This window comes from Empedobacter sp. UBA6745, from assembly GCF_002453775.1.
Taxonomy (GTDB): Bacteria; Bacteroidota; Bacteroidia; order Flavobacteriales; family Weeksellaceae; genus Empedobacter; species Empedobacter falsenii_C.
Map to the genome: position 1 here is coordinate 1 of NZ_DKHL01000033.1, position 56,498 is coordinate 56,498.

59 protein-coding genes, 1 tRNA gene and 1 riboswitch are annotated in these 56,498 nt (G+C 31.9%); of the genes, 29 read left to right on the forward strand and 31 right to left on the reverse strand.

Annotated features, from left to right (window positions below):
• The 5 genes from B4H69_RS09990 to B4H69_RS10010 all read left to right on the forward strand — a co-directional run.
• Window positions 1-398, forward strand: a 398-nt coding sequence (locus tag B4H69_RS09990; protein ID WP_291093797.1) for a KdsC family phosphatase, incomplete at its 5' end; no start/stop codon positions are given.
• An 11-nt stretch (window positions 399-409) separates the two neighbouring features.
• Window positions 410-994: a Maf family nucleotide pyrophosphatase gene (locus B4H69_RS09995; protein WP_180905374.1), complete on the forward strand. Its 585-nt coding sequence runs from the start codon at window positions 410-412 to the stop codon at window positions 992-994.
• A 75-nt stretch (window positions 995-1,069) separates the two neighbouring features.
• Window positions 1,070-1,636 carry a nicotinate (nicotinamide) nucleotide adenylyltransferase gene (gene nadD, locus B4H69_RS10000; protein ID WP_180905375.1) on the forward strand — a complete coding sequence of 189 codons (567 nt, stop codon included), beginning with the start codon at window positions 1,070-1,072 and terminating at the stop codon, window positions 1,634-1,636.
• Window positions 1,637-1,660: 24 nt separating this feature from the next.
• Window positions 1,661-2,017 carry a hypothetical protein gene (locus tag B4H69_RS10005; protein WP_038336388.1) on the forward strand — a complete coding sequence of 119 codons (357 nt, stop codon included), beginning with the start codon at window positions 1,661-1,663 and terminating at the stop codon, window positions 2,015-2,017.
• The gene (locus B4H69_RS10010) at window positions 2,014-2,454 is read left to right on the forward strand and encodes a GNAT family N-acetyltransferase (RefSeq protein WP_291093800.1); all 441 of its coding nucleotides are present in this window, start codon (window positions 2,014-2,016) and stop codon (window positions 2,452-2,454) included. Before B4H69_RS10005 ends, B4H69_RS10010 begins: the two co-directional genes overlap by 4 nt.
• On the opposite strand, the gene B4H69_RS10015 is transcribed toward B4H69_RS10010, so the two are convergent.
• Genes B4H69_RS10015 through pth form a run of 3 tightly spaced genes read right to left on the reverse strand, consistent with a single transcriptional unit; the run spans window position 2,451 to window position 3,650 of the window.
• Window positions 2,451-2,681 (reverse strand): DUF3820 family protein, encoded by a 231-nt coding sequence (locus B4H69_RS10015; protein ID WP_038336390.1) that lies wholly within the window; start codon window positions 2,679-2,681, stop codon window positions 2,451-2,453. The two genes, B4H69_RS10010 and B4H69_RS10015, sit on opposite strands and share 4 nt — an antisense overlap.
• Complete coding sequence (locus B4H69_RS10020; RefSeq protein ID WP_052217907.1) at window positions 2,681-3,094, reverse strand: rhodanese-like domain-containing protein; 414 nt, start codon at window positions 3,092-3,094, stop codon at window positions 2,681-2,683. Before B4H69_RS10020 ends, B4H69_RS10015 begins: the two co-directional genes overlap by 1 nt.
• A complete protein-coding gene (pth, locus tag B4H69_RS10025) occupies window positions 3,084-3,650 on the reverse strand; it encodes an aminoacyl-tRNA hydrolase (protein WP_038336392.1) in 567 nt (188 codons plus the stop codon). Before pth ends, B4H69_RS10020 begins: the two co-directional genes overlap by 11 nt.
• 112 nt (window positions 3,651-3,762) lie before the next feature.
• On the opposite strand from pth, the gene B4H69_RS10030 reads away from it, so the two are divergent.
• The 3 genes from B4H69_RS10030 (at window position 3,763) to B4H69_RS10040 (ending at window position 7,446) form a co-directional block, all read left to right on the forward strand.
• On the forward strand, window positions 3,763-4,278 hold the full coding sequence (locus B4H69_RS10030; protein WP_019974382.1) for a TlpA family protein disulfide reductase: 516 nt from the start codon (window positions 3,763-3,765) through the stop codon (window positions 4,276-4,278).
• 184 nt (window positions 4,279-4,462) lie between these two features.
• Window positions 4,463-5,443, forward strand: coding sequence for a glutathione synthase (gene gshB / locus B4H69_RS10035; protein ID WP_084106936.1), 981 nt, complete (start codon window positions 4,463-4,465; stop codon window positions 5,441-5,443).
• Window positions 5,440-7,446, forward strand: coding sequence for a flavohemoglobin expression-modulating QEGLA motif protein (locus tag B4H69_RS10040; RefSeq protein WP_291093804.1), 2,007 nt, complete (start codon window positions 5,440-5,442; stop codon window positions 7,444-7,446). The genes gshB and B4H69_RS10040 overlap by 4 nt, the downstream gene beginning before the upstream one ends.
• Window positions 7,447-7,500: 54 nt before the next feature.
• Here the strand turns inward: B4H69_RS10040 and B4H69_RS10045 are convergent, their stop codons facing one another.
• From B4H69_RS10045 to B4H69_RS10065, 5 genes are all read right to left on the reverse strand, one after another.
• The gene (locus tag B4H69_RS10045; RefSeq protein WP_291093806.1) at window positions 7,501-8,787 is read right to left on the reverse strand and encodes an APC family permease; all 1,287 of its coding nucleotides are present in this window, start codon (window positions 8,785-8,787) and stop codon (window positions 7,501-7,503) included.
• Between the two features lie 69 nt (window positions 8,788-8,856).
• Entirely contained in the window at window positions 8,857-11,244 is a 2,388-nt protein-coding gene (locus tag B4H69_RS10050; protein ID WP_291093808.1) for a TonB-dependent receptor plug domain-containing protein, read from the reverse strand.
• Window positions 11,245-11,297: 53 nt separating this feature from the next.
• A riboswitch (SAM riboswitch) is annotated at window positions 11,298-11,401 on the reverse strand.
• A 58-nt stretch (window positions 11,402-11,459) separates the two neighbouring features.
• The gene (locus B4H69_RS10055) at window positions 11,460-12,059 is read right to left on the reverse strand and encodes an aminotransferase class IV (RefSeq protein ID WP_114998715.1); all 600 of its coding nucleotides are present in this window, start codon (window positions 12,057-12,059) and stop codon (window positions 11,460-11,462) included.
• Window positions 12,043-13,002, reverse strand: coding sequence for an aminodeoxychorismate synthase component I (locus B4H69_RS10060; protein ID WP_219033805.1), 960 nt, complete (start codon window positions 13,000-13,002; stop codon window positions 12,043-12,045). The genes B4H69_RS10055 and B4H69_RS10060 overlap by 17 nt, the downstream gene beginning before the upstream one ends.
• Window positions 13,003-13,017: 15 nt before the next feature.
• Window positions 13,018-13,779 carry a hypothetical protein gene (locus B4H69_RS10065; RefSeq protein ID WP_114998712.1) on the reverse strand — a complete coding sequence of 254 codons (762 nt, stop codon included), beginning with the start codon at window positions 13,777-13,779 and terminating at the stop codon, window positions 13,018-13,020.
• Window positions 13,780-13,851: 72 nt separating this feature from the next.
• On the opposite strand from B4H69_RS10065, the gene B4H69_RS10070 reads away from it, so the two are divergent.
• Both B4H69_RS10070 and B4H69_RS10075 read left to right on the forward strand, forming a co-directional pair.
• Window positions 13,852-14,424 carry a nitroreductase family protein gene (locus tag B4H69_RS10070; protein ID WP_114998710.1) on the forward strand — a complete coding sequence of 191 codons (573 nt, stop codon included), beginning with the start codon at window positions 13,852-13,854 and terminating at the stop codon, window positions 14,422-14,424.
• Window positions 14,425-14,533: 109 nt separating this feature from the next.
• A complete protein-coding gene (locus tag B4H69_RS10075) occupies window positions 14,534-15,367 on the forward strand; it encodes an alpha/beta hydrolase (RefSeq protein WP_291093810.1) in 834 nt (277 codons plus the stop codon).
• Between the two features lie 51 nt (window positions 15,368-15,418).
• Here the strand turns inward: B4H69_RS10075 and B4H69_RS10080 are convergent, their stop codons facing one another.
• Together B4H69_RS10080 and B4H69_RS10085 are read right to left on the reverse strand one after the other, a co-directional pair.
• Window positions 15,419-15,916, reverse strand: coding sequence for a GNAT family N-acetyltransferase (locus tag B4H69_RS10080; RefSeq protein WP_180905390.1), 498 nt, complete (start codon window positions 15,914-15,916; stop codon window positions 15,419-15,421).
• 32 nt (window positions 15,917-15,948) lie between these two features.
• Entirely contained in the window at window positions 15,949-16,410 is a 462-nt protein-coding gene (locus B4H69_RS10085; RefSeq protein WP_038336414.1) for a DinB family protein, read from the reverse strand.
• Between the two features lie 134 nt (window positions 16,411-16,544).
• Between B4H69_RS10085 and B4H69_RS10090 the strand changes: the two genes are divergently transcribed.
• The 3 genes from B4H69_RS10090 (at window position 16,545) to B4H69_RS10100 (ending at window position 18,830) form a co-directional block, all read left to right on the forward strand.
• Entirely contained in the window at window positions 16,545-17,645 is a 1,101-nt protein-coding gene (locus tag B4H69_RS10090; RefSeq protein WP_114998705.1) for an Mrp/NBP35 family ATP-binding protein, read from the forward strand.
• 14 nt (window positions 17,646-17,659) lie between these two features.
• Entirely contained in the window at window positions 17,660-17,950 is a 291-nt protein-coding gene (locus B4H69_RS10095; protein ID WP_114998704.1) for a NifU family protein, read from the forward strand.
• Window positions 17,951-18,059: 109 nt separating this feature from the next.
• Complete coding sequence (locus tag B4H69_RS10100) at window positions 18,060-18,830, forward strand: DUF3108 domain-containing protein (RefSeq protein ID WP_280045832.1); 771 nt, start codon at window positions 18,060-18,062, stop codon at window positions 18,828-18,830.
• Window positions 18,831-18,861: 31 nt separating this feature from the next.
• Here B4H69_RS10100 and B4H69_RS10105 read toward each other — a convergent pair whose 3' ends face one another.
• The 3 genes from B4H69_RS10105 to B4H69_RS10115 form a co-directional block, all read right to left on the reverse strand.
• The gene (locus B4H69_RS10105; protein WP_280045833.1) at window positions 18,862-19,257 is read right to left on the reverse strand and encodes a DUF1398 domain-containing protein; all 396 of its coding nucleotides are present in this window, start codon (window positions 19,255-19,257) and stop codon (window positions 18,862-18,864) included.
• Window position 19,258: 1 nt separating this feature from the next.
• Complete coding sequence (aat, locus tag B4H69_RS10110) at window positions 19,259-19,903, reverse strand: leucyl/phenylalanyl-tRNA--protein transferase (protein ID WP_280045834.1); 645 nt, start codon at window positions 19,901-19,903, stop codon at window positions 19,259-19,261.
• Between the two features lie 84 nt (window positions 19,904-19,987).
• Entirely contained in the window at window positions 19,988-20,359 is a 372-nt protein-coding gene (locus tag B4H69_RS10115; RefSeq protein WP_038336420.1) for a DUF3127 domain-containing protein, read from the reverse strand.
• Between the two features lie 117 nt (window positions 20,360-20,476).
• Between B4H69_RS10115 and B4H69_RS10120 the strand changes: the two genes are divergently transcribed.
• Together B4H69_RS10120 and B4H69_RS10125 are read left to right on the forward strand one after the other, a co-directional pair.
• Window positions 20,477-20,558, forward strand: a tRNA-Leu gene (locus tag B4H69_RS10120).
• Between the two features lie 344 nt (window positions 20,559-20,902).
• Entirely contained in the window at window positions 20,903-21,142 is a 240-nt protein-coding gene (locus B4H69_RS10125) for a CsbD family protein (protein WP_125349576.1), read from the forward strand.
• 42 nt (window positions 21,143-21,184) lie between these two features.
• Here the strand turns inward: B4H69_RS10125 and B4H69_RS10130 are convergent, their stop codons facing one another.
• From B4H69_RS10130 to B4H69_RS10195, 14 genes are all read right to left on the reverse strand, one after another.
• On the reverse strand, window positions 21,185-22,309 hold the full coding sequence (locus tag B4H69_RS10130; protein WP_291093815.1) for a GNAT family N-acetyltransferase: 1,125 nt from the start codon (window positions 22,307-22,309) through the stop codon (window positions 21,185-21,187).
• A gap of 46 nt (window positions 22,310-22,355) precedes the next feature.
• Window positions 22,356-22,877, reverse strand: a complete 522-nt coding sequence (locus B4H69_RS10135; protein WP_114998697.1) for a DUF4833 domain-containing protein — start codon at window positions 22,875-22,877, stop codon at window positions 22,356-22,358.
• 123 nt (window positions 22,878-23,000) lie between these two features.
• Entirely contained in the window at window positions 23,001-23,639 is a 639-nt protein-coding gene (locus tag B4H69_RS10140; protein ID WP_291093819.1) for a VTT domain-containing protein, read from the reverse strand.
• A 50-nt stretch (window positions 23,640-23,689) separates the two neighbouring features.
• Window positions 23,690-24,361 carry a DedA family protein gene (locus tag B4H69_RS10145; protein WP_286479317.1) on the reverse strand — a complete coding sequence of 224 codons (672 nt, stop codon included), beginning with the start codon at window positions 24,359-24,361 and terminating at the stop codon, window positions 23,690-23,692.
• Window positions 24,362-24,370: 9 nt separating this feature from the next.
• Entirely contained in the window at window positions 24,371-24,736 is a 366-nt protein-coding gene (locus B4H69_RS10150; protein ID WP_291067019.1) for a YraN family protein, read from the reverse strand.
• Between the two features lie 9 nt (window positions 24,737-24,745).
• A complete protein-coding gene (gene upp, locus B4H69_RS10155; RefSeq protein WP_125349581.1) occupies window positions 24,746-25,381 on the reverse strand; it encodes a uracil phosphoribosyltransferase in 636 nt (211 codons plus the stop codon).
• Entirely contained in the window at window positions 25,368-26,324 is a 957-nt protein-coding gene (locus B4H69_RS10160; RefSeq protein WP_291093823.1) for a S66 peptidase family protein, read from the reverse strand. Before B4H69_RS10160 ends, upp begins: the two co-directional genes overlap by 14 nt.
• A gap of 86 nt (window positions 26,325-26,410) precedes the next feature.
• Entirely contained in the window at window positions 26,411-28,819 is a 2,409-nt protein-coding gene (locus B4H69_RS10165) for a TonB-dependent receptor (RefSeq protein ID WP_291093825.1), read from the reverse strand.
• Between the two features lie 423 nt (window positions 28,820-29,242).
• On the reverse strand, window positions 29,243-31,666 hold the full coding sequence (locus tag B4H69_RS10170) for a TonB-dependent receptor (protein WP_291093827.1): 2,424 nt from the start codon (window positions 31,664-31,666) through the stop codon (window positions 29,243-29,245).
• A gap of 465 nt (window positions 31,667-32,131) precedes the next feature.
• Window positions 32,132-32,995, reverse strand: a complete 864-nt coding sequence (gene nadC, locus B4H69_RS10175; protein WP_180905400.1) for a carboxylating nicotinate-nucleotide diphosphorylase — start codon at window positions 32,993-32,995, stop codon at window positions 32,132-32,134.
• A complete protein-coding gene (locus B4H69_RS10180) occupies window positions 32,995-33,885 on the reverse strand; it encodes a hypothetical protein (protein WP_180905401.1) in 891 nt (296 codons plus the stop codon). The genes nadC and B4H69_RS10180 overlap by 1 nt, the downstream gene beginning before the upstream one ends.
• Complete coding sequence (gene nadB / locus B4H69_RS10185; protein ID WP_280049329.1) at window positions 33,885-35,450, reverse strand: L-aspartate oxidase; 1,566 nt, start codon at window positions 35,448-35,450, stop codon at window positions 33,885-33,887. The genes B4H69_RS10180 and nadB overlap by 1 nt, the downstream gene beginning before the upstream one ends.
• Entirely contained in the window at window positions 35,450-36,454 is a 1,005-nt protein-coding gene (gene nadA, locus B4H69_RS10190; RefSeq protein ID WP_291068919.1) for a quinolinate synthase NadA, read from the reverse strand. Before nadA ends, nadB begins: the two co-directional genes overlap by 1 nt.
• 12 nt (window positions 36,455-36,466) lie before the next feature.
• Complete coding sequence (locus B4H69_RS10195) at window positions 36,467-37,585, reverse strand: C1 family peptidase (protein WP_038337115.1); 1,119 nt, start codon at window positions 37,583-37,585, stop codon at window positions 36,467-36,469.
• 239 nt (window positions 37,586-37,824) lie between these two features.
• Between B4H69_RS10195 and B4H69_RS10200 the strand changes: the two genes are divergently transcribed.
• Window positions 37,825-39,180: an orotate phosphoribosyltransferase gene (locus B4H69_RS10200; RefSeq protein WP_125349589.1), complete on the forward strand. Its 1,356-nt coding sequence runs from the start codon at window positions 37,825-37,827 to the stop codon at window positions 39,178-39,180.
• A gap of 73 nt (window positions 39,181-39,253) precedes the next feature.
• Here the strand turns inward: B4H69_RS10200 and B4H69_RS10205 are convergent, their stop codons facing one another.
• Both B4H69_RS10205 and trmB read right to left on the reverse strand, forming a co-directional pair.
• A complete protein-coding gene (locus B4H69_RS10205; protein ID WP_180905403.1) occupies window positions 39,254-40,714 on the reverse strand; it encodes a M20/M25/M40 family metallo-hydrolase in 1,461 nt (486 codons plus the stop codon).
• Between the two features lie 92 nt (window positions 40,715-40,806).
• The gene (gene trmB, locus B4H69_RS10210; protein WP_038337121.1) at window positions 40,807-41,484 is read right to left on the reverse strand and encodes a tRNA (guanosine(46)-N7)-methyltransferase TrmB; all 678 of its coding nucleotides are present in this window, start codon (window positions 41,482-41,484) and stop codon (window positions 40,807-40,809) included.
• 135 nt (window positions 41,485-41,619) lie between these two features.
• On the opposite strand from trmB, the gene B4H69_RS10215 reads away from it, so the two are divergent.
• Entirely contained in the window at window positions 41,620-42,033 is a 414-nt protein-coding gene (locus B4H69_RS10215) for a hypothetical protein (protein WP_125349592.1), read from the forward strand.
• Window positions 42,034-42,213: 180 nt separating this feature from the next.
• Window positions 42,214-42,687, forward strand: a complete 474-nt coding sequence (locus B4H69_RS10220; RefSeq protein WP_180905404.1) for a DUF6702 family protein — start codon at window positions 42,214-42,216, stop codon at window positions 42,685-42,687.
• Between the two features lie 49 nt (window positions 42,688-42,736).
• Here the strand turns inward: B4H69_RS10220 and B4H69_RS10225 are convergent, their stop codons facing one another.
• Together B4H69_RS10225 and B4H69_RS10230 are read right to left on the reverse strand one after the other, a co-directional pair.
• Complete coding sequence (locus B4H69_RS10225) at window positions 42,737-43,993, reverse strand: D-alanyl-D-alanine carboxypeptidase/D-alanyl-D-alanine-endopeptidase (protein WP_291093834.1); 1,257 nt, start codon at window positions 43,991-43,993, stop codon at window positions 42,737-42,739.
• Window positions 43,993-44,895 (reverse strand): mechanosensitive ion channel family protein, encoded by a 903-nt coding sequence (locus tag B4H69_RS10230; protein WP_291093836.1) that lies wholly within the window; start codon window positions 44,893-44,895, stop codon window positions 43,993-43,995. The genes B4H69_RS10225 and B4H69_RS10230 overlap by 1 nt, the downstream gene beginning before the upstream one ends.
• Before the next feature lie 178 nt (window positions 44,896-45,073).
• Here B4H69_RS10230 and B4H69_RS10235 point away from each other — a divergent pair, with 178 nt between their 5' ends.
• The 11 genes from B4H69_RS10235 (at window position 45,074) to B4H69_RS10285 (ending at window position 55,983) form a co-directional block, all read left to right on the forward strand.
• Window positions 45,074-46,375 carry an OmpA family protein gene (locus B4H69_RS10235; RefSeq protein ID WP_291093838.1) on the forward strand — a complete coding sequence of 434 codons (1,302 nt, stop codon included), beginning with the start codon at window positions 45,074-45,076 and terminating at the stop codon, window positions 46,373-46,375.
• Window positions 46,376-46,486: 111 nt separating this feature from the next.
• Window positions 46,487-47,617 (forward strand): tRNA guanosine(34) transglycosylase Tgt, encoded by a 1,131-nt coding sequence (gene tgt / locus B4H69_RS10240; RefSeq protein ID WP_038337127.1) that lies wholly within the window; start codon window positions 46,487-46,489, stop codon window positions 47,615-47,617.
• Window position 47,618: 1 nt separating this feature from the next.
• Entirely contained in the window at window positions 47,619-48,713 is a 1,095-nt protein-coding gene (locus tag B4H69_RS10245) for an LptF/LptG family permease (protein ID WP_180905408.1), read from the forward strand.
• Between the two features lie 239 nt (window positions 48,714-48,952).
• Window positions 48,953-50,203, forward strand: a complete 1,251-nt coding sequence (locus B4H69_RS10250; RefSeq protein WP_180905409.1) for a hypothetical protein — start codon at window positions 48,953-48,955, stop codon at window positions 50,201-50,203.
• 154 nt (window positions 50,204-50,357) lie between these two features.
• Entirely contained in the window at window positions 50,358-52,280 is a 1,923-nt protein-coding gene (thrS, locus tag B4H69_RS10255) for a threonine--tRNA ligase (RefSeq protein WP_291093843.1), read from the forward strand.
• Between the two features lie 59 nt (window positions 52,281-52,339).
• The gene (gene infC / locus B4H69_RS10260; protein WP_236688239.1) at window positions 52,340-52,849 is read left to right on the forward strand and encodes a translation initiation factor IF-3; all 510 of its coding nucleotides are present in this window, start codon (window positions 52,340-52,342) and stop codon (window positions 52,847-52,849) included.
• A 59-nt stretch (window positions 52,850-52,908) separates the two neighbouring features.
• The gene (gene rpmI, locus B4H69_RS10265; protein WP_038337133.1) at window positions 52,909-53,106 is read left to right on the forward strand and encodes a 50S ribosomal protein L35; all 198 of its coding nucleotides are present in this window, start codon (window positions 52,909-52,911) and stop codon (window positions 53,104-53,106) included.
• A gap of 95 nt (window positions 53,107-53,201) precedes the next feature.
• Window positions 53,202-53,546, forward strand: coding sequence for a 50S ribosomal protein L20 (rplT, locus tag B4H69_RS10270; RefSeq protein ID WP_038337134.1), 345 nt, complete (start codon window positions 53,202-53,204; stop codon window positions 53,544-53,546).
• A 134-nt stretch (window positions 53,547-53,680) separates the two neighbouring features.
• Window positions 53,681-54,346, forward strand: coding sequence for a phosphatase PAP2 family protein (locus B4H69_RS10275; protein ID WP_280045843.1), 666 nt, complete (start codon window positions 53,681-53,683; stop codon window positions 54,344-54,346).
• The gene (locus tag B4H69_RS10280; protein WP_280045845.1) at window positions 54,330-55,112 is read left to right on the forward strand and encodes a nitrilase-related carbon-nitrogen hydrolase; all 783 of its coding nucleotides are present in this window, start codon (window positions 54,330-54,332) and stop codon (window positions 55,110-55,112) included. Before B4H69_RS10275 ends, B4H69_RS10280 begins: the two co-directional genes overlap by 17 nt.
• 145 nt (window positions 55,113-55,257) lie before the next feature.
• Entirely contained in the window at window positions 55,258-55,983 is a 726-nt protein-coding gene (locus tag B4H69_RS10285; protein WP_280045847.1) for a hypothetical protein, read from the forward strand.
• Window positions 55,984-56,498 lie beyond the last annotated feature (515 nt).

Here is a 56,498-nt window from a genome sequence, read left to right on the forward strand (position 1 = left end):
ATGGTTATGCGATGCAATTAGCCATCAAACAAGGAATACGAATTGCAGTGATTACTGGAGGAAGAGATGAAGCTGTTGTAAATCGTTTAAAATATTTAGGCTTAACTGATATCTACGTGAATAAACGTGATAAAGTAGAAGCTTTCGAAGATTTACTTTTTTCTTATGGATTAGATCCTGATGAAATAGCGTATATGGGCGATGATTATCCAGATTTAGCTGTGATGAATTTAGTTGGATTATCAGCTTGTCCTAACGATGCTTGTATGGATGTTCGCAAAGCTTCGGAATATATTTCACCAGAAAACGGAGGGAAAGGTTGCGTTCGCGATCTATTAGAACAAATTTTGAAAGTTCAAAACAAATGGTATAATGCAGAAGAAGTAGCTTCTGTATAAAAGAATTTGAAATGTTATTAACAGAAAAATTAAAAGATACCAATATCATTTTGGCATCACAATCGCCAAGAAGAAAAGAACTTTTAGCTGGATTAGGATTGAAATTTTCGACAATTTCATTGGATATTGACGAAACATTTGATCGCAACGAATTCAAGAAAGAACAAATCACCGAATATCTTTCCGCTAAAAAAGCAAAAGCTTATACGGATATTCAACCAAATGATTTAATTATTACATCGGATACAACTGTTTGGGTTGATGATGAGTCGTTAGAAAAAGCTTCGAATAGAGAAGAAGCGTACGAAATGATTAAAAAATTAAGCGGAAAAACACATTCAGTTTATACATCGGTTACAATTCGTTCTGTAGAGAAAGAAGTTACTTTTTCGGACGAAACGCAAGTTACTTTTGTAAATTTAACGGACGAAGAAATTTATTTCTATATCGATAATTACAAACCATTCGATAAAGCGGGTGCTTATGGCGTTCAGGAATGGATTGGTTACATAGGTGTGGACAATATGAATGGAAGTTATTTCAATGTAATGGGACTTCCTACACACAAGCTATATAAAGAATTAGTGAAATTCTAAAGATACAATCCAGCTTCGGCTGGATTTTTTTATTCTACAATTATCGTATTTTTGTTTTTCTAAAAAATCAATTTTATGAAGGTCGGTTTATATTTTGGATCATTCAATCCTATTCATGTCGGACATTTAATTATTGCCAATCATTTTCAACAATTCACCGATTTGGATCAGGTTTGGTTTGTGGTTTCGCCTCAAAATCCGTTGAAGAAAAAAAGTTCTTTAGCAAATGAATATGATCGATTAGAAATGGTAGAATTAGCGATTAAAGATTATCCTAATCTTCGTGCTTCTAACATCGAATTTACATTAACAAAACCTTCGTACACAATTGATACCTTAATTCATCTAAACGAAAAATTTCCTGAGCATGATTTTGCGTTGATTATGGGTTCTGATAATTTGGATGGAATTTCGAAATGGAAAAACGCTGAGATTTTAATGCGCGATTATCAATTGTATGTTTATCCGCGTCCTGGTTATTCGCAAGAAGAAAATTTGGATAATGTCGAAATCGTTGAAGCGCCTTTGATGGAAATTTCTTCTACATTTATCAGAAATGCAATCAAAAATGGAAAAAATATAAAACCTATGTTACCTCCAAAAGTTTGGGAATATTTGGATGGAAGTAATTTGTATGGATAAATTTAATGTGAGAATTTGAAGGTTATGGACTGGGAAAATTTAATAGAATATGAATCATTAAGAATTCAAAAACAATTTGCTGGTGAAATTCGGTTTGGTCCAACTTTTTTCTCGCTTAATTCTAATCCAGAAATTAAAGAATTGAATAGTAAAATCTTTGGAGATTGGTTTTATAAACACAATTCAACGATATATTTACAACAATGGAATTCTACTAGAAATCCAGATATAAATCTTATTTCAATAAATATATTTACACTTGAATATAAAATTGTATTAGAAAATATAAAATCTGTTTTTGGGAAAATGAGATGCAGAAATAATCAATTATATTTTGTAGATAAATACAATAAAAAAGAATATTTAATCACAGCATCATGACACAACAAGCTACTATAAATAATCTAGAAGAATTAGTTCCTTTATTTGACGCGTATCGTCAATTTTATGATAAGAAATCTGATGTAAAAGCAGCGCAAAAATTTTTAGAAGCCAGAATTGTAAATGACGAATCGGTTATCTTTTTAGCCTATAATAAAGACGAAAAAGCAGTTGGTTTCGTACAATTATTTCCTTCATTTTCATCTACTCGAATGAAACGTTTCTGGATTTTGAATGATTTATTTGTTTCACCAGAATTTCGCGGACAAGGTTTTTCAAGAGAATTGATAGAAGAAGCAAAAAATCTGTGTCGCAAAACAGATGCTTGTGCAATGTTGTTAGAAACAAGTGTTACGAATGATATTGGAAATTCATTATATCCAAGTGCTGGATTTCAATTGCGTGATGATGCAAATTTTTATGAATGGGAAGTTTAACCAAATTGACGTTTCAATTCGTAGATAATATCTTCTAATCCATTTAATTTTATTTCATAAACAGTGGATAAAAGAATTCCTAATTTCCCTTTCGGAAAACCACCTTTACCAACAAACCATTCCAAATAAGAAACAGGTAAATCGCACAACAATCGCCCTTCATATTTACCGAAAGGCATTTTTGTTGTGACAATTTCTTTTAATATTTCGGGACGAAATCCTTCCATTATTTTGTTACAGTTCCTTTGTACGTTGACATTCCATCTTTGAAATTCTTCGCATTTTTGAAACCTTTTTCTTGCATTTTTTCTGTTGCTAATTTTGCTCTAACACCAGATTTGCAATAAATGAAATAATTCTTTTTTGTATCTAATTTCTGAATTTCTTCTTCGAAATTTGGATTTTTCACATCTATATTTACCGCTCCAGGAACATGACCTTCAGCAAACTCTTCAGGTGTACGAACGTCTAACAAAACATTCTTATTACTCTTGAAATTAATTTCATTTACATTGTCTAATGTCGAAGTTATTTCTTCTATTTTCGCTTCTTTTCCTTCTGAGCTTGACGAATTGCTTGCACAAGAACCTAAAAAAAGTGTTCCTGCAATCATTGCAACTCCTAAAATTTTATTTACCATTATATTGATTCATTGTATTACCTAATCCTTGAAAAATAAACGACAAAACTGCATCAGCAGCCAAATTCAATCGTTCATTCATTTTTTCATTTTCTTCTGCCGACCAATCGCCTAACACATAATCCACTTGTTTACCTTCCGAAAATTCGTTTCCTACACCAAAGCGTAATCGCGCATAATTTTGTCCGCCAACTTTATTTTGAATATCCTTCAAACCATTGTGTCCACCATCGCTACCTTTTCCACGCATACGAATTGTTCCGAAAGGCAAGTTCAAATCATCTGTAATGACAAAAATATTTTCTAACGAAATATTTTCTTTTTTCATCCAAAAACGAACCGCATCTCCACTCAAATTCATGTATGTATTTGGTTTTAACAACGTAACTGGACGCGCTTTATATTTAAACTGTGCTACTTCACCAAAATTTGATGGTGAAAATTTAGCATCAACTTTTTTAGCAACTTCTTCAACAACCTTGAAACCAATATTATGACGAGTATTTTCGTATTGAGCACCAATATTACCAAGCCCAATAATCAGATATTTTTGCATGAAACAAAATTACATCTTTTTGCAATGATTAGAAATAAATATTTACCTTTGCTTTAAAGTCTACTGAATTGGTATAGATTTTGTAAATACATGAAATCGATAAAAAATTATCATGAAAAGAATAATTAGCGTTTTAATATTATTTGTAGGAATTACTGCTTTTTCGCAGAAAATTCCAACGGTGATGAAAACTGAATTTCCGGAGGCAGCCTTACAGGATATAGTGGTAACTTCTGAAGGAGATTCGGTAACCATCGAAAAAGCTTTTTCAAATTATAAAGGACAAATTGTCTTGTTGGATTTGTGGGCAACATGGTGTGGAGATTGTATCAAAAACATGCCTGCATTGAAAGCCTTACACGAAAAAAATCCTGATGTAACATTTGTTTACCTTTCAATGGACAAAACGGAGGAAGCATGGAAAAAAGGGATTGAAAAATATCAAATTGAAGGTCAGCACTTTTACATGGGAAATAATTGGAAAGGTAATTTTGGCACAGGTATTGATTTAAATTGGATACCTCGGTATATGGTTCTTGATCAAAATGGAAAAATTGCAGATTACTACAGTGTAAAAGCAGATGATCCGAAAGTTCAAGAAACAATTGATCGTTTAAGAAATAAATAGTTTATAGTTTACCAACCTGAGGGTGATTGAAATTAAAAAATCAATCACCCTTTTTTTTGATTACTTGTTAGTAATCAGTTGTTTCCGTAGAATCGAAACAAATATTATATATTTTTTTGTAGAGTATTTTTTGTATTAAACTTTTAGTTATTATTGCATTGATTTTAATACCCTTTTTATTTATATGAAAATATGCTTCGTAATGTATCCTTGGGACAAGGTTGAACCAGGTAAAGATACCACAATGCGAATTATCAAAGAATGCGTAGACCGTGGTTTTGAAGTATCCTATTTGACAAAAAAAGATATCTCTATTGCCAAAGGTAAAGTTGTAGGAAACTGCAAAAAGATGATAACTACAGAAACAAATGATTGTGTTGAGTTTTATCACACCATGAAATTTGAAAGTAGTATAAAAGATTTGACCGAATTTGATATAATTTTTATGAGAGCCGATCCACCAATTGATCCGCTTTTGTTGAATATGTTAGAATTAATCGAAGATAAAGTTTTCTTCGTGAATAAAATTTCGGGATTACGTAAAGCAAATAATAAAATATACGCCGCATCTTTTGATGATGGTCTAGAAACAATTGTTCCTCAAACACTTATTACAAAAGATATTGATTTGATAAAATCGTTTGTAGAAGAAAATAATTTCGAGAAATTTATCATCAAACCTTTAGACGGAATGGGTGGTAAAGGTGTTATACTTTTCGAACGAAAAAATATTGGTAACTTAAGCTCGATTTGCGATTTTTATATCAATCATACCGGATATTCTCAGCCTATTATTTGTCAAAATTATATAGAAGGTGCAGAAAAAGGTGATGTTCGCGCTATTGTGATTAATGGTGAACCGATTGGTGCAATTATGCGTGTTCCTGCAGAAGGTGACCACCGTTCTAATATTTCGGCTGGTGGTTCTGCGATTAGACACGAAATGAGTGAACATGAGTTAGATTTATGCCGTAAAATAGGAAAACAATTAAATGAAGATGGAATTTATTTTTGTGGTATCGATTTGATTAACGGAAAAATGGTTGAGCTAAATGTAGTAAGTCCTGGAGGAATTGTTCCTCACAATAATGTAAACAATAACAACGAAATTCAGAAACAAATCGTGTCGATGTTATTGGAGAAATATAAAGAATTTAAAGCATGAAATCCATAAGTATACAGCAAATTTTAGAGAATATTGAGAACGAAATTGTATTTGAAGCTTATGCAGAAGACGAATCATTCAAAATAAAAATCGACGAATACATTCCTTACGTTTGTGCTGCCATTCATGATGGTGGACAAATGCGCGAAGATATTCGCGAAAAATGTTTATTAAGCAATTATGAACGTTGGTACGAGGAAGATCCGCATACTGCTGAGTTTGTAGAAACTTTTCCAATCTTAATTCAAGGTTGTGATTCTCGATTTGAATACGATTTGAACCGTGGTCCAGAAACTGCTGTGTACGAAGAAGCTTGGGGAAAACAGGTTTGGAAAGAACCTTTGTCGGTTTCTCAAAAACAAAAAAGTATTGCAAAACATCACGCTTTTTATGAAGTTTTAGAAGCTTTAATCAACAAGCTTGAAACTAAATTTAAATCATGTTTGGTTTATGATATTCATTCGTACAATTGGAAACGTTGGGATCGTCCGGTTCCTGTCTTCAACATTGGTGCGGAGCGAGTTGACAACGAACGTTACGGAAACTATGTAGAAAGTTGGCGCGATGAATTAGCAAATATTGAGTTAGAAAATATTCACAATTATTCAGCGATTAACGATGTATTTTATGGACGCGGTTATTTGTTAGAATTTGTTACAAATCGATTCAAAAATACGTTGGTTTTAGCGACAGAAGTTTCAAAAATTTATTGTGATGAATTAACAGGAGAATCTTTTCCAGAAATTATTAACCAAATTAAAGAAGGTTTTAAATCAGCGATTCTTAACCACGCTTATGAGTTTGTAAAAACGGAAACAACGTACAAAGTAGGTTCTAAGCAAGTAAATATTTTGCACAATGAATTAGAATCTGACTTGGTTAAAATTGATAAACAATTGTGCCAATTGGTTCAGAATTTTGAATTGTTAAGTGTTATCAATCCGATCAATTTAGAATTTGAAAAGAAGAAATTTTTAGCTTCAAAATATACATACGAACCACAATTTAAATACAATCCGCTTAACATTGATCCATTCGAATTTAAACGAAAATTATCGAATATTAAAGTCGAAAAAATCAATGATATTAGTATTCAAAATATGTATGTTAACACGATTAACGCTTATTTTGATAAGGTCGATTTATTAGCCAATCTTGGTACGGATAAATTTTTATACAATTCGTTGCGTTACTTTGGCGAACCATCCAAAAAAGATATCGAAAACGCGAACTTTATCCTTTATTGTCCTGAATTTAGAATGGATAAACAAGGAAATTATACAGAGGAAGAAGTGGTTAATCTTTTTAGAAATGCTACGAATGATTATGGTTTCAAATTTGACATCGAAGTTTCGGATGATATCGCATCAAAAGCACTTGTAATCAATAGCAAGAGAAAAGTTGTGATTAAACGTGGCGTTAAGTTTGACAAACGTTTTACAAATGGTTTAATTGAGCACGAAATTGGAGTTCACATGGTAACAACGATGAACGCGTTGGATCAACCATTAAAAATCTTTAGTATTGGTTTACCTGTAAATACATTAACGCAAGAAGGTTTAGCGATTTTAAGTGAATATTATTCTGATTCTATTAATCATAGCCGACTAAGAGAACTTGGTTTACGCGTTATGGCAGTTCATATGTTGACAAATGGAAAATCATTCAACGAAACATTTATGACCTTGATGGAAGAATACAAAATGCAACCAGAAGATGCATTTTATCTGACAACTCGCGTTTATCGTGGTGGTGGTTTTACAAAAGATGCACTTTACTTGAAAGGTTTGAAAACAATTTTGAATTATGTTGATCAAGGGCGTTCTTTGGATAATTTATTGATTGGAAAAACTTCAGTTGAATACATTGATACAATTGACGAATTAGTTGAGCGTAAAATGATTAATAAACCGAAATATCATACCAAAATTTTCAAAAAACATCTTGAAAATCCAGAAATCAACCCGATTTTACAATATATTTTTAACGGAATAAAAGATTAAAAAATAAAAACCCACTCAAATTTGAGTGGGTTTTGTGTTATTATGAACTAATATTTAATCTTTTTTCTCAATTCTTTTATCAAAATAGAATAATACAATTCCTAATGCAATAATACCTAAACCAAATAAACTTTCTTTTGGTTTTTGCATCAAAACGAAATAACAGATATATAAACTAAATGCTAAAAATATAGCAGGTAAGACATAAAAGAATTTACTTTTGATAATAGTTAATTGATCTTGTTTGATAAAGAAAGCTGTACAAACTGCTAATGTTGCTAATATTTGTAAAACAAACGATGTATAGGTAAAAATCACTTCAAAATCTCCTGAAAAAATTAGCAAAATACTAATTGCTGTATGCACCCAAATTGCACGAACTGGAATTCTATTTTTGTTCTCTTTCGCCATAAAATTCCACAATTTATTTTCGCGCGCTGTGGCTTGCGTCAAACGAGAACCAATCCACAAATAACCGCTAATCGTCGCAATCAATTGTAAAGCAATAAAGCAACTCACCCATTTTACATTATTTCCAAGCAGATTACCGAACGAAATATTTGCAACATTTTCTTGTCCAGCCAAAGTTGCTACTGATGCATGTTTCAAGAAAACATAATTTAGCAAAACATAAGAAATCGTGACAAAAATAACGCCTATAAATAGTGCTTTTGGTAAGTTTTGTTTTGGTTGCTCAATTTCTTCTACGATGTATGAAGCCGAATTCCAACCTGTATAAGCAAAAGTAACATAAACCAAAGACGTCGCAAATGCAGGAAGTAACAATTCATTTTTCCAAGTCGAATCAAAAACTACCGCATTTGGCTCAACTGCTGGAGCAAAATAAAAACCTAAAGCAATTAAAACAACAATAAATACAACTTTTAGAATAGTAAAAATATTCTGAAAGTTACTACTCAAATTTAGACTGAATGATTGAAAAACGGCAACAATCAAAATCATGGCTATTGCAAATTCTTTTCCTAAATCAAACCCGAAAACATTCAAGTATTTTCCCATTGCCAAAGCCGCTAAAGAAATTGGCGCTGAGAAACCAACGAATAAAGAAATCCAACTTGATAAATAACCAAAAACGGGATGAAATGTCCGAGATAAATAAATATAATCTCCTCCTGATTGTTTAAATTTTGAAGCTAATTCCGAATAAATAAATGCGCCAATCAACGCTAACAATCCTCCTATTGACCACAATAATAAGATAGAAGTTGTATTTTTTAAATCAGAAATTTGATAACCCAAACTGGTAAAAACACCTGTTCCGATCATATTCGAAATCACTAAAGCTGCTGCGGTTTTCCAACCAATTTTTGAATGTGCCATACACAAAAAAGTGCCAATTGAATGTTTGAATTTACATTAAAATTGACACTTTGAATATTTTATTATTGATTAAAATTTAAAACTTGCACGCGCAAAATAATACGCTCCTGTCATCCCCATTTGAACTGGCGCATACGGAAAAACTCCATAATAAGAATTTTCGTAAACTTGCTTGTCTGGGAAAACATCAAACAAATTATTTGCACCAATTGTAAAGTTGAAATTCTTTGTAATATCATAACCAATCGAAGCATCCGTCACCGCTTTTCCCGTATGTTCTTGGATACTTCCCCAAGGATATCCATCTTTTGTCACTTTTCCGAAATACGTGTTACGCACCATAAAATTGAATCCAGAAATTGCATAATTCAATCCTAAAGTTGCTTTTGTTTTTGGACTTAATGATTCGATAATATTGACTTGATCAGGACCAAAAAATTCTTCCGTTGGAATTGTTAAAGCTGTTGGAAAATGATAACCGACAATTTTTGTTTCGTTGATATTTCCTGATAAACTTGCATTCAATTTTCCTCGACCTAAACGAGTATCATAGGAAATTACTAAATCCAAACCTTTGGTTTCTGTATCAATTGCATTCGTAAAAATACGCGCTGTCGCTACATTATATTTTTCTAAAGCAGGATCTGTGATATCAGAAGTTAAGACAATTCGGTCATCAACTTTTATAAAATATCCATCCAATGTGATAAATAATTTTGAAGTCGGACGAAATGTTAAACCTAAACTTGCATTGATTGATTTTTCTTCTTTTAATTTATCCAAACCAATTTCTTTCGACAATTCAGACTCATTTCGAATAATTCCTTTTGTTACCAAAACTTGATCACCATTATCATTCAAGAATAAATCGGTATACGAATTACTGAAATATTTTTGTTGTAAAGAAGGTGCTCTAAATCCTGTCGAAATCGCTCCACGAACCGAATATCCTTTTGCGTATTCATATCGCATCGCTAATTTTCCGTTGATTGTACTTCCAAAATCTGAGTAATTTTCAAATCGTCCAGCTAAATCAGCCGTAAAATCTCCAAATTTCAATTCTCCATCTACATAAGCCGCAACTGAGTGACGATCACCTTTTACAACATTCAATGGAGAAAACCCTACAAAAGATTCAGATCCAGAACCTGTGTAAGAAGCTTCATCTCCTGCTTCGATTTTATATTGTTCAAAACGATATTCTCCTCCAAACGCTAAGCTAACATTTTGATTGATTCGTTTCGAAAAATCTAAATTGACTGTATTTTGTAAAAATTGATGTTTCCCTGCATAAAAATCGGTTGGAGAATTTAAACCTAATGATTGATTAATTGAATTTTCTAAATCATATTTGAATGAATTTAAACCAAAAGTATTACTCAAGTCAACTTTCCATCCATCATATGAATAACGTAATCCTGTCGAATTTGAATAATCATTTACATTAGATTTTAACGTTGCTTGAAAACCATTTGGATAAATTTTTAACGCATCTTCAGACAATTCGCTTGGCAATCTTCTAAAACCGAATCCATTTCCTTGGCGTAATGAAACGCCTCCAAATGAATAAAAATCTAATCGATCATTAATCGCCGTTTCAGCATTTACAAAAAATTGTTGATTTTTGATTGCCGCATCTCCAATTTGAAATCTAAAATCTTTTCTCGAAAGCCCTAAAGCAGCAATTTTAGCGTCATCCGCAGCTCTTGCAGCATCTGGATCATCTGCAAAATCGTAGGCGAAATTATCTCCAAAAATATCTAAATTATGATCTTTCGAACGATTCGTTTTCTTGCGCTCACTTACAACTGCCGAAAAAACAATCGAACCCGATTGTCCTAATTTCGTTCCATAACTGCCGTTAAAATTGTACGTTTCTCCATCATTTCGAGAAGTCTGACCATACGTCAAAGACGCGTCACCACCTGGTTTAGATTTCAAAACAATATTTACAACTCCCGCAATCGCATCAGAACCATATTGTGCAGCCGCACCATCACGTAAAACTTCAATTTTATCAATTGCTGAAATCGGAATTGCACCTAAATCTGTTCCTACAGAACCATTCCCTACCGTATTTTGGTAATTCACTAAGGATGTTGTGTGACGACGTTTTCCATTAATCAAAACCAAAACCTGATCTGGTCCCATTCCACGCAACGTCACAGGATCAATATGCTCCGTTCCATCGGCAGATGATTGACGAACCGAATTAAAAGAAGGAATAACCACATTCAAAATATCATTCACACTCAATTGAGGAGAAGACGTTTTCAATTTCTCAACATCGATAATATCGACAGGAACCGACGAATTAACCACCGTTCTTTCTGATGTACGACCACCAATTAAAATAACTTCGTTAAGATTTGTTTCCTCCTTTTCAACTTCTTGAGCAAAAAGTGTAGATGCGCAAATAAATGCGAATGAAGCAAGTAAAAATTTGTTTCTTTTCATTTTTAATTATCATAAAACTTTCAAGAAACCAACAGATAAAAGTGAAATACTTTTACTCATCTTTCCCTCTAATAGGTTGGATTTAGCACCTTAGATTATAAGTCATCTGGTTGCTAAGGTTTCACAGGGCCAATCCCTCCACCTTTCTTGATAAGTTATGCAAAGGTAATGTTAAAAAATGAAAACGCAAACAATACTCTATCAATTTCATAGAGTTATTGAATTAACAACGAAATATCCAATTCTTGGCTTTCGTCTAAATTCATCATCGCATTGATTCGTTTGAATGATTTAAAATTAACTAAATCTGAAACTTTTATATTTTTCTGAATGATTTCGCCTGATTGTAACAAAGCTTCTCGCATTGTCCCTTTCAACAGAAAAGTTCGTGGCGTGATCCATTGAGAACCGTCAAAAAAAACAATATTCGAATAAATACAATCTGTAATATAATTTGATTTTACCAAGACCAAATCATCTGTTTTTGACTCTTTTAAATATTCATCAAAAAACCAACGATCTAAATATTTGTAGGAATAATCAATTTTATTTTCGATCTCAAAAAGTTGAATACTTTCAATGGGTTTGATTTGATACGATTGAAATTCTACCGATTGAATTTCACGATCATAAACAATTCTAACTTTATATTTTTCGTCCGTTAAATCTGTCGGAAACTTAATAATTTCGTCCAATAAAATCGGATTGATTTCAGTAAAATTATCATTTCTTGTTCGATCAAATCTCGCTTGATGAAATTCTAAATTTCGAAGTTGTTTGTTTACACAACAAATCGATTCAATAAATTGGAACATACACTTTTTGTATTAATTCTTCGTACTCTGCTTTTGCCTTACTTTTTGCTGTTATTCCTCCTCCACTCTTGAAAAATAATTCACCTTGATTATTTTCGATGAAACGAATCATCACAGCACTATCAAGATTTTCGCCATCAAAAACACCAAAAACTCCTGTATAAAAATTTCGATGATACTTCTCGGCTTCTAAAATAATTTCAACGGTTTTCTTTTTGGGCGCACCGCAAATAGAACCAGCAGGTAAAAGTTGATCGAAAATCGTTCCTAAATTTTGACTATAATCATCATTCAAATCGCCTTTTATCTCAGAACTTACTTGCAAAAGTGTTGCATCATTTGTCTTCACCTCATCCATGTAGCGATAATTTATCACCTCAACATTTTCGGAAACAAGACTCAAATCATTTCTGATTAAATCGACAATTGTTGCATGTTCGGCAGCTTCTTTTTCATCATTCAAAATAAGTTGCTTCGCATTTAGAATCGAGGCATCAATGGTTCCTTTCATTGGATTTGAAAAGATTTTTTGATCTTCAATTTTCACAAAACGTTCGGGAGAAAAACAAACAAATTCGTTTTTATATTTCAATTTATATTTTGCTTCAGAAAACTGAAAAACTTCATCTAAAGTCAAATCTGTTTCAATTTTTGTTGGAAGCGTTAAATTCGTTAAATATGAATTTCCAAACAAAAGATTATCGTGAACATAATTGAATTTTGGCAAATATTCGTCAAAAGAAATCGGGAATTTATTGAATTTAAAATCTTTCTGAAAAAATTCTTTTTTTGTTGAATCTACTTCAAATTTTATCTCATCAGGTAATTCCTTCAACGGAATTACTTCTCCATTTTCTTTCAAAAAATCGATCATAAAAAAAAAGGGAACTTTTGCAGCTCCCAATTCATTCATTTTCGTAAAAATCGAATGCTTTGCTAACATTCGATAAAATTAATATTATTCTTGGTTTGTACCAAGTAGATCAATTTCTGTTTTTTCATCATCTGTCAAAATCATATCTTTTAACATAAAATAAACCATCATATAGCCAATTGGATAAGTTGCTAACGCACCTACATAACAAGCAATAGCTCCTATTGAAGCAACCAGACTAACAACAATAGCTATTAGAACCATCCACCAAAAATTCTTTTTTACGATTGCATAAGAAGTTTTCATTGCGTCAATAGCGCTCATATTTCCATAATGAATAAGATACGGAGCCAGATAAATACACGCTTGTAAGAACAATAAAAATACTGTCGCCACTAAGATGTATAACATACCAAAAAGCGATGAACCAATCATTAATGCTGGGTTTACATTTTCGGGATCATTAAACATAAGTGGTAAAAAAGAAAAAATAATGTATGGTAACATTACAACTATTGCGACTCCCATTACGATAAGTGTTAAAAGGAAATAGCTTCCTATATTTTTGAAACCTCCAAAAAAGTCACCTAGTTCTACTGACATTTTGTTTTCGGCACGTTCTGCTCCAATCATAAATCCCATTATAAGTGGATACATCACAAAAAGCAATCCGATTACAGTGAAGGAAGTAAACATATAAATAATAGCTGCGACAAGAGCATAAATAACAAATGGCTGCCAATTATTTTGGAAAAGTTCTAATGATTGATTGAAATATTTCCCAATATCAAATTGAAATTTATTGTTTTTGTAATACTCAATTTTGTTGTAATCTAATGTTTTCATCTTAACGTTGGTTTTATTGAAATTAATGTAAATTTGCTTGATTAGTAGAATAAAATTAATAATTGTTACAACATGAATGCAAACGATTTATTATCAATCATAAAAAATAGACGCTCTATATTTCCTCCGCAATACACACAAGAAGAAATTACACGCGAAGAATTGAATCAAATTTTTGAGGCAGCAAACTGGGCACCATCTCATAAAAAAACAGAACCTTGGCGTTTTGTCGTATTAGAAGGCCCTGCAAAAGACCGTTTCCGCGAATACGTAAAGCGTGTTTATGTGCAAGGAACGCCAACAGATCAATTGAGCGACAGAAAAATAAATGCATTAATTGAGAAATGTGATAAGTCGAATAAAATTGTTTTAATCAATTTTATCAACACAGAAAAAAATCCTGAATGGGAAGAATTAGCTGCAACCTCTATGGCTGTTCAAAATATGTGGTTAATGGCAAGTGCCTTAAATATTGGTGCATATTGGTCTTCTCCAGCAAATGTAATTGCAAATGTTGATGAGTTTACAACTATGGAAGAAGGTGAAAAATGTGTTGGTGTTTTCTATATGGGAAAATTTGATGGAGAAATCCCAGAAGCTATTCGTCAACCAATCGAAGATAAAGTGAGATTTTTAGAATATTAAAAATCTTCTGAAAATAATTTGAGAAAGACTACTATTTTTTAGTGGTCTTTTTTATTAAATAGAAAATCAACTCTTTATGATTTTTGTATATTTGAATAAATACTTTAATATGAAATACATGAAATCGATTTTTAACTACTTATTAGTTGTAATCTCTATTAGTTTTTTTACATCTTGCAAAAACTCTAATCCAGTTGTTTACGACGACCCTATTCCAAAACATGAAACATTTACAATTGATTCTAAAATTCTGAATGAAAAGCGAATTATTAATGTTTGGGTTCCAAAAGAATATTCGACTTCTCAGGATTCATTATTCGTTTTGTATATGCCAGATGGCGGAACAAAAGAGGATTTTCCGCATATTGCAAACACATTGGACAGTTTGATTATTTCGAAAAAAATAAAACCAGTTATTTTGGTTGGAATAGAAAATATACAACGTCGCAAAGATTTGAGTCCGCCAACCGAAAACGAAGAAGATAAAAAAATAGCCGATATTGTGGGTGGTTCGAATGAATTTAGAAGTTTTATCAAGGATGAATTATTTCCTGAAATCACGAAAAAGTATCGCACTCAATCCCAAAAAGGAATTATTGGCGAATCGTTGGCTGGATTATTTATCATGGAAACTTTTCTGAAACAACCCGAAATGTTTGATTATTATATTGCAATTGATCCTTCACTTTGGTGGAACGATCATAAAATGTTATTGAATGCAAAAAATGATTTAGCTAAATTTCCTTCTACTCAAAAAAAGTTATGGTTTGCAGGATCTGGAGCAAGTGATATTTTGCCTTATACAGATGATTTGAAGAATATTTTAACGCAAGAAAAACTTCCAAATCTACAATGGAATTATTCTCCAGAACCGAAAGAAGAACATGTTACAATTTACAGAGCAACTAAAGAAAAAGCACTGATTTGGAGTATTGGTAAATAAAATTTATCTAATAAACCAAAAAACCTCACTTCAAATGAAGTGAGGTTTTTTTTACGCGATTCGTTTACCTAAAATAGTTAAACTTCTTTCTATTCCGTCTAAAGTTGCAATATTGGGATAATTTCCCCAATCTTCGAAACAAAAATGTTTGAATAATTTCAAGCTCGGTTCGTTATGCGAAAAAATAAAACCTAAAATCGTTTTGATTCCAAATTCTGGCGCTTTCGTAATGCTATATTCCAACACTTGTTTTCCTAAACCTTTTCCACGTTGCGTAGCATCTAAATAAATGCTAATTTCTACAGTTGCATCATAAGCTGGTCTTCCATAAAAAGATTGAAAACTTACCCAACCTACAATGTCTTTCGATTCATTTTCTACAACCCAAAGTGGTCTTTTTTCAGGTGAATGTTCTTCGAACCATTTTACTTTACTTTCAACTGAAACTTGTTCTGTATCGGCAGTCACTAATCGCGAAGCTATTGTCGAATTATAAATTTCTGTTATTTTTTCTAAATCTCTTCGTTTAGCATCTCTATATGTTAACATCTAAATTTTTAAATTTTATTCTGCGTTTGATTTTAAAAAGGAATATTCTTTTTCATCGCCATCATATAGCCCAAATGCATTGCTTCGTGAATATTGTTGTACAAAATTGCATCTTCAATCGATTCTAACGTCATACCAAAACTTGTTTTATATGATCGATAATACGATAGTTTTTCCGAACGATAATCCTTGAACATCTGCATTGGTGTACTTTCCAACATTTCCTTCAATTCTGTCACATCCTCTTCTGTTACTTCCGTATTTCCAATTGTTCCTTTTTTATACTTCTGGATAAACTGAATATCGACCAACATCCTATTATCGGTTAAATAATAATGGATCAATTGCTGTGTTGCCAAAACATGAGCAGCATTCCAAAACAAATTGTTTTTATAGCCAACAGGTATATAAAGTAGTTGTTTCAGAGAGTGTTGTTCAAGCTCATCAATAATCTGTTTTCTTATATTCGTCAGATAAATAATATGCTCTTCCATAGTCAGATTTAAAGTTTAAATATACATCAAATTAAGTCTATTTATCAAATTATAAAGCAAAACAATTAAAATCACGTTTTTAGATTATTTAAAGTCTTTGATTCTTCGTAATTTTGTCTCATTAAATTTAAAAGATGGCTTACACAAGAGATCAAATATATCAAGTATTAGAAGAATTGGGTATTCGCAATTGGATGCGTAACGCTCAAGTGATGGGAAATGATATTATTTTGGATATTGTTTCTCCTTCGCCTGCAATGCACGAACGCAAGCGTTTGGAAATTGCGTTGAAAAATGCATTTAAAGAAAATTTACCTGAGTCAAATCTTAAACTTAACATTTCTGTTGAAGTTGAAGAAAAAAATCCGAACGAAATCAAAGGTTCAGAATTGCCAGGTGTTAAAAATATTATCGCTGTAGCATCAGGAAAAGGTGGTGTTGGTAAATCTACTGTTTCATCAAACTTAGCAATTAGTTTAGCAAACATGGGATTCAAAGTTGGTTTATTAGATGCTGATATCTACGGACCTTCTATGCCAATTATGTTCGATTGTCAAGATGCTCGTCCATATTCTGTAGAAGTTAATGGAAAAACGAAAATAAAACCAGTAGAAGCTTACGGAATCAAGTTATTATCAATTGGTTTCTTTGCTGATACAGATCAAGCAATTGTTTGGAGAGGACCGATGGCTGCAAAAGCATTAAATCAAATGATTCGTGATGCACATTGGGGAGAATTAGATTTCTTATTAATCGATTTACCTCCAGGAACAGGTGATATTCATTTATCTATCGTTCAACAAGTTCCAATTACAGGAGCAGTTGTGGTTTCTACACCTCAAAATATTGCATTAGCAGATGCGAAAAAAGGAGTTGGAATGTTCCAAATGGAAGCGATTAATGTTCCAGTTTTAGGAATTGTAGAAAATATGGCGTATTTTACACCAGAAGAATTACCTAACAACAAATATTATATCTTTGGACAAAATGGTGCAAAGAACTTAGCAGAACAAATTGGTGTTCCTTTCTTAGGCGAAATTCCAATTGTACAATCTATTCGCGAAGCTGCTGACGTTGGTCGTCCAGCTGCAATGCAAGAAGATACTGTTGTAGCTAATGTTTACAAAGAAATTGCACGTAACGCAGTACAAAGTTTAGTAGAACGTAACAATACTTTGCCTCCAACAGAAGCTGTCCGTATTACAACGATGGCAGGTTGTTCGGCAAAAAATTAAAAAAGTAAAAGATCATGACTCCAGAAGAAAAATATTCAGAAGTTGAAAAGGCCTTAACTGAAATTAGACCATTCTTAAATTCAGATGGAGGCGATATCGAATTAGTATCTGTAGAAGATAATATTGTAAAAGTTCGCCTTACAGGTGCATGTATAGCATGTTCTGTCAACCAAATGACCTTAAAGTCAGGTGTTGAAATGACCATCAAAAAATATGTTCCAGAAATTGTTTCGGTTATCAATGTTTCAGATTTTGAAACTTCAACTGAAGCAGATCAAATATCTTCCTTAAAAGAAGAAAATTAGAATATCATTAGATTCTCATAAATTAAAACGCCTTTATATCAATTTATAAAGGCGTTTTATTATTTTTGGCAAACAATTTGAATCTTAACCTCAAAACCAAAAATTCAAAATGAAAAAATATATTTTATTTTTTACTTTTATTATCCTTTCATTTGCATTGCCTTTAAATGCTCAAAACAACTACAAAGTTGGCGAAAATCTAAAATTTAGAGTTCATTATTCTGGATTGAATGCAGGCTTCGCATCAATTGATGTAAAAGAAGCTACATTGAACGGAAAAAGTCATTTTCATATCGTAGGAAAAGGAACTTCTACTGGTGCGGTACGTGCTTTTTTTAAGGTAGATGATAATTACGAATCATATATTGACAAAACAGATTTGAAACCAACAAAATTTGTTCGAAATATTGTAGAAGGAAGTTACAAACGTCATCAAATCTATTATTTTGATCATGCCAATAGAAAAGCAAAAGTTGAAAATAAACGAGATGGAAAAGTCACAACAGAAACAATTCCGTACGATGCGCAAGATTTACTTTCTGCTTTTTATAGCTTACGTAATGCCAATCATGCCACTCTTAAAACAGGAGATTATTTGAACGAAAATATTTTTCTTGGTGATGAAACGCTTAAATTTCGATTGAAAGTTTTGGGACGTGAAACCCTAAAAACAAAATTCGGGAAAATTGCAGCAATCAAAATTCGTCCTTACGTACAATCTGGTCGTGTTTTCAAAGAATCAGAATCGGTTACAATGTGGGTTTCTGACGATGATAACTTAGTTCCATTAAAAATAAAAGCTGGACTATTAGTTGGATCATTAAATGCAGATCTTAACGAATATAGTAATTTAAAATATCCAATTACTTTTACGAAGTAAACTGATTGTAAATCATAAAAAAATCCCGCTATTAATGCGGGATTTTTTCATTTAATATTGTGTTTCCGTTTTTGTCAAAATAAGTACAAGTATAATTATCTAAAGAAACAATCCATTTCTCTATGCCTGTTTCTGCACAATGCTTACAAAATGTAAAATAATCTGTTTCACCTTTTTGATGAATTTTTAGATATGTTGTAAATTTCTCAATATTTACATCATCTTCAATCATTAAATCATCGTATTGTGTATCAGAAGTCGTTTCAAAATCATCTGTCCCAAAATAATTGGTATGACTATCTACCACCCAAGTCTCGAAAACAATAACGCCTAAAGATTTAATCTCTTTGATATAATTCGGAAAATCTGCTCCAGATTTCACTTTTTCGTGTGCTTTTTCTATATCGGCAACTGTAAATTTTTTCATATTATTTTGATTGATTATGTTCTAAATATTCCAAAAAAACATCACTCGGAATTTCCATTGCACCCAAACTCGCTAAATGCTCTGTATAAACCTGACAATCGATCAATTTATATTTCTTGTGATATTTTGCAACAAATTGTATAAAACCAGCTTTGGAAGCGTTGCTTACTTTCGCAAACATACTTTCTCCGCAAAAAATATCGCCCATATCAATTCCATAAAAACCACCAACCAATTCGTCGTTTTGCCAAACTTCGATACTTTTAGCAATTCCCATTTCATGTAACGTACAATATGCTTCGATCATATCATTCGTAATCCACGTTCCGTCCTGATCTTTTCTATACGCTTGCGAACAATTTGTAATCACTTCTCGAAACGCTTTATTTTCTGAATACGTAAATGTTTGATCTCGAAAAACTTTCTTCATCGATTTCGAAACATGTAAATTTTCTGGAAACAAGACAAATCGATCTTGAGGAAACCACCAAATAATTGGATCTTCTTCATTAAACCAAGGAAAAATTCCTTTCTGATAAGCCAGAATTAAGCGTTCTGGCGAAAGATTTCCTCCAACAGCTATAATTCCCTCACTATTCACTTCATCGTAATCAGGAAAGATTAAATCAGAACTTAACCAATACATATCGTTTTGTGTATAATTTATATAAAATTAAAAAAACGTGTCCAATAAAGAACACGTTTAGTATTAATTGATGTTTTGTTTTCCTTAGAATGGTAAATCATCATCATCTCCGTTAGAAAAAGTATCTACTGGAGGCGCTGGTGCAAAATTATCGTAACCTTGAGGTGCTTGTGCAGCTGCATTTGCCATATTTTCAATTCTCCACGCTTGGATTGTATTGAAATATCTTGCTACACCTTCTGGGTTCACCCACTCGCGACCACGAATGTTGATAGAAACTTTCACTTCATCACCAGGTTTGTAAGCATTCAACACGTCTGTCTTATCTTGTGTAAGCTCAATTAAAATATCTTGTGGATATTGTTCTTGCGTTGTAACAACGAATTCTCTTTTCTTGAAACTTGCAGTAATATTTTGAGTTTCAAATACTTTTTTAATTCTTCCTGTAATTTCCATTTTTGTAAAAGCTTTGTACAAATTTAGAATGTAAAAAAAGATTAAAAAAATTTTATTTCGAAATTTTGTTAGAAAGAAAACTTGTGTATATTTGCAATCCAAATCGGTGAGATTTTAGCGGGCGTGGTGGAATTGGTAGACACGCTAGACTTAGGATCTAGTGCCGCAAGGTGTGGGAGTTCGAGTCTCCCCGCCCGTACAACAGAAAAGACTTTGAAATATTTTCAAAGTCTTTTTTTTATGATTTATTGTTTTCTAATGATTTATAATATTTTTCATAAATTTAGATCATTATTTGGTTATAAGTTGGTTTGGTATGTATTCGAAAAGAAAAAGAAATTTAAAATCTGGAGGGAGAACTATCCCCATTTTTGAATTTATAGTAGTTGTTATTATCATCATTATTTTGATTTACTTCGCAGTTTTCTAAGGAAATTATTCTTCATTTTTTTTAACATTAATTTATAATTATTTCATTATCTATGGTTTAATATTTGTTCGTTATAGATAACAAATCTATTAACAACTTATAAAACAAAAATTATGGACAAATTACAATTAGAAGGAAAATGGAATCAAATCAAAGGATCTGTTAAACAAAAATTTGGAGATTGGTTTGATGATGATGATACTTTTTTGAATGGAAAATTTGACGATATCGTTGGAAAAATTCAAGAAAAAACAGGAAAAACAATCGAAGAAATTGAAAGTACAATTAGAGATTGGGTTGACACAGATGAAGATGCAGAAGATAATGCGAAAAATAATCAGCCACAAGCTTAGTTGATATAGAAAATGGTTAGAATTTAGGTTCTAACCATTTTTTTATGCTTCTATATTTTTATAAAATGTTTTTCTACGTTTATGGATAACAGGATCAAAGTTTTTCCATAATTGTTGCACTTTTGTATTTTCCTCAAGCAAAGGATTCGTTTCTAAAGTTTTAATTCCTCTTGCTATAAATCGATCATAAAGTTCTTTAAAAATCAAGGCATTTACACCTTTATTTTGATAATGAGGATCAATTCCAATCAAATAAAATTCGACATGATCGTTCTTTTTTTGCGCTTGCATCAAATGCCACCAACCAAATGGGAACAATTTTCCTTTCGTTTTCTGGAAAGCTTTTGAAAATGAAGGCATCGTAATCGCAAAAGCAATCATTTTGTTGTTTTTATCTTTTACACATGAAATAAAATCGGGATGAAGAAATTTTAGATATTTCTTTTTGTAATGCTCAACCTGAAATTTTTCTATCGGAACAAAACTTTGCAATTCTGCATACGTCACATTCAACAAATCGAACATCTCATCTACGTAAGGTAACATTTCGTCAATTGTATCAAATTTATACGTATCTATTTCGTAACGTTTTTTGAGCATTTCACACAATTTATCCATTTGCTTTACCTTGCCCAAATTGGCAATATCAATAGAATATTCTAACCACTCGGCTTTTGGTTGATAACCTAATTCTTGCAAATATATTGGATAATATTCGTAATTATATAAACCGATCAAAGTGGCAACTTTATCAAATCCTTCTGTTAATAATCCAGCTTTATCCATATTCGAAAATCCCATCGGACCTTCTATATAACTCAGTTTATTATTTTTAGCAATGTTTTCAACAGTTGTTAATAAAGCTTTTAAAATGTTGATATCATCTTTAAAAACTAACCAACCAAACCGAATTTTAGTCTTTCCAAGTTCTTTTACTTCGGTCCAATTAATAATCGAAACAATTCGTCCAACGACTTCTTTTCCTTTGTAAGCTAAAAAATAGTTAGCTTCAACCGTCTCAAAAATTGCATTATTTTTATCAAAACTTGCGAGTTCATCTTTCTTTAAAGAAGGCACCCAATACGGATTATCTTTATACACTTCAAAAGGTAAATCGACAAATTTCTTCATTTCACTTGGCGTATTCACCTCTCTTACTTCGATCATATGCTATTAAATTGCGTCTTACAGATTCTAATTTAGGGAGATTTTTTTAGAGAACAATTTTCTCTTCTACAGATTTTCCGTTTTTATCTTTTCCGTAAAATAAAATATAATCAAGCTTTACGGAGATTCCAGCCGTTCCTTTCTTCTGTTTTAAGAAAACACGATTCAGTGTTATCAACTTGTTATTAACAGTTGTTTGAACAATTGGATTTTTTTGAGAATCAAGCTTAAGCGTTAATTTTTGAGTTGGATAAGAAACCAATGTCAACTGAAAAACATTCTTTTCAATTTTCTTAATATCTAAACCATATGCCAATTTCTTTTGTATAGAAGTCAAGGGCTTTTTTGAACCATCTTCAGCATAAAGAATGCGATAAATATCAACTGGATTATCATCATCTAAAATTCCTTTGCTCGAAAAAAGTGCATCGTAAACAAACGTATTTTTATTGTCGTTGTGCTGAATATAGAATAGTCTATTTTCTGATTTTGGAGGGACAGGATAACCTTGTTGCGCATTTACAACAAAAGAAAAAAGGATAGAGCAAATAATTAATAGGTTTTTCATTAGTTGATATTTTTGAAGATAGAAGATAAGAATTATTTGAATGATTATCTAAATCCAAATAAAAAGTTTCGAAACTTTAACTTGTACAATATTATTTCGATCAAGAAAATCTTGCGGAAATTTTTATTTTTTCATTTTTTCTTTGACGAATTCTACAACAATCGGAATTAAAGAAAACACAATAATTGCCATGACAACTATCTCGAAATTGTTTTTGATAAATGGGATTGTTCCAAGGAAATAGCCAGCCAATGTAATCCCGAAAACCCAAATTGTTCCACCGATGAAATTATATTTAATAAATGTACCATAATGCATTTTAGAAATTCCTGCAACGAAAGGCGCAAGCGTTCTTACAATCGGAACAAAACGTGCAATTACAATCGTTTTAGAGCCATATTTTGTGAAGAAATCTTCAGTCTTTTGAATGGCAGAGTCTTTAATAATTCGTTTACCGAAAATTTTGGCTGTGACTAATTTCGCTCCCAAGGTTTTACCAATCGTATAATTGACCGTATCACCTGCAATCGCTGCAATCCAAAGCAAACCTAAAACGATATAAATATTAAGTTGATCTGGAAAAGCTGCAGCCAACATTCCTGCCGCAAATAAAAGCGAATCACCTGGTAAAAAAGGCATGACAACCAAACCTGTTTCGATAAAGATTAAGAGAAACAAAATCAAGTAAAACCAGTTTTGATAATCATTCAAAATGGTTTCTAAATATTTATCGAAATGTAGTATGTAATCTAAAATTTCCATGATTTAAAGGTATAAAAAAACTCGACCGAAGTCGAGTTAATTTTTTATTGTTATTCTTGTTCAGCAATCTTTTTTTTGCCGAACTTTTCTTTGATAATTTCCACTAAAATTGGAAGTACAGAAGCGATTGTTATTCCTAAAATTACTTTAGAAAAATTATTTTGAACCCATTCGATATTTCCTAAAAAGTATCCAATAAGTGTTAAACCAACAACCCATAACACAGCTCCAATTACGTTATATGTAATGAAAATAGAATATCCCATTCGTCCGATTCCTGCAACAAAAGGCGCTAAAGTTCTTACAATTGGTACAAAACGAGCAATTACAATGGTTTTTGAACCGTATTTTTCGTAGAATTCGTGCGTTTTATTGATATGTTCTTCTTGGATGAAATTTTTACCAAAAATCTTAACCTTAGTTGCTTTATAACCAACTTTTTTCCCGATGGTATAATTCAACGTATCACCGAGAATGGCGGCCACTAAAAGAATTGCAATCATAATCCACACATTCATATCATTTGTTTCTTGCGCAGCCAACATACCTGCTGCAAACAACAGTGAATCTCCAGGTAAAAATGGCATCACAACCACACCTGTTTCCACGAAAATGATTAAAAATAAAATTGCATACAGCCATAAACCATATTCATTTGCAAACTCTGCTAAATGTTGGTCGATATGCATAATAAAGTCAAAAAGACTCATAAATACTTCCATAAAAGTTGATTAAATTTCCGAAGCATTAAATGCATTTTTGATATGATTTACGCTCCAAGATTGTTGTTTTTTTAAAAGTGCTAAAATATCAAATCTTACCTCAGAAATAAAATTATTTTTCTGAATAAAATCATCTGCGGCAAGAATTAACAATTTCTTCTTCTTTGTGTTAACAGAACTTTCTGGCTCCGCAACATAATTTGAAGTACGACTCTTAACCTCTATAATAACAATCTCATTTTCAAATTGAGCAATAATATCGATTTCGGCTTTTCTGTAAAAATAATTTCGAGCCAATATTTTGTATCCATTTTGGATTAAATAATTAACAGCAAAATCTTCTGCTTCTTTTCCGAAATCGTAACTAATACTCATTCAAAAAAATTATTTTGTTCCGTACAAACGATCTCCAGCATCACCTAAACCTGGAACGATGTATCCATTTTCATTCAATTTTTCATCCAAAGCAGCTAAGAAAATTGGAACTTCTGGATAAACATTTTGTACCGCTTCCACTCCTTCTGGACAACCAACTAAACAAGCCAAACGAACAGATTTTGCTCCTTTTTCTTTTAAAATTTCGATTGCTTTGATTGCAGAACCTCCTGTTGCTAACATTGGATCAACCAAAATCACATCGCGAGAATCTAAATCAGTTGGGAGTTTACACAAGTATTCAACTGGTTGCAATGTATCATGATCGCGATAAAGCCCAATATGGCCAACTTTAGCTGTTGGAATTAATTGATGAATTCCTTTTACCATTCCCAATCCAGCACGTAAAATTGGAACGATAGCCATATCATTTCCTTTTAATTTGTAACCGATTGTTTTGATAATTGGTGTTTCAACTTCTACTTCTTCAAGCTCGATGTTACGCGTAATTTCGTAACACATTAAACCTGAAATTTCGTCTACTAATTCACCAAATTCTTTCGTTGTTGTGTTTTTATCACGCATTTGCGTAATTTTTGCTTTTACCAACGGGTGAGTAATGACTGTTAAATTATCTTGTTTCATATTTGTTTGTATAATGGTGCAAAGTTACATTATTTGAAGTAACATTTAGCTGAACTTTTGCACCCATTTTTAGCGCAACATTGTGACCTGTATGCCCTGCAGGAAATCCGAAAGCTACTGGAATATTTAATTTTTTTGTAAAACTAAGAATGACTTCATACGTTTTTGGATCGAATGGATGATTGTAGTTATCAGCATTTTCTTCTTCCGTATCCATGTGCGTAAAGTTTCCTAAAACAATTCCTTTTACATGAGTAAGAATTCCGTTTCGTTTAAGATTCATCAACATTCGATCAACTGCATACCAATTCTCGAACCAATCTTCTAAAAATAAAATCTTATCCGAAGGATTTGTAATTGCAGATTCGCTCCCCAAAAGTGAATACACAATCGAAAGATTTCCGCCAATTAATTCGCCTTCAGTTTTACCTAAATTATTGTAAGCATGTGATTGAATTTCATAATTAATTTCATGTCCAAACAATGCTTCATAAACACTTTGATAAGATGTTGGATGATATTCGGTATTTGCTAATTTCTTTGCTGTAACACCGTGTATTGTTTGAAAACCTAATCGATTAAAATGATTGTGAAAAACAGTGATATCAGAATAACCAATTATCCATTTTGGAGATTTTTTGAAATTGGTTAAATCTAGTTCATCAATAATTTTTACTGAACCATATCCACCACGTGCGCACCAAATTGCTTTGATTTCGGAATCATCCAACGCCCATTGAAAATCTTCGGTTCTGATTTCGTCTGTTCCAGCATATTTGTAGCCAAAATCATATTCAGCATAAATATTTTTTCCTAAAACAGGAATCAATTTCCATGATTTTATTAAATCTATTGCTTCATCCAATTCGCCTTGTAACATTCGTTTTGCTGGCGCAACAATTGCTATTTTATCACCTTCTTTTAGAAAATCGGGTTGAATCATTTTTCTATAAAATTTTGGTAAAGGTAAACACAAAAAAAAGACGAACTACAAGCGTTCGTCTTTTTGTTATGATATTGAAATATTTCTTAGAAAGTGAATTTAACAGAAGCATTCCATGTTCTTCCGTATCCGAAATAAACTTGGTTGTTTACGTTAACTCCTTTGTAATTTTCTACACCGTCAGCTTGCTGAATATTTGTAGAAGATTCTGAAATATAAATGTGATTAAATACATTGTTTACGTTGAAACGTAGAGTTAATCTATTTTTTGCAGTCAATTTTTGATTCCAAGTAATACCTGCATCCATTAAGTTGTAAGAAGGTAATTCTAAGTTTCCGTCTTTTTCTGTTACTTTAGAAGAATATAAATCTCCATTGTAACGATAATCAGCGTCTACAGAAAGTCCTTTTAAGAATTCGTATTTAGCACCTAAACCAAATTGAGTATGTGCAGCATCACCAACTTTTAAACCGTCCCAGTTCTCTTTTCTAGCAGCCCCAATTACATTTTGATTTTCATCATAATCTGTTGTAGTTGCTTGACCTTTGTATTTCCAGTCTCCTAAAGATCCGAAACCTGTTAAAGTTAATTCGCGCATTGGTTTGTAGTTTAATTCAACTTCTAAACCTTTATGTTCTTGTTTCACACCTTGATTAACTGTGTACACATAAGCATTTACAATTCCTGGGTAATTAGCATCTCCTTTTTCGTCGATGAATTTACTAGAAGAAGTAATTCTGTTTTCCCAAGTTGTGTAATATGCATTGAAATTAGCCCAGAAATTTCTTGCTTTGAATTTGTATCCTAATTCTAAACCTAAGATTTTTTCGTTCTCAGCAAATGGGTTAATATCATTTTTATAATTCATGAATAAGTTATCATTGAATGGCTGACGAGAGTAGTATCCTGCATTAGCAAATACTTGGTGCGCCTCAGCGATTGTATAACTTACACCTCCTTTTAAGTTATATCCCCAGTTTGTAACTTTTTCAGATTTATCTTTACCAGCTTCGTAGTTGAAGTAATCCCAACGTTGATTTCCTTGATTAGAAACAGAACCTTGGAAGAATGCCGTAAAATCATCTTTAGCATATTCTACTTGAGCAAATAATCCTCCGTAGTTAATTCTTTCGCTATAATCCCAACCTAATTTTTGAGAGTAGTTATCAGCGAAATCATTCAATGCTTTCCATGGATTTCTTGAATAAGTTTGATTAACTTGGTATGAAGGATGTTGTTTATTATATTTTTCTGTATAATAATCAGCACCTAGTGTATTGTTTAATTGACGGAAGTGCTCTCCTTTGTATGTTCTCAAATCAAAACCTACATTTAAACTTAAGTTTTCTGTAAATTTATGGTTTAAGTTAGATACCATTCCGTACCATTGGTGATTGTTAACAGAAGACAAAATACGTCCTGAAGCTTCACCACCAGCTACTGATTGTAAATCATAAACTTCTTGTAAGTTTCTTTGGCCATCTGTAGCAATTTTAGTTCCAGCAGAAGAAGATCCTCCTCCTCTACCCCAAGAAGCATAAACAACTGTTGATAAGGATGTTTTATCATTAATATCCCAATCCCAGTTTAAGTTAGTCACTGGTTTGTGGTAATAATTTCTTCTTTCGTTGAATTTATCACCGTTTAACATACCCCAGTTACTGTTGTATTTTTTTCCATATTTCAAGAAATCAGAAATTTTGTTTCTTGAGTTTTGGTCGTGCCATTGTGGAGCACCAGTTAAAATAATATTTAACGTGTGGTTTTCAGCTGGTTTGTAACCAAAAGAGATAAAATAGTTTTGTCCTTGACCTGCTGACATTTCGTTATATCCATCACCTTGCCAGTGAGTCAACATAACAGAAACACCAAATTTATCATTGATTAAACCAGTGTTATAAGCTAATGTAGATTTGAAAAAGTTATCATTTCCTAAACCTGCACTAAAGAAACCTCCTTGTCTTTTTTCTGTAGCTTTTGTTACGAAGTTATACGTACCACCAACAGAAGAAATCGCCAATTTAGAAGATCCTAAACCACGTTGAATTTGTACTGCGTTAGCAATATCAGACATTCCTGACCAGTTTGACCAATAAATTTTACCATCTTCCATCCCATTGATTGGTTGTCCATTCAATAAGAAAGCTGTATTTGATTGATCGAAACCACGTGTAATAATACGAGAATCTCCAAAACCTCCTGCTTGTCCTGCAACATAAACAGATGGTGTGTTAACAAATGCTTGTGTAATATCATTAGCACCAACTTTTTGTTCAATTACTTCTTTTGTAATTGTAGTTGCTGCAATAGGTGTTTTACGATCTTCTTGTAAATCGATTACGCCTTTACCAATGATTAATGTTTCACTTAAAGATACATTTTCGTCTTGTTCAACCTTTGTAGAATCTGTTGGTTCAACAACTTGAGCGAAAGATAATGATGCCGTTAAGGCAAAAGCTCCTACTAATAAAAGCTTTACTGAGTTTAACCTCATCTTATGAAATAGTTTAAATGTTTACCGCTGCAAAGTTGAGGTGTATATATGTTAAAATGACTACAAACGTTATGTTAATTAAGAATAATTATTACTTAAAAAATCAATTTTAAATGATTATAATATTTTTCTTAATATTTTATGAATATGAAAATCTAATTAAAATAAAATTACCAGATAATAAAAATTTTAATTCTTTATCAAAAACAGACCAAATAAACAATAACACTTAAAAAAAACAATATGTATAATAATTCATTAACAATTGAATAATTATTCTTAAAATAAATTTATTTAGATTTATTATAAATTATATTTTAAGGTTTTATTAATTTAATACAAATAATTCAGTCACAATACTTCATAAAAAAAGTGGACTTATTGCAAAGTCCACTTTAATATGTTAAGAAATTCTAATTCTTATTAGAAGCTATATGCAACACTTGCATTCCAAGTTCTACCTAATCCCCATCCATAACCATTTTTATCTTGTTTGATGATATATTGGTCATTGAATAAGTTTTTAATATTTCCTCTAAATCTTAATTTTTGAGAACCAAATTTAACTTGATAACTCGCACCTAAATCAACTTTAGCATAAGGTCTTAATTTTTCAGGCTCTTTGTTACTAGTTAAATTCTCTTTAGTAAAATCTAAATTCTCATATAATCTCGCGTAGTAATTGAAATCTGTATCGAATGATAAATTTTTAGTTACGTCAACTTTCGTACCCATTCCGAATGTAAACTGAGCTGCATTCCCAACTTTGAAACCATTGATATTAGCAGTTCCTCCAGGTAAAACTTCGTTTGTCTCATTATTTACTTCAAAATATGGAGTAGAGTCATTGTATTTCCAATCACCATAAGAAGTAAACCCTCTTAATGTCCATGCTCTTGATATTTTAGCATCAAAATCAATTTCAACACCTTTATGAGTTTGTCCTAAGTCTGTTGCGTATTGAGACTTTGTATATAATACAGTTAAATTATCTGCCGGATCTATTACAGCAATATCTCCTAGATATAAGAAACGGTGAGACCATTCAGTATGGTAAACGTTAACATTAACATTCAAGTTTCTTGTTTTGTAACGGTAACCTGCTTCAAAACCAGTAATCTCTTCGTTAGCTACTTCTTGCGCTTGCAAATCAACAGTATTAAATTGGAAGATATTATCTAAGAATGGTTGACGAGAGAATCGACCTACGTTAACAAATACAGCATGATCTTTTAAGAATGAATATGCCATTCCTCCTTTTACATTCCATCCTAATTTATTTACTTTTTCTGATGCTTTTTCTACTCCTCCATAATTCCAACGATCAAATTTTTGGTAAAATTGGTTCGAAACAGCCCCTTGAGCAAAAACTGAGAACCCTCCTACAGAATATTCTACTTGACCAAACCCTCCTTGATAGTTAATTTTTTCGCTATAATCACGACTTACACGTTGACTTGGATCAGCATATTTGAATAATGCTTTCCATGGATTTGTAGAAAATGTTTCTGTTGCAGTAACTGTCTCTCCAGAAAATTTATTTTTTTCATTCCATCCTTTTAACCCAAATAAATTAACCATTTGTTGAAAATGACGTCCTTCATAAAAACGAACATCTGCTCCTACATTAAATGTTAATCCTTTTTTTGTATCAAATGTAAAATTTGTTACACCTCCATACCAAAAGTGGTTATTAACAGAAGAACGAATTCCACTTCCTTTTGTATAATCTAAAATTCCATTTGTTGATGCAGAATTTGTAGCATTTTCAAGAACTATTTTATCAAAATCAACTTCCCCATTAATTGTTGTATTTACAGAATTTGTTGAACGTCCAACACCAGAAGTCCCTCCTCCAACACCAGTAGAAGCATAAGCTACTGTAGACAAATTCATGTTTTCATTAATTGTCCAGTCCCAGTTTAAGTTCGCTACAGGTTTATGGTAATAGTTTGTTCTTAAGTTTACCCCTTCTCCATCTAAGTAACCATATGTTGTATTATATTTTCTACCAAATTCAGCTCCTTTATCCCATTGAGCTTGTTTTTTTGTAGAATAGTTTTGACCATGTTCTTGCGGAGCACCAAAAATCATAAAGTTTAAATTATGACGTTCACTTGGCTTATATCCTACAGAAACAAAATAAGCTTGTCCTTTACCATCTGTACCTTTTGCATACTTACGATGCGCTTGCCAATGGTTTAACAAAACTGAGAACCCCCACTTTCCTTGTAATCCTGTATCATAAGAAACTGTTCCTCCTAAATAAGAGTCATTTCCAGCTACGAAACGAGCAAAACCTCCTTGTTTTCTTTCTGTTGCTTTCGTGATAATATTTACAGTACCACCTACAGACGAAATGGCTAATTTAGAAGATCCTAAACCACGTTGAATTTGAACTGCATTTGCAACTTCAGTCATCGCAGACCAGTTAGACCAATAGATATTACCGTCTTCCATTCCATTGATTGGCTGTCCATTCAATAAGAAAGCGGTATTTTGTTCCGTAAATCCACGTAAATACATGTGAGAATCTCCAAAACCTGCAGATTGATCAGATACATATACAGATGGCGTATTTGCCATAATTTCAGGGAACTCTACATTACCAACTGCTTTATCTTGAATTTCTTGTTTCGTAATTGTAGAAACAGCAACTGGTGTTTTACGATTTTCCTCTACATCAATAACTCCTTTTCCAATTATTAATGTCTCTCCTAAAGATACGTTTTCTTGTCCCTGTTCAACCTTTGTAGAATCTGTTGGTTCAACAACTTGGGCGAAAGATAATGATGCCATTAAGGCAAAAGCTCCTACAAGTAAAAGCTTAGTTGAGTTTAACCTCATCTTATGAAATAGTTTAAAAGTTTACTTCCGCAAATTTCTATACTTTAAATGAGATTATTGTTAAATTATGGTAAAATTTTATAAAATCAATTAACATCTTAAATATTAATTATTATATTTTATTCAAAATAATCTATATATTATCAATATTATAAATTAGCTCTTGTATTCGTATAAAGTTTTAAAGATTATTTAACATTTTATCAAAAATTAACATAACGAAAATGTTAATTTTTAACATTAATTTTCTTCATTCTCTGATTTTTTTTCAGATAAAAGATGAAAACTCAAGAAAAAATTAATTATTTAGAATCAGTATTAATAAAATTAAATTCAATAACTTTTTTATTTATAAGCTAATACTAATAAATTTTCAAAACAAATTATTTAAATACAATACAACTAACGTTAAAACTTGTTGTATTGTATTCTTAATCATAAAAAAGAATCGAAATGTTAAAGAAATCAAACCTTAACAGCTTTCAAACTTAAGTCAAAGTTAGGAGCAGAATGGATAATCGCACCAGAAGAAATAAAATCAACACCAGTTTCGGCAATTGCGCGAACAGATTCTTTTGTAATTCCTCCCGAAGCTTCTGTTTTTACTCGCCCATTTATATATTGAACGGCTTCTTTCATCGTTTCAAGCTCAAAATTATCCAACATGATAAAATCAACATTTGCCTTCAAAGCTTCTTTTACCTCATCCATATTACGTGTTTCCACTTCTATTTTTAGATGTAAATGGTGTTTTTCCAAATAATCTTTGGTTTGCACAACTGCTTTAGTAATATTTCCACAGAAATCGACATGATTATCTTTTAACATCACCATATCGTATAATCCAAAACGATGATTTTCTGCTCCTCCAATCTTAACAGCCCATTTTTCTAACATACGAAAATTAGGTGTTGTTTTTCTTGTATCCAAAATTTTGGCATTTGTTCCGCTTACCAATTCCATCATTTCATGTGCATAAGTCGCAATACCAGACATTCGCTGCATGCAATTCAACGCTAATCGCTCGCAAGTTAAAATTGATTGTGACGACCCTTTCACTTTGAAAGCAATATCACCAAATTGAACATTATCGCCATCATTTATATATTGTTCTATTTTTAAAGATGGATCAAACGTATCGAAAATAATTTTTGCTAATTCAATTCCAGCAATTATTCCGTTATCTTTCACTTTCAATTCCGCTTCTTGAATTGCATCATACGGAACCGACGCTAACGTTGAATGATCGCCATCGCCAACATCTTCTAAAAAAGCTTGACGAATAAAAAGTTGTAATTTTTCTTGTGTGATATATGGAGGAAAATTCATTATCTATATGTTAAGGATGCAAATTTTGATTGATTAAATTCTTTCTTGGTTTTGTATTCATAATATTCAGCCCAAGTACCGTTTTCTTCACGCACAACTGTAATCAACACTTGTACTGAAGGATCATTTTCGAAGAAGTTTTTGATTTGAAGTTTATATTCTTTGTCATCAATTTTACCTTTTGTAATGTCAATTGCTCCAGATTTGAACGCCGAATCAAAAGCAGTTGCATAAGGATCAATAGAAGCCATTTCGAAAAGATTAGAAAACTTTCCTAAATAATATTCTCGACTTCCGTTATTACCAAAAGTTGTTAAATTAAATTCTTTATCAATTCTTACTTCAATCGTTTCTTCATCAGTTTTTAAAGTAAACAATACACGATTTTCTGAAGGGAAAGTTTCAAAATCATTATTTTTTTCTGCCGATTCGTAACGTAAAGGCATTGTATATTTCATCGCAACCGCTTTTCCATCAACTCCTTTTGCAGGCGTTATTTTTAAATTAGCTCGTTCCATTTTATTGTTCAACAAAACTAAACTCGACAATGCTACACTATTAAAAATTGGATTTGAACCATCAGTCGAGACATCATCAAAATTACCATCTTCATTAATTTTAAAACCTAATTTAGATTGAGCAGTTTCGATATGAAGATAATCAGCAATATTAGAAAAGAATGAAATTTGAGTTTGAATATCTTGATTCAAGTTTTTGTTCATACATGTTTGTAACTCGCTATTCTCTTTGAAATTTTCGCAACCAAAATACACAACCGCTTTCTTAGCTTCTTTACCAAAAGTCAAACTTACGTTTTGTTTTTCTTTCGAATTTTGAGCAAAAGAAAAACTCATTGCAAAACATGTAACGAACAGATATAACTTCTTCATTAATTAAAATCTTTGTTGTAAAAAGTTCCTCGATTTTCTTTTTGATTGATACTTTGCTCAATGATTAAATGTGCTACATCAACCAAATTTCGAAGTTCTAAAATTTTAGGTGAAACAATCGTAAAATAATAAATTTCGTTGACCATTTTCTCAATTTCATTGATACGATTCTGTGCAATTTGCAAACGATTATCACTTCGTACAATTCCGACCAATTCGCTCATCATCGCTTGTAATTGTTTGCGTAAATAAGAAATCAATACTAATTCTTCTTGCACTTTCATCCCTTCTTCGTTCCATTCTGGAAACTCAAAATTATAAATCGAAAATTGATTATCATTTAATAAATCGACCGTTTTTAACGCTGCACGATGACCAAAAACCATCGCTTCTAACAACGAATTCGAAGCCAAACGATTTGCACCATGTAAACCTGTATTCGAACATTCGCCAACCGCAAACAAATTCTCGATAGATGTTTTTCCTTCTAAATCGACGTCTATTCCACCGCACAAATAATGCGAAGCTGGAACAACCGGAACCAATTCGGTAAACATATCGTAACCTTCGGATTTACATTTTTCGTAAATATTCGGGAAATGCTCCAAGAATTTTTCTTTCTCTAAATGTCGACAATCAATATAAACATAATCATCTCCACGCAATTTCATTTCGTTGTCAATCGCACGCGCCACAATATCACGCGAAGCCAATTCTTCACGTTCATCATATTTATGCATAAACAATTCGCCATCTTTTGTACGCAATTTTGCTCCAAAACCACGAACTGCTTCCGAAATCAGAAACAATTGCCCATCAAACTCACTGTAAAAAGCTGTTGGATGAAACTGAATAAATTGCATTCCCGAAACGGTTGCTTTCGCACGTCGAGCCAACCCAATTCCGTCACCAGTTGCAATAATAGGATTCGTTGTATTTTTATAAACATGACCAACTCCGCCAGTTGCTAACAAAGTTACTTTGGCTAAATGTTGCTCAACTTTATCGGTATTCAAATCTAAAATATATGCACCAAAACATGTTATTTTATCTGTATTATCTTGACGAAGATGATGTTCTGTAATTAAATCAACTACGAAATGATGTGTTAGCATTTTGATATTTGGGTAAGATTTTATTGCTTCGAGCATTGCACGTTCAATTTCCCAACCCGTAATATCTTTGTGATGAACGATTCGGTTTTCGGTATGACCTCCTTCTCGACCTAAATCATAAATCCCCTCATGATTTTTATCGAAACGAACACCCCAATCAATAATTTCATTGATGCGTTCTGGCGCTTCTTTTACGACAACCTCAACCGCTTCTAACTTACACAAACCATCTCCTGCACGAAGTGTATCTTCGATATGTTTTTCAAAACTATCCTTTTCGAAATCACTTACCACAGCAACTCCACCTTGTGCATATTTTGTATTTGTTTCGTCTTCGTTTGCTTTTGTTACAATTGTAATTTTTGCATCGGGATAACGAATCGCAATTTTCAGCGCATAAGAAAGTCCGGCAATTCCAGAACCAATTACTAAAACATCTTGAATCGCCATTATTTTATTTTTTCAGATAATTCTAACATACGATTAATCGAAGCCAACGCTTTTACACGTAAATCTTCTTCGATTTGTATTTCTGGCAATTCATATTTCATACATAAGTACAACTTTTCTAAAGTAGAAAGTTTCATGTAAAAACATTCAGAACAATTACACGATTCATCTTGAACCAAAGCTGGAATTAATGTTTTATTCGGAGCAAGTTTTTGCATTTCGTGTAAAATTCCTTCTTCCGTTGCAACAATAAATTCTTGCGCATCATTTTCTACCACATAATCTAACAAACGAGAAGTAGAACCAATAAAATGTGCAAACTTCAATAGATCTTCTTGCGCTTCTGGATGCGCAATTAATTTTGCATTTGGATGATCAGCCATTTGCTGCGCTATTCTTTCCAATGAAAACGCTTCGTGTACGATACAAGCGCCGTCCCACAAAATCATTTTGCGATTACAAACTTGATTTAAGTATCGACCTAAATTACGATCTGGCGCAAAAATAATTTCTTGATCTTCTGGCAACGAATTAATAATCGCTTCCGCATTCGAAGAAGTGACAATAATATCTGATTCTGCTTTAACACCCGCATCACAATTGATATAACTTACCACAATTGCATTTGGATGTTGCTCACGCAAACCACGCAAACCTTCTGCCGAACAAGAATCTGCCAAAGAACAACCTGCTTTTGTATCGGGTAAAACAACTTTTTTAGACGGATTCAGAATCTTTGCGGCTTCCGCCATAAAATGAACACCACAAAAAACAATCATATCAGCTTCAGTTTTTGCAGCTGCACGCGCCAATTGTAACGAATCGCCTAAATAATCTGCTAAATCCTGAATTTCTCCAGATTGATAATAATGCGCTAAAATCACCGCATTTTTCTCTTTGCGTAATTTATTGATTTCCGCAATCAAATCGGTTCCTTTTGGGATTTCTACATCCAAATAACCTTTATAATCTAACTTTTCAATCGCTTGTTCTAATGTATTCATTTGTGAGTGGTTTTATTTTATACCTAATTGCTTTTTCACTTCTTTTGACAACGCATCTTTGTGCACTGTAAAAGCAATTGATTTCATTCTGAAAAATGGTTTCGACATATAAATATGTCCATTATTTCCTAAATCTGTTGTTCCCCAAGAATTTTTGACATCATAATATTGATTTCCCAATTGATCTTTCAAAATTCCCGTAATATGCATTAAATGATCATCTTCTGTCGAATAATCTTCAAAACCTTTTTGACGCTCATCAGCCGTCACCCATTTTTCAGGTAAAATCTGAACAAAATAATCTGATTCTAAACCTTCTGAAGGCCAAATTGCCATTCCATACTTTTTAGAAAATGTTTTTTCAGAAACATCTGTATCAAAAGCTGCTGTATATCCTTTATATAACGCTTCGTCCAAGACTTTCATGTATTCATCTAACGGTAAATTATAATATGAACCATTTGAAAAATTATCTGGCACTTGTAAAATAAATTGTGAATAATATGGCGCTTGCTGAAAAGATGTTAATGTGACATAATCATCTGGATTAATTTTCAAAAATTTTGCAAATTCTTGTGGCGTATATTCTTTTCCTTCGAATTTGAATTTTGTCGGAGGAACACCTAATTTATCATTCAATTTTTGATCAAATTTTGATTTCCAATCTGCTGTTAAATATTTTTTAGGATTTTTTACAATCGAATCTAATCCAACTTTCAAATCCTTTACCAACATTTCGTGGTTATGTTTTACATCTGTTCCATTCGCAAAACCTGCATAAACTTCGTTTGGAACTAATCCATTTTTACGAACCGAATTTAACACATCATGCGACAAACCTCCTTCACTAAATTGCGCTTTTCCTTGGCGATATACATAATTATAAGCTTTTACAGGGTAAGTAAAACGTACATTATACATTTCCGATAAATCGACATCTTTTCCTGTCAAACGTTTCACTTCCGATTCTAAAAAAGAAGTTGTCGAAAATGACCAACAAGTTCCCGTTTTTCCTTGCGAAATAATAGGAAGTGCAGAATTATTAACTAATTCTTTGAATTTGAAAGGCGTTTCTTGTGCCGAAACCAACATACTTACAAAAGCGATGCTAGCGAATATATATTTTTTCATTTGTGTTTGTATAGATTTCAAAAGTAAAGTTATTTTATGAAGTTTTCATCTAAAACGGCTCCAAATTGAATGTTTCTTAATTAGAAAAATTATTTCAGAATTTATAATATTTCACTTTTCGAACAAATTATAAATCAAATCAGTATAAATATTCAATTTTTATTCATCTTAAAATTAATTTTCGTGAAAATGCCATAAATGACTCAAAAACCTATTAACTTTGCTCAAACATTACACAGATGCAACCAAGAGAAGATTTTTTATTGAAAGCTTATGAGCTGGGAATTATAAAATTTGGAAATTTTACTTTAAAAAGTGGTATAGAATCTCCTTTCTATGTCGATTTAAGACCTTTAGCTTCGAGTCCACAATTACTAAAAACTTTAGCAAATAACTTATTAGATTTAGTTGAAGATGTAGAATACGACTTGATTTGTGGTGTGCCTTATGCAGCTTTGCCAATGGCGACTACAATGAGTTTAACATCGAATATTCCTTTGATTATCAAACGTAAAGAAAACAAAGGTTACGGTACTAAACGTATGGTAGAAGGTGTTTTTGCGGAAGGACAATCTTGTCTTTTGGTCGAAGATGTAATTACTTCTGGACAATCTTTATTAGAAACAATTGATCAAGTTGAGCGCGAAGGTTTACGTGTAAAAGATTTGGTGGTTGTTTTAGATCGTGCGCAAGGTGGATCTGAAAAATTGAAAGAACAAGGTTACAATGTGAAAACGTTATTTACAATTCACGAGGTAATCGATATTTTACATAAATATCACCGTTTAAGTGATGATGAAGCGAAAAAAATCAAAGACTTTTTAGCTCTACCTCCAGAAGCGGTTCCTGCAAAACAACGTATTGCATTGGAAAACAAAAAAATTGTACATCCAGTTGGAAAACGTTTGGTTGAATTAGCATTGAAAAAACAATCTAACTTAATTGCTTCTGCAGATTTAATTACTTCTGAAGAAATTACAGATTTCGCTAAAAAGGTTGGTGATCATATTGTTGCGTTAAAATTACATTCAGATATTATTCAAGATTTTTCGGATAACTTAATTGTTGAGTTGAAAAAAATCGCACGTGAAAAAGAATTCTTATTATTCGAAGATCGCAAGTTTGGAGATATTGGAAATACGCAAGAATTACAATTTAAGAAATCGATTTACAAAATTTCTGATTGGGCAGATTTAGTAACTGTTCATCCAATTGGAGGTTTAGAATCATTAAAAGTTTTCGAAAATACCGGAGTTATCACAATTGTTGAAATGTCTTCGAAAGGAACATTGACTGATGATTATTACTTTACAAAAGCAATTAATGTTTCGGAACAATCTGGAAATGTTTTAGGAGCTGTTGCACAACGCCAAATTCCTGATAACTTGTTATTGTTTACGCCTGGTGTTAATATTTCTTCGACTGGAGATAGCAAAGGACAACAGTATAATACGCCAGAATTAGTTTTCAAAAATTACCACACAGACTTTATGATTGTTGGTCGTGGAATTTACAAAGCTGCTGATGTAAAAACTGCGGCAAAAGAATACCAAACGTTAGGTTGGGTTTCTTACCTACAAAGTTTGAATGACTAAGATTTAGATAAATTTCAAAAATATAAAAGCAAGCTTTTTTCAGCTTGCTTTTTGTTTTTTATTTATAATGAAATTACTTCATCACAAATTTATGCGAAACACTATTTCCATTCTCATCTTGAAATCTTGCAACATAAAATCCTGTAGATAAATTAGAAAGATTTACACTTCCGTTAGAATTTTCTGTATTTATCGTTTTAATCATTCGTCCTGTTGCATCAATTATTTTGATCGAAATTGGTGATTTAAAATTTAGTTGATAATTTAATATTTTATTTGAAACATAAATTTTAGACCAATTTTCATCAATATCATTTGTACCTAAAGTCGAGGTTTTAGCAGCTTCAACTATATATTCTATCCCTAATTTTGTAAACTTCGCCGCATGCATAGATGTACTTCCCATAAACGCATAAGTGTCTCCGGTTGTGTGTATATTAGGATTATCTTCTCCCATTTTAGACTCGAAAGGTAAAGTCGCCGCATAACCATTTTCCGACCAACTCGCATGATCTGAACATCCATAACCACATTTTGACGTATCGTATGTAAATTGATGTAAACCCGTTTTATTATATTCGTCCATCAATTGCATCAAAAAAGAATTAAGGTTTGCATCACAATAATAATCAGTCATTAACACAACATCCTTTGCAGAACCTTTGTAATTAGTCATATCAAATTGTACATAACCTATTACATTTTTATTCTCCGAAGCGTATTTCTGCGCAATTTCTTTCGATCCTACCAAACCTATTTCTTCTGCTGCATAAGCCATAATTTCGGTAGTTCGTTGCGGTTTAAAATTATTTTTTAACAATACACGCAAAACTTCTGTAATTGTTGCAATTCCCGATGCATTATCATCTGCTCCTGGCGCATAAGTTTGGTCTGCTACCCAACCAACAGTAGAATCGGCATGACCTCCAATAATAACAAATTCATCTTTCTTTTCACTTCCAGAAAAAGTCAAAATCAACGATTTCATTGGTGTATTCACATGATCAACGATTTTTACGGCGACATCTACTCTCCCTGCATCAACAATCATTTTTTCCCAAACATTTTTCAATTTAAGAACCGCATCATTTGCTTCTTGTCGTGTATGATAACGCGTTTTGAAACCTTCTAACATCAAAATTGTTTTCTCAATTTCTTTCACATCAACATCGTTCAAAACCTTGTTAATAAAGGCTTGTTCTGTTATTGTATAATTGAAAGGAGCTTTTTTCTGAGATAACTTTTCTTGAAGTGATTCAAGTGATTCAAGTGCATCTTCTTTCGTATTTCTAAAAACATAACCATGTCCATGCGCAAATTTTCCGTGCAAACTTTCAGCAATTGCAGGATGAAAATAAATTGCAGATAAATTATCTTTCGAAGATATTATATCAATTGAATCTGCATAATTTTTTTGTAAAAGAATTGCGTTATCTGTCTCCATTGTCGCAAAAATGAAGTTTTCTTTGGATTGCCCAAAAGAAAAAATAGCATGGAATAAAAAAGGTGTAAGGAATAAAAATTTATTTTTCATAAAATCATATTAGTGTTACAACAAATATATGATTAATAAATCTTTATGAAATTTATTTTAAATAAAAAATCCATCTGTCGATGGATTTTTTATTAATATTTTAATTGAAACTTTATATAGGTAATCTTTTTACCTTCTTCCAAAAACTTCGATTCGTAATATGTTTGTACTTCAGTTACAATTGCAGGAATATCCGAATGATCTGGATGATAAACATCGTGTGTAGAACGAATCACTTCGTGACCTTCGATGTGAATAACACCATGTGTATACCCATGTAAAAATTCAGAATCCGTTTTCAAGTTTACTGTTCCTTCTGGTTTCAAGATTGTATTGTAACGTCTCAAAAATTCAGGATCTGTCAAACGATGTTTTGTTCTTCTGTATTTAATCTGTGGATCTGGGAAAGTAATCCAAATTTCGCTCACTTCATTTTCTGCAAAAAGATGATCGATAATTTCGATTTGAGTTCGAAGAAATCCAGCATTTTCTATTCCTTCATCCAAACAAGTCTTAGCACCACGCCAAAATCTTGATCCTTTAATATCTACTCCGATAAAATTACGATCCTTGTCACGACGCGCCATTGCAACTGTATATTCTCCTTTTCCGCATCCAAGTTCTAACACAATTGGATTATCGTTCTTGAAAAATTCTTTGTTCCAATTTCCTTTTAATGCAAACTCATTAATCGCCTCTTCTCGTGTTGGTTGAACAACATTCTGAAAAGTTTTATTTTCGTTAAATCTTCTGATTTTATCTTTTCCCATTTCGGATATATTTTGCGCGAAATTACGAGATTTTGATTAATCTAAAAAACTGTTCTGAAAACACATAAATATCATCAAATAGTATTTATGTAAAAAGGTTTATTATTTTTGTATTGAAAAACTAAAATTAGAAAAATGGATTTTATCAAACAATTTCATAGTGGCTGGGCTTATCTTGTGATTTTGATGGGCGTTATCTTTGTGATTTCAACATTAATTTATGCGATTTCTAAAAAAGATACAAACGCAACGATTAAAAAAATCGGGTTATTTACAACCATTACTTTTCACGTTCAATTATTACTTGGATTAGTCTACTATATTATGATGTTTTCTGCTTTAGAACCATCAGGAATAATGAAAGATTCTGGCTTAAGATTAACTTTTGTTGAACACCCTATGATGATGATTGCAGGTGTTGTTTTTATGACAATTGCTAATGCAAAATTAAAACGATCTACAACTGTACCAATGAGCGTTGCAGTCTTTGCAATTATTGGTTTAGTTTGTATTTTAAGTAGAATTCCTTACCATGTTTGGTTTGCTTAAAAATTTAGAATAAATTCATAGAAAAGAGTATTAAGTTATTAATACTCTTTTTATATTTTTATGTGATTTATAATTTTTTTATTCTAATTTCGTTATTAACAAGTCGCTAAAGCTTTCTTTTAAATTTTAAGAATCTTTGGCACTCGATTTGAAATAGACTTGTACAAACTAAGAAATAAAATGAAATATATAAAATATCTATTCTCTTTGCTTTTGGTTTTAGTAGCTTTTAACCTAAGTGCCCAAGATTTTCATACAGCAAATATCAAGGTTGATTACGAACAAGAAACCGGAACTTTAAACATAACCGCGCGTACATTTACCAATCAGTTGGAAAAAGCAGTTGGTGCTGATGTTTCGAACAAATCTAACTTTGAGAACAAGTTGAAAGCGTATGTAAACAGTAAAGTTGATGTCAAAGTAAATGGTAAAGCTTTAGGAACTTCTTATTACGGTTATCAGGTAAATGATAAATCGACACGAGTTTTCTTTAAGTTTGATAAAATTTCTGATATCAGCTCGATAGAACTAAAAGTGGCTTTGTTGACAGATATTTTTAACGATCAACAAAACATTGTAACTTTTGATGTCAAAAACAAAAAAGACACGAAAGTATTAACAGGAAATAACGACACCGTAAAGATGTCTTTCTAATAAAGCAAAAGCCTTCCGAAATCGGAAGGCTTTTTTATTTCAAATATGTTTAATAATTATCTCTAACAATTCTCAAAAGTTTTTCGTTCTCATTTCGAATCCAAGATAAATCTTTGATCGAATTATTATTCATCAAACTAAAAATTAACGTTCTTCCAGATTTTGTTTTCAAATAACCACTCAACGTTACATTATTGTTCAATGTTCCTGTTTTGGCATAAATATAAGGTTGCGCCGAATCTTTATATCTATTTTTGATTGTCCCCGTTTTTCCTCCGATTGGGAAAATAGAAAACAAACGTTCTTCTGGAAATTCGTTGTACATTTTCTCTAAAACTTGCGAAAAACTTTGTGGCGTAAACAAATTATAACGCGATAATCCCGAACCGTCAAACCATTCTGGTTGTTGTTTTAAATCGTTTAACAAATATCTTTTTGAGAAAGTAATCGTTTCAGAAGCGCTTAATTTTCCTGGCAAAGTACTCGAAGCTAAAATCAATAAATGTTCTGCCAAAAAATTATCGCTATTTTCCATCATTTCGCGGTAAACATCATCTGATTTCTGACTATAAAACACTTTCGGATTATTAACCATTGGCGTTTTGACCATATCAACAGGTTTTCCCAAAATTTGCGACAACGATTTTTCTATCACCGTTTCATTCACAATAAAAGGAACTTTTTCTGTTCGTTTTTTATTGCTGATATAAAATTTATTATCATAGAAATTCCTCGGTTCTGGCATTTCTTTAATTTCTGTCAATTCTTCAAAATATGTTGGAAATGTTTTGATTGAACTCCCATTTTTCGAAATCGAAACTAAATTTTCATGAATCGGAAACTGACTTCTTTCTGGTGCATAATCTTTTCTAAAATCGTCCCAAGTCCAACCTGGTAAAAAAGATTCTTCGTCGAAATTATTCCAATGAAAAACAATTTTAGAACCATTATTTTTCAGGAAATCTAACGCTCGTGTATTTTTATATTTTGGATGCAAAAAAGTTGGATCTCCAGTTCCTTCGATATGCAATTCGTTACCAATCAACTGATATTTGAATGCAGGAATCGAATCATTTAACATTTTCATCGCTGTATACAACGTAAAAATTTTGGTGTTAGATGCTGGAACAAAAAATTTGTTTCCGTTATAATTATAAATTTCTTCTTTCGTGATTGGATCATACAAATAAAATCCCGTGAATTGAGTGGAATAGAAATCAGAATTGAGATGTTTCTCAATTAATTCGGTCTGCGCAAAAAAATGCACAGACGAAAAAATTGATAATATGGTAAGTAAATACTTCATTAATCTTTGTTCTCGAAAGGAATTGTTGACAAGTTCGATTCGTTTTTAATAATCATTTCTGTATGTGGATAAGGCATCGAGATATTATTGTCGTCTAACGCATATTTCACTGCGCGATACAATTGCCAATAAGCCGTCCAATAATCACTATTTTTCACATAACAACGCACAGCCAAATTCACAGAACTTGCAGCAAATTCTAGAATCTCAACCGTTTTAGATTGTGTATCATCAACCAATTCATTTTTCTCTAAAACATTCAACAAAACTTCGCGCGCTTTGTCAAAATCATCATCATAAGAAATACCAACATTTACATCTAATCGACGATATTCTTTTACAGAATAATTGGTAATTGGATTGTTAAATAAATTTCCGTTTGGCAAAGTTATGATCTGTCCTTTTGCAGTTGCAATTACTGTATTTAGTAAATTTATCGACTCTACACTTCCTTCATTTCCTTGCGATACGATATAATCTCCAACTTTAAAAGGTTTGAAAAGAATAATTAAAATTCCTGCTGCAAAATTCGACAAAGAACCTTGCAAAGCTAAACCAACTGCTAAACCAACACCTCCTAAAGCTGCAACAAAACCAGAAGCATTAAAACCTAATCGACCTACAACAAAAGTTAATACAATAGCTTTGAATAATATATTAAGAATTGGAATTAAAAACGTACGAATTGATAAATCGACATTTCGTGCAACCATTCTTTTTTCGATTAACTTGACAAGTTTACCTGTTACCCAAAAACCAATTATTAAGGTTAATAAAGCAGAAACTAAGCTCCATCCAACTTCAGAGCCTTTCGTTAATAACCATTGTGTAAAGTTTTCTAAATCCTTAAATGGTGTTGTTATTACATCTTGCAAACTATCTACCTTGTCTTGCTCTTGCATAATTATTCTTTTTTATTAGTAATTCAGTTGATAAAATTAGTTCCAATCTAACATCTTTTCAAAAAAATAGAAAAATTATCATTTTTTTTAACTAATTTTAATAAATATGAATATTGGTACAATATTCGTTAAGAACAAATTACAACTTAAAAAAGGCTATAATTAAAAATTAAAATCTATGAACATTATTGAATTAGTAAAAGGGTATATTACCCCAGATTTGATCTCGAAAACTTCATCAGAATTAGGTGAAAATGAATCGGGAATTTCTAAAGCAATCAATGCATTTATTCCTATTCTTTTAGGAGGTGTTTTAGAAAAAAAGAATTCTACTACAGGCTTATTTCATACCATCAAATCTTTTGGTGCTTCTCGTGGATTAGCAAATATTTCGACAGAACAAGAAACACCAGACACGATTAAAGAATTAATCAATGTTATTTTTGGTTCGAATGCGCAACCAATCGTTTCTAAAATTGCTGAATATGCAGGAATTTCAACAGGTTCATCTTCAAAATTATTAGACTTAACAGCTTTAACAACTTTTGGATCTATTGGGAAAGAAGCCGAATTTAACAATGTAACAGAAGCTGATTTCTTTTCATCTTTAGGAGGAATTAAAGATAAAATTTTAGGATTAATCCCAACTGGCTTAGGACTTGGAGCTTTAGGTTTAGGAACAATGTTTAATGATGCGCCTAAAATCACTGAAACAATAGATGTTGCAAAAGATCATGTAACTGAAACTATTACAGAAACAAGAAAAGTAGTTGATGTAGAACCGGAAGAAAAACCTTATGTAGCGCCAGTTGATGCTTACGCAGAAACTCATAACAACAATGATGGCGGAGGTTTTTGGAAATGGTTAATTCCATTAATTTTAGTTGCTTTAGCGGCCTTTTTCTTATTAAAAAAATGCAATAAGAACGAAGAAAAAACAGTTGTTACAGAAGAAACTGAAATTGTGGTTGATTCATTGAATACAGATTCGCTTAACGCTGCACCGAAAGAATTATCTGATATCGATTTAGATGGTGTTGCTTTGAAAGGATACGCAAATGGATTAGAAGATCAAATTATCAAATTTATCAAAGCGCCAGATTTTGCAACAATGACAGAAGATCAATTGAAAGAAAAATGGTTCAACTTTGATAATGTTAACTTCGTTTTTGGTAAAACAGATCAATTAGAGCCAGGTTCTGACGTTCAATTAGATAATGTTGCTGCAATTTTGAAAAAATATCCAACTGCAAAAATTAAACTTGGAGCGTACACAGATAAAGTTGGTGATGATGCAAAAAACAAAGAAATCTCTCAAAAAAGAGCAGATTACTTAAAAGCTGAATTAACAAAACGTGGTGTTGGTGCGCAAGTTATTGCTGCCGAAGGTTACGGAGAAGAATTTGCAAAAGTAGCTGAAACAGCTTCTGACGCAGAAAGAGCTTCTGATCGCAAAATGTCATTACGTTTCACAAAATAATCATTTCATAAAATTTCTAAATAAGGGTAAAGGCAACTTTATCCTTATTTTTTTGTTATTTTTTTCGAAACCAACTCGCAACAAGCTAAACAATTAATATCTTTGCACACTATGAAATTTTCAATCGATAAAAAAGACGAATTTTCTAAGGCAAGAGCTGGTGTTGTAGAAACCGATCATGGTAAAATCGAAACACCTATTTTTATGCCAGTTGGTACGGTTGGTACAGTAAAATCTGTTCACCAACGTGAATTAGAAGAAGATATTAAAGCCCAAATCATTCTTGGAAATACTTATCATTTGTATTTGCGTCCAGGAACTGATATTTTGCACAGAGCGGGCGGATTACATAAATTTATGAATTGGCAAAAACCAATCTTAACAGATTCTGGAGGATTCCAAGTGTATTCTTTAGCAACAAGTCGTAAAAAATCTGAAGAAGGTGTGCGTTTCAAATCGCATATCGATGGTTCTTACCACATGTTTACGCCAGAAAAATCAATGGAAATTCAACGTTATATCGGAGCTGATATTTTTATGGCTTTTGATGAATTAACAGGAATTCCAGCAAAATATCACGATGCAAAACGTGCTATGCACGTGACACATCGTTGGTTGGAGCGTTGTAGAACTTGGTTAAACAATAATCCTGAATATTACGATCACAAACAAACGCTTTTCCCAATTGTACAAGGAAATGATTTCAAAGATTTGCGTCAAGAATCAGCAAAATATATTGCGGATTTCGGTGCAGAAGGAAATGCTATTGGTGGATTATCTGTTGGTGAACCAGAACCTGTGATGTACGAAATGACGGATATCGTAACAGAAATTCTTCCACAAGACAAACCTCGTTATTTAATGGGAGTTGGAACACCTTGGAATATCATCGAATGTATTGCTTTAGGAGTTGATATGTTCGACTGTGTTATGCCAACTCGTAATGCGCGTAACGCCATGTTGTTCACGTGGAATGGTGTTATGAATATGAAAAATGCAAAATGGAAAGATTGTTTTGAACCATTAGACGAAAACGGAACAAGCTATGTGGATAGTTATTACACAAAAGCCTATGTTCGTCATTTGTTCAATGCCAACGAAGCGTTAGGAAAACAAATTGCATCTGTTCATAACCTTGCGTTTTATTTAGATTTGGTAAGAGTTGCAAGACAGCATATCTTAGCAGGAGATTTCGCTCAATGGAAAGAACAAATTGTTCCACAATTAAAACAACGTCTGTAGTTTGAAAATAATTGATAAATACATCATCCGAAACTTTATCGGAACCTTTATCTTCATGGTTTTGATTTTGTCTACTATCGCCGTTATTGTCGATCTTAGTCAAAAATTAGGACGTATTAATGATAGTGGTTCTACAGCTTTTTCGGCTTTAACCCAATTTTACCCTTATTGGTCTATTTGGATTATTAACACCTTTTTACCAATTGCCGTTTTTATCACTGTGATCTATTTTACATCACGACTGACGATGCAAACCGAAATTGTAGGTGTACTTTCGGGTGGTATTAGTTTTTATCGATTTACACTTCCATATATTTGGGTTGCTATATTTTTAGCTGTTTCTGCTTTGGTAGTAGGAAATGTGGTTTTGCCTTGGGCAAATATTAAAAAAAATAAATACCAATACACCCATTTATTGAGTAATAACGACAAGGAAGAATATTATAAACGACAACGTATCGGTTCGCAAATTTCTCCTGACGAATTTGTTTTTGTTGATAGTTATGACAGAACAGAAAAGTTAGGAAGTTCTTTTATGTATCAAAAATTTGATTCGACTGAGTTGAAAAAACAAATCATTGCTTCAAGTTTTAATTGGAATGATAAAGATTCTACTTATGCATTAATGAGTGTTTACACGCGTGATATTAACAAGGATAAAACAGAAAAGTTAAATTACGAAGCCAATACAAATTTGAAGTTGCCAGCTTCTCCTGACGAAATTTTACCAGAAGAATATGTTGCTGAAACAATGAATACCTTCGAATTGAATGAATTTATTCAGAAACAAAAAGCAAAAGGTTCGGCCAATGTAAATACATACGAAAATGAATTAAATAACCGTTTGAGCGGTCCATTTTCAACTATTATTTTGACACTTTTGGCTCTATCGCTTTCATCTAAAAAACGTCGTGGAGGAATCGGAATCAATCTTGCAGTTGGTATTTCGTTAGCGTTTGTCTACATTTTCTTCTCGCAAACAACGTCTACGTTTTCCGAAAAAGGATATGTTTCGCCACTTGTCGCCTCGTGGATACCAAACATCGTCTTCGGATTACTAACTTTGTTTTTATATTTCAGACGAGCACGTTCATAAAATATTTCAAAAATCCAGTTCTTTTCGAACTGGATTTTTTTTGTATCAACAATACAAGTAAATAATTTATTGAATCCATCTAAAAACTCACCATAATTTAACTAAAATAATTCTTTTTAAATTCATCAGTTTTCAGAAATAAAATTTTTTATTCAATTGATAATTAATAACTTTAAGATATTCTAAATTAATTTCTTAGATTTAAAAAAAGTTGAAGTGTAAAACTAAAATCAATTGACATGAAAAAAAATTTACTCCTTTTATTTTTAATCCTTTCGGTTTCTATTTTTTCGCAAGAAACATTAAATACAATGTTTTATAATGTGTTCAAATTTCCGAATTCACTTCCTCAAAATCGTCAATTGATCTTAAGAGATATTTTAGACGAATACAAACCAGATTTATTTATGATTTGTGAATTAGTAACAGAAAATGGCGCTGATTTAATCTTAAATACATCTTTGCAAAATCAACCGGATAAATTTGCTCGCGCACTTTTTGTAGCTGACACAACAAAATTAGATGATCCGTTACAAACAATGGTTTTTTATAACACACGCAAATTGACGTTAGTTAATCAACAAAAAATCCCCACAGTTTATCGTGACATCAATCAATATTCTTTTCAATTAAATATTACTTCAAACGATCCTATTCATTTAGAAGTTTTTGTTGCGCATCTAAAATCGAGTACAGGACCTGCAAATCGTCAAATGCGTTTGGAAATGGTGCAAGAAGTCACAAAATCTTTGAAAAAATTAACACAACCTAATACATATGTTCTTTTTGCTGGAGATTTTAATTTTTATAATTCATCAGAACCAGCATATCAAGAAATCATCAATCCAGCAAATGCTATTTTGATGATTGATCCACTCAATGCGCCTGGAAGTTGGCAAGATAATCCAGCTTTTAGTTATTTACACACTCAAAGTACACGCGTTTCTAACATAGGTTTTGGAAGCGGAACTAATGCAGGAGCAAGTGGCGGTTTGGATGATCGTTTTGATTTTATTATGATGAGCGAAAACTTCAAAAAAAGCACACGTTTTTCTTTTGTAAATGATAGTTATAAAGCATATGGAAATAATGGAGATTGCTTGAATAAAGATGTTAAAGATTCTGATTGTACAGGTATCTACTCACAAACTTTGCGAACTAATTTGTACAATATGAGCGATCATTTACCTATTGTGATGCAATTTAAAATTCATGAGAATTTAAGTACAAAATCAATTGAATCAAAACCTTTTATCTGGTTAAAATCAGAAAACATTACGAATGATAAAATTATAATTGGAGTTGATAAAACTCAATTAAATGCTCAAAATAATATACTTTTTATTTACAATTCAGTTGGACAAATTATACAATCGGTTCGCATTAATAATCAATCAAATATAACAATTGATTGTCAAGGCTTAGCGGCTGGAATCTATTATATTAAAACAAAAGAATCGAACGAAATTTTAAAGTTTATAAAAAAATAATTCAATATAAGTTTTATCTAAAACAAGATAATTTCATTCAAAACAATAGCTCAACTATTTACTTAATATTTTAGCTAAAATCAACTCTTCAAAAATTTCGTCAACTTACAGAAAATTCGTAATTTTGCATCTTAGTACAAATTCTAAAAGTAAGATGATAAACATTTCTCTTCCAGATGGAAGTGTAAAACAGTATGAGAGTGGCGTAACTCCTATGGACGTGGCGCTAAGCATTAGTGAAGGTTTAGCACGTAATGTAATTTCGGCTATAGTAAACGATCAACAAGTTGAAACAACAACCCCAATCACCACAGATGCAACGATCAAATTGTTAACCTGGAATGATGAAATGGGTAAAAAAGCTTTTTGGCATTCATCTGCTCACTTATTAGCGCAAGCTATTTTAGAGTTTTATCCAAATGCTAAATTAACAATTGGACCTGCGATTGACAAAGGTTTCTATTACGATGTTGATTTTGGTGAGGATAAATTTACAGAAGCTGATTTTGCGAAAGTAGAAAAAGCAATGTTAGAGAATGCAAAGAAAAAAGCTGAATTCAAATTATATTCAGTTTCGAAAGCAGAAGCATTAGAAACGTATAAAGACAATGAATACAAAACAGAATTAATCTCTAACTTAAATGATGGAGATATTACTTTCTGTACTCACGATAATTTTACAGATTTATGTCGTGGTGGACACATTCCGAACACTGGAATTGTGAAAGCTACAAAAATCTTGAATGTTGCCGGAGCTTATTGGCGTGGAGACGAGAAAAACAAAATGTTGACTCGTGTTTACGGTATTACATTCCCAAAACAAAAAGATTTAACAGAATATCTTGAGTTATTAGAAGAAGCAAAAAAACGTGATCACCGTAAACTAGGGAAAGAACTAGGTTTATTTGCTTTCTCAGAAAAAGTTGGTGCAGGTTTACCACTTTGGTTACCAAAAGGAGCTGCTTTGAGAAGAAAATTAGAAAACTTCTTATTGAAAGAGCAACAAAAAATGGGTTACGAAATGGTGATTTCTCCGCACATTGGTCAAAAAGAATTGTATGTAACTTCTGGTCACTACGCTAAATATGGTGCAGATAGTTTTCAGCCAATTAAAACGCCAAACGAAGGAGAAGAATTCTTGTTAAAACCAATGAACTGTCCACATCACTGTGAGATTTACAAAACTTCTCAATGGTCGTACCGCGATTTACCAAAGCGTTATGCAGAGTTTGGTACAGTTTACCGTTATGAACAATCAGGAGAATTACACGGTTTAACTCGTGTTCGTGGATTTACTCAAGATGATGCTCACTTATTCTGTACACCAGATCAATTATTAGAAGAATTCAAAAAAGTAATTGATTTAGTCTTATATGTATTTACAAATCTTGGATTTGATAATTATTCGGCTCAAATCTCATTAAGAGATCCAGAGAATAAAGAAAAATACATCGGATCTGATGAAAACTGGGAAAAAGCTGAACAAGCAATTATCACAGCATCAGCAGAAAAAGGTTTACCAACAGTTGTAGAATATGGCGAAGCTGCATTCTATGGACCTAAGTTAGACTTTATGGTGAAAGATGCATTAGGACGTCAATGGCAATTAGGAACAATCCAAGTGGATTATAACTTACCAGAACGTTTTGATTTAACTTACACTGGAGCAGACAACGAAAAACACAGACCAGTAATGATTCACCGTGCGCCATTCGGCTCTATGGAACGTTTCATTGCCATTTTGTTAGAAAATACAGCAGGTAATTTACCACTTTGGTTAACACCAGATTTATTCACAATTTTACCAATTAGTGAAAAATATGTGGAATATGGAGAAAAAGTATTAAATTTGCTGGCCGAAGAAGAAATTAACGGACTGATTGACAGTAGAAACGAGAAAACTGGTAAAAAAATCCGTGATGCCGAAATCGGTAAAATTCCTTTCATGTTAATCATCGGTGAAAAAGAAGCAGAAAACGGTACAGTTTCTGTAAGAAGACACGGAGAAGGTGATTTAGGAGAGATGACGATTCAAGCATTTATCGACTTCATGAAAGAACAAATCAAATTAAAATAATTTAAAACAGAATAACTATCGCAATTAGAAGAAAAGGCGGCAGAGGTCCAGCCAGAGTAATTAAGGAAGATCAACACAAGATCAATGATAAGATTGACGCGAAAGAAGTACGCGTTGTTGGAGAAGGTATAGAACCTGGTGTATATCCAATAGCTAAAGCTTTAGAACTTGCAGAAGAACAAGGTTTAGATTTGGTAATGATCAGTGAAAAAGCCATTCCACCTGTTTGTCGTGTCGTAGAGTACAAAAAATTCTTATACGAACAAAAGAAAAAAGAAAAAGAACTTAAAGCTAAACAGCAGAAAGTTGTCGTAAAAGAAATTCGTTTCGGTCCTCAAACAGATGATCATGATTACGAATTCAAAAGACGTCACGCAAGATCTTTCTTAGAAGAAGGTTCAAAATTGAAAGCATATGTTTTCTTCAAAGGACGTTCTATTATCTTTAAAGATCAAGGAGAAATCTTATTGTTACGTTTAGCTCAAGAATTGGAAGATGTTGGAAAAGTAGAACAAATGCCAAAACTTGAAGGTAAAAGAATGATTATGATGATGGGACCTAAGAAATAATTAGGTTCTTATCATCTTACAAAAAATAAAAAACGTTTTAATTTTAAATATTTGTAATCATGCCAAAATTAAAAACAAAATCTGGAGCGAAAAAACGTTTCAAATTAACAGGAACAGGTAAAATTAAAAGAAAACACGCTTTTAAAAGCCACATCCTAACAAAAAAAGAGACTAAACAAAAGAGAAATTTAACTCAAACTGGTTTAGTTGATCAAGCTGATGTTCATTCAGTAAAACAACAATTAAGATTAAAATAAGAACGTGTTCTTATTTGGTTTATTAATTCATTATTAACCCTGTCGATGGGCCTTAAAGCAGAGCAATCTCGCCCACTACAAAAAAATTAAAAATTATGCCAAGATCAGTAAACGCAGTTGCGTCAAGAGCTAGAAGAAAAAGAGTTTTAAAACTTGCAAAAGGATATTACGGAAGAAGAAAAAACGTTTGGACTGTTGCTAAAAATGCAGTAGAAAAAGGTTTAGTATACGCTTACCGCGATAGACGTCAAAAGAAAAGAAATTTCCGTGCGTTATGGATTCAAAGAATTAACGCTGGAGCAAGATTACACGGATTGTCTTACTCTAAATTTATGGGAGCTATCCACAAAGCTGGAATTGAATTAAATCGTAAAGTTTTAGCTGACTTAGCGATGAACAATCCAGAAGCTTTCAAAGCAATCGTAGAAAAAGTAAAATAATTTTTTTAAACAATATTAAAACGTTTTAAAACTTGGCTATTTAGTCAAGTTTTTTTTTGCTTAAATTTGAATGAATGTCATTCTAGACTTTATTTGGAATCTCATCATAAATTTTATTTAAAAACCCAACTCAAATGAATCAACAAAAAGATTTATTTCTAAGAATTTGGCCATTTTTTGTCGTATTTTTCATCTACAATTTTGCTGTAATTGCTATGACGCAATATTATGGACGCGACGAATTACATCTGCATTTCAATCAGTACAGCAATCATTATCTCGATAAACTCTTTGTTTTTTATACCGATTTCGGAACCTATTATTTATTTTTTATACTTCTTGGTTATCTATTTTGGAAAACAACTCGAAGATATTTTTATTATTTATTAGTTTCTGGAGCAGTTGCAACAACAATTAGTGTTTTCTTTAAGAATGTCTATTTCGAACAAGTTTTACGTCCTGGATATTATTTTACGCAGAAAAAAATAGACATTATTCTAGTCAAAGATTATGCGATACAAATGGCTTCAACTTTTCCTTCAGGGCATTCATTAACAGCCGCAATAATTTCGATGACATTATGTTTATTAACCAAAAACAGATGGTTACAATTATTTTTCGCACTCCATTTTCCGAGTATCGCAATTAGTAGAATCTACTTATCGCGTCATTTTGCGATTGATACTGTTGGTGGTTCGTTTATTGGTTTTTTTATATTTATCTTTATGTATTACATCATCAATCAATCTAATAAACCAAAATTAGATCAAAAATTTATTAACAATGGAAATTCAGAATAAACTTAAAATATCATTAATACAATACGATGTAATCTGGGAAGATGCAAAAGCTAATCACGCTTATTTAGATGAATTATTAGCCAATCATCAAACTGATATTATATTGTTACCAGAAATGTTTGCTTCGGGATTTTCGATGAATGTAGAAAAAATTGGTCAAAAGCCTTTTGGAGAAACCTTCGAATGGATGCAACATAAAGCCAAAGAATTAAATTCTGCGATTGCTGGAAGCATTTCTACGCATGAAAACGATAAATACTATAACCGATTTTATTTCATCTGTCCAAGTGGCTCTATTTACATTTACGATAAGAAACATTTGTTCAGTTACGGAAAAGAAGCTGGGGTATATTCTGCAGGGGATAAAATTGTAACGATAGATTATAAAGGATGGCAAATTCGTCCTATTGTTTGCTACGATCTACGATTTCCTGTTTGGATTCGCAATACAGAAGAAGATCCGTACGATTTGATACTTTGTAACGCAAGTTGGCCCAAAGCGCGTCGAGAAGCTTGGATTTCACTTCTAAAAGCACGAGCAATCGAAAATATGGCTTTTGTTGCTGGCGTAAATAGAATTGGAGTAGATGGCTATAATCTCCAGTATCAAGGGGATTCACATTTATTTGATACATTGGGACAAGATTTGGAAACAATAAACAATCATCCCGAAATTTTACAATTCGAAATTGATAAAGAAGAACAAGATAAAACTCGAAAGCATTTCAATTTTCTAAATGATAGAGATTCATTTTATTTTGGATAAATACAAGCTCAACTTCGGTTGGGCTTTTTTTTGTATGTGTAATTCTTTTTTATTCATATATTTATGGATAATGAATATGAATGGATAACACTTTTAAAAGCATCTATGAAAGCTACTACAATTGATATTTCGATAATAATTAATTATGAAAAAGATATTTATATTTCTATCCTTTATATTATTGGTACTTTCTGCAACTTATACTTTATATTTAGTTCGTAAGACTTTTAATAATTATCAATTTGAATCTTATAATGAACTTTATTATAAAGTTCCACCTGTAAATAATGCACAATTTAAATCGTTAAAATCTTTTAATTCTCACTTGTTTTCAATTGTTGACGATAAAAACTTAAAGAATATTACAGTAAATTTCGATTCCAAATCAAATAAAGTAAGGCAAGTAAATTTAAATTACACATACAATCCTGAAACAATTGATGATAAAATAAAATCAATCATAAGGATATATAACTTAGGAGAAATTATCGAAATTAATAAAAGAATGATGAAAAAAATATCATTTTTTCGGAGTCCTGATGTATATAATTTTGAAAATACTAAATATGAAGAAATGTACTTTCCAGATGATTTCTTTATACATAAACCCATTGTAAATTATAATATAAAAGGAAATCCCATCGATTCAATTATAAATGATAGAATAAAGCTTTATGCTTTAAAAGGTATAGTTGAGCTAGATATTAACAATGATTATAAACCTGATTTATTAATTGAATCAAAAAACGAAAAATCTTATATGATTACTGGTTTTGTTGAGATAGACAAGAACCTATTTTTCCTATATTATTTAGATAATGATTCTATTAAAAAAGTAAATGATCTATATAAATTAATAAATTTCAAATAATTTATAGTGCCTAACAAAAATTAATTTGGGCGTTCCTTCGGTCGGACTATGCGTTGCAATCTTTTGTAGAAGAAGATTGAGGTGATTACAGAAAATCCAATTCTTACAAAAGGATTTCCACTACTATCCCTAACGCGGGTTGAGTTGTAAGTTGTAAGTTGTAAGCAAAAATAAAAACTGTCATTCAGAATGTAGCGATAACGGAGTGAAGAATCTTTTTCAAGTTATAAGTTTTGATTGATAAGTTATGAGACGTAAGATTTAAGGCTAACAAAATAAAATTCTAAACAATATCCCCTTGAGGGGATTATAAGCATGTTTTAGAGTTATGAGTAGTAAGTTCTGAGTTAGTTGTAAAAAGGAAGCTTCTTGTTTTATAAAACATAGTTTGGAGATGCGTTGAAGTAAGAATTACATTATACTTAATACATTTTACTTTGTACATTGTACTTTTTACAAAAAAGTATAACCACAAAAAAAGCCTCAAGATTATTTCTTGAGGCTTTTAATAAAAA

Coding starts and splice junctions, on each gene's coding strand:
- aat (WP_280045834.1), bottom strand. CDS start 19,903: ATGTATTGGTTAAGTTCTGATTTAATCTTTCCTGATTACGATGAAGTG.
- B4H69_RS10010 (WP_291093800.1), top strand. CDS start 2,014: ATGACACAACAAGCTACTATAAATAATCTAGAAGAATTAGTTCCTTTA.
- B4H69_RS10220 (WP_180905404.1), top strand. CDS start 42,214: ATGAAATATATAAAATATCTATTCTCTTTGCTTTTGGTTTTAGTAGCT.
- B4H69_RS10195 (WP_038337115.1), bottom strand. CDS start 37,585: ATGAAAAAATATATATTCGCTAGCATCGCTTTTGTAAGTATGTTGGTT.
- B4H69_RS10140 (WP_291093819.1), bottom strand. CDS start 23,639: ATGGAAATTTTAGATTACATACTACATTTCGATAAATATTTAGAAACC.
- B4H69_RS10015 (WP_038336390.1), bottom strand. CDS start 2,681: ATGGAAGGATTTCGTCCCGAAATATTAAAAGAAATTGTCACAACAAAA.
- B4H69_RS10225 (WP_291093834.1), bottom strand. CDS start 43,993: ATGAAGTATTTACTTACCATATTATCAATTTTTTCGTCTGTGCATTTT.
- nadC (WP_180905400.1), bottom strand. CDS start 32,995: ATGAATTTTCCTCCATATATCACACAAGAAAAATTACAACTTTTTATT.
- B4H69_RS10235 (WP_291093838.1), top strand. CDS start 45,074: ATGAACATTATTGAATTAGTAAAAGGGTATATTACCCCAGATTTGATC.
- B4H69_RS10005 (WP_038336388.1), top strand. CDS start 1,661: ATGGACTGGGAAAATTTAATAGAATATGAATCATTAAGAATTCAAAAA.
- B4H69_RS10090 (WP_114998705.1), top strand. CDS start 16,545: ATGGCTTACACAAGAGATCAAATATATCAAGTATTAGAAGAATTGGGT.
- rpmI (WP_038337133.1), top strand. CDS start 52,909: ATGCCAAAATTAAAAACAAAATCTGGAGCGAAAAAACGTTTCAAATTA.
- nadD (WP_180905375.1), top strand. CDS start 1,070: ATGAAGGTCGGTTTATATTTTGGATCATTCAATCCTATTCATGTCGGA.
- B4H69_RS10275 (WP_280045843.1), top strand. CDS start 53,681: ATGAATCAACAAAAAGATTTATTTCTAAGAATTTGGCCATTTTTTGTC.
- B4H69_RS10250 (WP_180905409.1), top strand. CDS start 48,953: ATGAAAAAAAATTTACTCCTTTTATTTTTAATCCTTTCGGTTTCTATT.
- nadB (WP_280049329.1), bottom strand. CDS start 35,450: ATGGCGATTCAAGATGTTTTAGTAATTGGTTCTGGAATTGCCGGACTT.
- B4H69_RS10020 (WP_052217907.1), bottom strand. CDS start 3,094: ATGGTAAATAAAATTTTAGGAGTTGCAATGATTGCAGGAACACTTTTT.
- B4H69_RS10060 (WP_219033805.1), bottom strand. CDS start 13,002: ATGTTAGCAAAGCATTCGATTTTTACGAAAATGAATGAATTGGGAGCT.
- B4H69_RS10125 (WP_125349576.1), top strand. CDS start 20,903: ATGGACAAATTACAATTAGAAGGAAAATGGAATCAAATCAAAGGATCT.
- B4H69_RS10040 (WP_291093804.1), top strand. CDS start 5,440: ATGAAATCCATAAGTATACAGCAAATTTTAGAGAATATTGAGAACGAA.
- B4H69_RS10070 (WP_114998710.1), top strand. CDS start 13,852: ATGAATGCAAACGATTTATTATCAATCATAAAAAATAGACGCTCTATA.
- B4H69_RS10100 (WP_280045832.1), top strand. CDS start 18,060: ATGAAAAAATATATTTTATTTTTTACTTTTATTATCCTTTCATTTGCA.
- B4H69_RS10065 (WP_114998712.1), bottom strand. CDS start 13,779: ATGAAAACATTAGATTACAACAAAATTGAGTATTACAAAAACAATAAA.
- B4H69_RS10180 (WP_180905401.1), bottom strand. CDS start 33,885: ATGAAGAAGTTATATCTGTTCGTTACATGTTTTGCAATGAGTTTTTCT.
- B4H69_RS10285 (WP_280045847.1), top strand. CDS start 55,258: ATGAAAAAGATATTTATATTTCTATCCTTTATATTATTGGTACTTTCT.
- tgt (WP_038337127.1), top strand. CDS start 46,487: ATGAAATTTTCAATCGATAAAAAAGACGAATTTTCTAAGGCAAGAGCT.
- B4H69_RS10160 (WP_291093823.1), bottom strand. CDS start 26,324: ATGATTCAACCCGATTTTCTAAAAGAAGGTGATAAAATAGCAATTGTT.
- B4H69_RS10115 (WP_038336420.1), bottom strand. CDS start 20,359: ATGGAAATTACAGGAAGAATTAAAAAAGTATTTGAAACTCAAAATATT.
- B4H69_RS09995 (WP_180905374.1), top strand. CDS start 410: ATGTTATTAACAGAAAAATTAAAAGATACCAATATCATTTTGGCATCA.
- B4H69_RS10130 (WP_291093815.1), bottom strand. CDS start 22,309: ATGATCGAAGTAAGAGAGGTGAATACGCCAAGTGAAATGAAGAAATTT.
- B4H69_RS10095 (WP_114998704.1), top strand. CDS start 17,660: ATGACTCCAGAAGAAAAATATTCAGAAGTTGAAAAGGCCTTAACTGAA.
- B4H69_RS10135 (WP_114998697.1), bottom strand. CDS start 22,877: ATGAAAAACCTATTAATTATTTGCTCTATCCTTTTTTCTTTTGTTGTA.
- pth (WP_038336392.1), bottom strand. CDS start 3,650: ATGCAAAAATATCTGATTATTGGGCTTGGTAATATTGGTGCTCAATAC.
- B4H69_RS10205 (WP_180905403.1), bottom strand. CDS start 40,714: ATGAAAAATAAATTTTTATTCCTTACACCTTTTTTATTCCATGCTATT.
- gshB (WP_084106936.1), top strand. CDS start 4,463: ATGAAAATATGCTTCGTAATGTATCCTTGGGACAAGGTTGAACCAGGT.
- B4H69_RS10215 (WP_125349592.1), top strand. CDS start 41,620: ATGGATTTTATCAAACAATTTCATAGTGGCTGGGCTTATCTTGTGATT.
- B4H69_RS10105 (WP_280045833.1), bottom strand. CDS start 19,257: ATGAAAAAATTTACAGTTGCCGATATAGAAAAAGCACACGAAAAAGTG.
- rplT (WP_038337134.1), top strand. CDS start 53,202: ATGCCAAGATCAGTAAACGCAGTTGCGTCAAGAGCTAGAAGAAAAAGA.
- B4H69_RS10230 (WP_291093836.1), bottom strand. CDS start 44,895: ATGCAAGAGCAAGACAAGGTAGATAGTTTGCAAGATGTAATAACAACA.
- B4H69_RS10145 (WP_286479317.1), bottom strand. CDS start 24,361: ATGGAAGTATTTATGAGTCTTTTTGACTTTATTATGCATATCGACCAA.
- nadA (WP_291068919.1), bottom strand. CDS start 36,454: ATGAATACATTAGAACAAGCGATTGAAAAGTTAGATTATAAAGGTTAT.
- B4H69_RS10080 (WP_180905390.1), bottom strand. CDS start 15,916: ATGTTAACATATAGAGATGCTAAACGAAGAGATTTAGAAAAAATAACA.
- B4H69_RS10165 (WP_291093825.1), bottom strand. CDS start 28,819: ATGAGGTTAAACTCAGTAAAGCTTTTATTAGTAGGAGCTTTTGCCTTA.
- B4H69_RS10170 (WP_291093827.1), bottom strand. CDS start 31,666: ATGAGGTTAAACTCAACTAAGCTTTTACTTGTAGGAGCTTTTGCCTTA.
- B4H69_RS10030 (WP_019974382.1), top strand. CDS start 3,763: ATGAAAAGAATAATTAGCGTTTTAATATTATTTGTAGGAATTACTGCT.
- B4H69_RS10200 (WP_125349589.1), top strand. CDS start 37,825: ATGCAACCAAGAGAAGATTTTTTATTGAAAGCTTATGAGCTGGGAATT.
- thrS (WP_291093843.1), top strand. CDS start 50,358: ATGATAAACATTTCTCTTCCAGATGGAAGTGTAAAACAGTATGAGAGT.
- upp (WP_125349581.1), bottom strand. CDS start 25,381: ATGAAACAAGATAATTTAACAGTCATTACTCACCCGTTGGTAAAAGCA.
- trmB (WP_038337121.1), bottom strand. CDS start 41,484: ATGGGAAAAGATAAAATCAGAAGATTTAACGAAAATAAAACTTTTCAG.
- B4H69_RS10150 (WP_291067019.1), bottom strand. CDS start 24,736: ATGAGTATTAGTTACGATTTCGGAAAAGAAGCAGAAGATTTTGCTGTT.
- B4H69_RS10085 (WP_038336414.1), bottom strand. CDS start 16,410: ATGGAAGAGCATATTATTTATCTGACGAATATAAGAAAACAGATTATT.
- B4H69_RS10075 (WP_291093810.1), top strand. CDS start 14,534: ATGAAATACATGAAATCGATTTTTAACTACTTATTAGTTGTAATCTCT.
- B4H69_RS10055 (WP_114998715.1), bottom strand. CDS start 12,059: ATGTTCCAATTTATTGAATCGATTTGTTGTGTAAACAAACAACTTCGA.
- B4H69_RS10280 (WP_280045845.1), top strand. CDS start 54,330: ATGGAAATTCAGAATAAACTTAAAATATCATTAATACAATACGATGTA.
- B4H69_RS10050 (WP_291093808.1), bottom strand. CDS start 11,244: ATGAAAAGAAACAAATTTTTACTTGCTTCATTCGCATTTATTTGCGCA.
- B4H69_RS10045 (WP_291093806.1), bottom strand. CDS start 8,787: ATGGCACATTCAAAAATTGGTTGGAAAACCGCAGCAGCTTTAGTGATT.